This is a genomic window from Pseudomonas putida, from assembly GCF_001941965.1.
GTDB lineage: Bacteria > Pseudomonadota > Gammaproteobacteria > Pseudomonadales > Pseudomonadaceae > Aquipseudomonas > Aquipseudomonas putida_L.
The window spans coordinates 115,344-163,000 of the sequence record NZ_MKZO01000006.1; the positions used below are offsets into that span (position 1 = coordinate 115,344).

General features: G+C 65.9%; 39 protein-coding genes and 2 pseudogenes (1 of these 41 only partly in view). 23 read left to right on the forward strand and 18 right to left on the reverse strand.

The features are described 5' to 3' along the window. The 10 genes from PSEMO_RS03555 to PSEMO_RS03600 form a co-directional block, all read left to right on the forward strand. On the forward strand, positions 1-943 hold the 3' portion of the coding sequence (locus tag PSEMO_RS03555) for a sensor histidine kinase (RefSeq protein WP_075801786.1). Its footprint begins 785 nt before the window's first position; only the last 943 of its 1,728 coding nucleotides appear in the window; the start codon falls outside the window, past its left edge; it ends in the stop codon at positions 941-943. A 7-nt stretch (positions 944-950) separates the two neighbouring features. Beyond that, positions 951-2,294 carry a sigma-54-dependent transcriptional regulator gene (locus tag PSEMO_RS03560; protein ID WP_075801787.1) on the forward strand — a complete coding sequence of 448 codons (1,344 nt, stop codon included), beginning with the start codon at positions 951-953 and terminating at the stop codon, positions 2,292-2,294. 229 nt (positions 2,295-2,523) lie between these two features. After that, complete coding sequence (locus PSEMO_RS03565) at positions 2,524-3,846, forward strand: ABC transporter substrate-binding protein (protein ID WP_075801788.1); 1,323 nt, start codon at positions 2,524-2,526, stop codon at positions 3,844-3,846. 26 nt (positions 3,847-3,872) lie between these two features. Further along, positions 3,873-5,195 (forward strand): ABC transporter substrate-binding protein, encoded by a 1,323-nt coding sequence (locus PSEMO_RS03570; protein WP_075801789.1) that lies wholly within the window; start codon positions 3,873-3,875, stop codon positions 5,193-5,195. A gap of 68 nt (positions 5,196-5,263) precedes the next feature. After that, positions 5,264-6,163, forward strand: a complete 900-nt coding sequence (locus PSEMO_RS03575) for a branched-chain amino acid ABC transporter permease (RefSeq protein WP_075801790.1) — start codon at positions 5,264-5,266, stop codon at positions 6,161-6,163. Next, positions 6,163-7,122, forward strand: a complete 960-nt coding sequence (locus PSEMO_RS03580) for a branched-chain amino acid ABC transporter permease (RefSeq protein WP_075801791.1) — start codon at positions 6,163-6,165, stop codon at positions 7,120-7,122. Before PSEMO_RS03575 ends, PSEMO_RS03580 begins: the two co-directional genes overlap by 1 nt. Beyond that, complete coding sequence (locus PSEMO_RS03585) at positions 7,119-7,889, forward strand: ABC transporter ATP-binding protein (protein ID WP_075801792.1); 771 nt, start codon at positions 7,119-7,121, stop codon at positions 7,887-7,889. The genes PSEMO_RS03580 and PSEMO_RS03585 overlap by 4 nt, the downstream gene beginning before the upstream one ends. Continuing rightward, positions 7,886-8,533 carry an ATP-binding cassette domain-containing protein gene (locus PSEMO_RS03590; protein ID WP_075801793.1) on the forward strand — a complete coding sequence of 216 codons (648 nt, stop codon included), beginning with the start codon at positions 7,886-7,888 and terminating at the stop codon, positions 8,531-8,533. Before PSEMO_RS03585 ends, PSEMO_RS03590 begins: the two co-directional genes overlap by 4 nt. Before the next feature lie 5 nt (positions 8,534-8,538). After that, positions 8,539-9,693: an iron-containing alcohol dehydrogenase gene (locus tag PSEMO_RS03595; RefSeq protein ID WP_075801794.1), complete on the forward strand. Its 1,155-nt coding sequence runs from the start codon at positions 8,539-8,541 to the stop codon at positions 9,691-9,693. Between the two features lie 11 nt (positions 9,694-9,704). Next, positions 9,705-10,859 (forward strand): iron-containing alcohol dehydrogenase, encoded by a 1,155-nt coding sequence (locus tag PSEMO_RS03600; RefSeq protein WP_075801795.1) that lies wholly within the window; start codon positions 9,705-9,707, stop codon positions 10,857-10,859. 114 nt (positions 10,860-10,973) lie between these two features. On the opposite strand, the gene PSEMO_RS03605 is transcribed toward PSEMO_RS03600, so the two are convergent. Next, positions 10,974-11,417: an NADAR family protein gene (locus PSEMO_RS03605; protein ID WP_075801796.1), complete on the reverse strand. Its 444-nt coding sequence runs from the start codon at positions 11,415-11,417 to the stop codon at positions 10,974-10,976. Positions 11,418-11,582: 165 nt separating this feature from the next. After that, positions 11,583-13,694, reverse strand: coding sequence for a TonB-dependent siderophore receptor (locus PSEMO_RS03610; RefSeq protein ID WP_075801797.1), 2,112 nt, complete (start codon positions 13,692-13,694; stop codon positions 11,583-11,585). 441 nt (positions 13,695-14,135) lie between these two features. Between PSEMO_RS03610 and PSEMO_RS03615 the strand changes: the two genes are divergently transcribed. Both PSEMO_RS03615 and PSEMO_RS03620 read left to right on the forward strand, forming a co-directional pair. Next, on the forward strand, positions 14,136-15,455 hold the full coding sequence (locus PSEMO_RS03615) for an ammonium transporter (protein ID WP_075801798.1): 1,320 nt from the start codon (positions 14,136-14,138) through the stop codon (positions 15,453-15,455). Positions 15,456-15,522: 67 nt separating this feature from the next. Then, complete coding sequence (locus PSEMO_RS03620) at positions 15,523-15,864, forward strand: DMT family transporter (protein ID WP_075801799.1); 342 nt, start codon at positions 15,523-15,525, stop codon at positions 15,862-15,864. Between the two features lie 118 nt (positions 15,865-15,982). On the opposite strand, the gene PSEMO_RS03625 is transcribed toward PSEMO_RS03620, so the two are convergent. From PSEMO_RS03625 to PSEMO_RS03670, 11 genes and pseudogenes are all read right to left on the reverse strand, one after another. Then, positions 15,983-16,162: a hypothetical protein gene (locus tag PSEMO_RS03625; RefSeq protein ID WP_075801800.1), complete on the reverse strand. Its 180-nt coding sequence runs from the start codon at positions 16,160-16,162 to the stop codon at positions 15,983-15,985. A gap of 11 nt (positions 16,163-16,173) precedes the next feature. Continuing rightward, positions 16,174-17,532: an ammonium transporter gene (locus tag PSEMO_RS03630; RefSeq protein ID WP_075801801.1), complete on the reverse strand. Its 1,359-nt coding sequence runs from the start codon at positions 17,530-17,532 to the stop codon at positions 16,174-16,176. 191 nt (positions 17,533-17,723) lie between these two features. Beyond that, positions 17,724-17,999: pseudogene (locus PSEMO_RS33715) on the reverse strand (methyl-accepting chemotaxis protein); the annotation flags it as partial. After that, positions 18,000-18,842: pseudogene (locus PSEMO_RS34020) on the reverse strand (PAS domain-containing protein); the annotation flags it as partial. After that, on the reverse strand, positions 18,760-21,102 hold the full coding sequence (locus PSEMO_RS03640; RefSeq protein WP_075801803.1) for a DUF1989 domain-containing protein: 2,343 nt from the start codon (positions 21,100-21,102) through the stop codon (positions 18,760-18,762). The gene PSEMO_RS03640 and the pseudogene PSEMO_RS34020, both read right to left, overlap by 83 nt. 10 nt (positions 21,103-21,112) lie before the next feature. Next, the gene (locus PSEMO_RS03645) at positions 21,113-22,483 is read right to left on the reverse strand and encodes an NAD(P)-binding domain-containing protein (RefSeq protein WP_075801804.1); all 1,371 of its coding nucleotides are present in this window, start codon (positions 22,481-22,483) and stop codon (positions 21,113-21,115) included. A 146-nt stretch (positions 22,484-22,629) separates the two neighbouring features. Further along, the gene (gene purU, locus PSEMO_RS03650; RefSeq protein ID WP_075801805.1) at positions 22,630-23,484 is read right to left on the reverse strand and encodes a formyltetrahydrofolate deformylase; all 855 of its coding nucleotides are present in this window, start codon (positions 23,482-23,484) and stop codon (positions 22,630-22,632) included. A gap of 5 nt (positions 23,485-23,489) precedes the next feature. Then, positions 23,490-24,620 carry an aminomethyltransferase family protein gene (locus PSEMO_RS03655; RefSeq protein WP_075801806.1) on the reverse strand — a complete coding sequence of 377 codons (1,131 nt, stop codon included), beginning with the start codon at positions 24,618-24,620 and terminating at the stop codon, positions 23,490-23,492. Positions 24,621-24,651: 31 nt separating this feature from the next. After that, positions 24,652-25,668: a heme-dependent oxidative N-demethylase family protein gene (locus tag PSEMO_RS03660; RefSeq protein WP_075801807.1), complete on the reverse strand. Its 1,017-nt coding sequence runs from the start codon at positions 25,666-25,668 to the stop codon at positions 24,652-24,654. A 14-nt stretch (positions 25,669-25,682) separates the two neighbouring features. Beyond that, positions 25,683-26,603, reverse strand: a complete 921-nt coding sequence (locus tag PSEMO_RS03665; protein WP_075801808.1) for a PDR/VanB family oxidoreductase — start codon at positions 26,601-26,603, stop codon at positions 25,683-25,685. Next, positions 26,600-27,070 (reverse strand): dimethylamine monooxygenase subunit DmmA family protein, encoded by a 471-nt coding sequence (locus tag PSEMO_RS03670; RefSeq protein ID WP_075801809.1) that lies wholly within the window; start codon positions 27,068-27,070, stop codon positions 26,600-26,602. The genes PSEMO_RS03665 and PSEMO_RS03670 overlap by 4 nt, the downstream gene beginning before the upstream one ends. Positions 27,071-27,232: 162 nt before the next feature. On the opposite strand from PSEMO_RS03670, the gene PSEMO_RS03675 reads away from it, so the two are divergent. After that, positions 27,233-27,832, forward strand: coding sequence for a LuxR C-terminal-related transcriptional regulator (locus tag PSEMO_RS03675; RefSeq protein ID WP_075801810.1), 600 nt, complete (start codon positions 27,233-27,235; stop codon positions 27,830-27,832). A 123-nt stretch (positions 27,833-27,955) separates the two neighbouring features. On the opposite strand, the gene PSEMO_RS03680 is transcribed toward PSEMO_RS03675, so the two are convergent. The 3 genes from PSEMO_RS03680 to PSEMO_RS03690 form a co-directional block, all read right to left on the reverse strand. Further along, positions 27,956-29,134 carry an MFS transporter gene (locus PSEMO_RS03680; protein WP_075801811.1) on the reverse strand — a complete coding sequence of 393 codons (1,179 nt, stop codon included), beginning with the start codon at positions 29,132-29,134 and terminating at the stop codon, positions 27,956-27,958. Position 29,135: 1 nt separating this feature from the next. Beyond that, on the reverse strand, positions 29,136-31,142 hold the full coding sequence (locus PSEMO_RS03685; protein ID WP_075801812.1) for a TonB-dependent receptor: 2,007 nt from the start codon (positions 31,140-31,142) through the stop codon (positions 29,136-29,138). Positions 31,143-31,255: 113 nt separating this feature from the next. Then, positions 31,256-32,161: a helix-turn-helix transcriptional regulator gene (locus PSEMO_RS03690; protein WP_075801813.1), complete on the reverse strand. Its 906-nt coding sequence runs from the start codon at positions 32,159-32,161 to the stop codon at positions 31,256-31,258. A gap of 144 nt (positions 32,162-32,305) precedes the next feature. On the opposite strand from PSEMO_RS03690, the gene PSEMO_RS03695 reads away from it, so the two are divergent. Together PSEMO_RS03695 and PSEMO_RS03700 are read left to right on the forward strand one after the other, a co-directional pair. Then, positions 32,306-33,475 carry an FAD-dependent monooxygenase gene (locus PSEMO_RS03695; protein ID WP_178391960.1) on the forward strand — a complete coding sequence of 390 codons (1,170 nt, stop codon included), beginning with the start codon at positions 32,306-32,308 and terminating at the stop codon, positions 33,473-33,475. 106 nt (positions 33,476-33,581) lie between these two features. Further along, positions 33,582-34,496 (forward strand): site-specific integrase, encoded by a 915-nt coding sequence (locus tag PSEMO_RS03700; RefSeq protein WP_075801815.1) that lies wholly within the window; start codon positions 33,582-33,584, stop codon positions 34,494-34,496. Positions 34,497-34,542: 46 nt separating this feature from the next. Here PSEMO_RS03700 and mhpT read toward each other — a convergent pair whose 3' ends face one another. Next, positions 34,543-35,766 (reverse strand): 3-(3-hydroxy-phenyl)propionate transporter MhpT, encoded by a 1,224-nt coding sequence (gene mhpT / locus PSEMO_RS03705; protein WP_075801816.1) that lies wholly within the window; start codon positions 35,764-35,766, stop codon positions 34,543-34,545. A gap of 311 nt (positions 35,767-36,077) precedes the next feature. Here mhpT and PSEMO_RS03710 point away from each other — a divergent pair, with 311 nt between their 5' ends. Further along, positions 36,078-37,355: an OprD family porin gene (locus tag PSEMO_RS03710; protein ID WP_075801817.1), complete on the forward strand. Its 1,278-nt coding sequence runs from the start codon at positions 36,078-36,080 to the stop codon at positions 37,353-37,355. Positions 37,356-37,487: 132 nt separating this feature from the next. On the opposite strand, the gene PSEMO_RS03715 is transcribed toward PSEMO_RS03710, so the two are convergent. Next, positions 37,488-37,958: a MarR family winged helix-turn-helix transcriptional regulator gene (locus PSEMO_RS03715; protein WP_075801818.1), complete on the reverse strand. Its 471-nt coding sequence runs from the start codon at positions 37,956-37,958 to the stop codon at positions 37,488-37,490. 191 nt (positions 37,959-38,149) lie between these two features. Here PSEMO_RS03715 and PSEMO_RS03720 point away from each other — a divergent pair, with 191 nt between their 5' ends. From PSEMO_RS03720 to PSEMO_RS03750, 7 genes are all read left to right on the forward strand, one after another. Next, the gene (locus PSEMO_RS03720; RefSeq protein ID WP_075801819.1) at positions 38,150-38,980 is read left to right on the forward strand and encodes a p-hydroxycinnamoyl CoA hydratase/lyase; all 831 of its coding nucleotides are present in this window, start codon (positions 38,150-38,152) and stop codon (positions 38,978-38,980) included. Positions 38,981-39,051: 71 nt separating this feature from the next. Next, entirely contained in the window at positions 39,052-40,500 is a 1,449-nt protein-coding gene (locus PSEMO_RS03725) for an aldehyde dehydrogenase (RefSeq protein ID WP_075801820.1), read from the forward strand. Positions 40,501-40,574: 74 nt separating this feature from the next. Beyond that, positions 40,575-42,458 carry a feruloyl-CoA synthase gene (locus PSEMO_RS03730; protein WP_075801821.1) on the forward strand — a complete coding sequence of 628 codons (1,884 nt, stop codon included), beginning with the start codon at positions 40,575-40,577 and terminating at the stop codon, positions 42,456-42,458. Continuing rightward, positions 42,455-43,687 carry a thiolase family protein gene (locus PSEMO_RS03735; protein WP_075801822.1) on the forward strand — a complete coding sequence of 411 codons (1,233 nt, stop codon included), beginning with the start codon at positions 42,455-42,457 and terminating at the stop codon, positions 43,685-43,687. The genes PSEMO_RS03730 and PSEMO_RS03735 overlap by 4 nt, the downstream gene beginning before the upstream one ends. Before the next feature lie 12 nt (positions 43,688-43,699). Continuing rightward, entirely contained in the window at positions 43,700-45,433 is a 1,734-nt protein-coding gene (locus tag PSEMO_RS03740; RefSeq protein ID WP_075801823.1) for an acyl-CoA dehydrogenase, read from the forward strand. A gap of 209 nt (positions 45,434-45,642) precedes the next feature. After that, positions 45,643-46,356, forward strand: a complete 714-nt coding sequence (locus tag PSEMO_RS33415) for a B3/B4 domain-containing protein (protein WP_178391961.1) — start codon at positions 45,643-45,645, stop codon at positions 46,354-46,356. Continuing rightward, the gene (locus PSEMO_RS03750) at positions 46,356-47,285 is read left to right on the forward strand and encodes a LysR family transcriptional regulator (RefSeq protein ID WP_075801824.1); all 930 of its coding nucleotides are present in this window, start codon (positions 46,356-46,358) and stop codon (positions 47,283-47,285) included. The genes PSEMO_RS33415 and PSEMO_RS03750 overlap by 1 nt, the downstream gene beginning before the upstream one ends. Positions 47,286-47,657: the final 372 nt, after the last annotated feature.

Below are 47,657 nucleotides of genomic sequence, written 5' to 3' on the forward strand. Positions count from 1 at the left end.
CGCCATCCTCAAGCCGCTGGACGATGCGCGCTGGTGGCTGTATCTCGCCGCCGTCGGCTTCATCGCGTTCATCCTGGTGGTGTTCTTCACCCTGTCGCGGCAGTTGCGGGCGCGGGTCGGCACCCTGGTCGAGGGCGCCCACCAGCTGTCCATGGGCGACCTCGGCTACCGCCTGCCAGAGCAATCGAGCAACGACGAGATCGGCCGGGTGACCCGGGCCTTCAACGTCATGGCCGGGCGTCTGGCGGATGTCATGGAGCGCACCGTACGCTCGGAGAACCTCGCCGTGCTCGGCACCTTCGCCACTGGCGTAGCCCATGAAGTACGCAACCCCCTGGCGACCATGAAGACCACCGTCCAGGCCCTGCTGCGCCGCGAACCGGAAAGCGAGCGGCGCCTGCTGCTGAGTGACCTCGGCCAGGAGATCGACCGGCTGTCCCATGTCACCAGCGACCTGCTGGAGTACGGTCGCCCGCATCCGGCCAACCCGGACATCGTCGAGCTGCACGGCCTGTTCGAACGGGTGAAGCGGCAGATCGCCCCGGAAGCCGAAGCCCGTTCCATCCACTTCGACGCCAGCTGCGCCCCGGGCATCCGCCTGTTCGTCGACCCGGACCAGGCCCAGCAGATCCTGCTCAACCTGTGCCTGAACGCCGTGGAGGCCTGCACCCCCGGTAAGCGGGTCAGCCTCGCCGGACAGCGCACCGGCGAGCGCGTCCTGGTCAGCGTCAGCGACCAAGGCTGCGGTATCCCTGCCGACGCCCTGAAACGCGTGCGCCAACCCTTCTTCACCCTTAAACCCCGGGGCACCGGCCTCGGGCTGAGCATTTGCCAGCAACTGCTGGAAGCCAATGCATCGCGAATGGAGATCGCGAGTACCGCCGGCAAGGGCACCGTGGTGACCCTGGACTTTCCCGCGCCTTGCCCGACCGATTTGAAGTGAGCCTGTGATGTCCGACTTTCATGTACTGATCATCGACGACGAAGAAGCGCTGGTGCGTTCCCTCAGCTACGCCCTGCGCGCCGAGGGTTTCAAGGTCGGCGCGGCCTACAGCGGCGAGGAAGGGCTCAAGGTCCTGGCCGACAACGCCACGCGCTGCGATATCGTCCTGCTCGACCTCGGCCTGCCGGGCATGGACGGCATCGCCACCCTTGACGGCTTGCGCAAGCTGCGCCCGCACCTGCCGGTGATCATGATCTCCGCCCATGGCGACACCCGCGCCGCGGTGCAGGCGGTGAAGGGCGGCGCCACCGATTACCTGACCAAGCCGTTCGAGCTGGACGACCTGCTGGCGACCATCGAAACCACCCTGGCCGTACCCGACGCCGCCAGCGATGATCCAGCCCCCGGCAACCTGCTCGGCCACAGCCCGGCCATGCGCGGCCTGCACGCGGCGGTGCTGCGGGTGGCACGCAGTTCGGCGACGCGCATCCTGTTGCTCGGCGAGTCCGGCACCGGCAAGACCCTGGTCGCCCAGGCCCTGCACGACGCCAGCAACCGCGCCGGCCAGCCCTTCGTCGAGGTCAACTGCGCGGCGCTGCCGGAACAGTTGATCGAGGCCGAACTGTTCGGCTCGGAAAAGGGTTCCTACACCGGTGCGCACCAGAAGCGCGTCGGCCTGGTGACCCAGGCCAGCAACGGCACGCTGTTCCTCGACGAGATCGGCGAGCTGCCCCTGGCATTGCAGGCCAAGCTCCTGCACTTCCTGGAGAACGGCAGCTACCGTGCGGTGGGCGCCAGCCAGGCGAGCAGCGCCGATGTGCGGGTGGTGGCGGCGACCAACCGCGACCTGGCCGAGGACGTGCGCCAGGGCCGTTTCCGCGAGGACCTGTTCTACCGCCTCAACGTCATCACCATCGATATCCCGGCCCTGCGCGAGCGCGGTGAGGACATCCTCCTGTTGGCCCGGCATTTCGCCGAGCGCCAGGCCCGGGAAGAGCAGGGCGCGGCGATCAGCTTTCTGGCCGACGCCGAGGCGGCCTTGTTGCGCCATCGTTGGCCGGGCAATGTCCGCGAACTGAAGAACATGATCGAGCGCCTGACCATCCTCATGCCCGGCCAGGCCATCGCGGCGGCGCAGTTGCCGGGGCCGATGCAGGCCGCCGAGCCGGTGGGCGCCAACCGCTCGCCGATCGAAGACCAGCTGGAGCGCGCCGAGCGCGAGCTGGTCTTCGATGCCCTGGCCCGCAGTGCCGGACACAAGGGCATGGCCGCCGATCTCCTCGGCATTTCCCGCCACGCCCTGAAGCGCCGCCTGCAACGCCTGGGCATCGAGCGCGGCGATGAGCGCTAACCGCTCAAGCGCTCGCCCGCGCTGAGCGGCTACCGCTCAACGCTCCCCGCTCAACGCCGTGGCACACCGCGCCACGGCACCTCGATTTCGTCACAAGTAGCCGCGCAAAGCCTTGTTCCAGAGCGCTTGTGCGGTTTCTTATGCAGCGTCGCGCAGAGGCTGGCACAGCGTTTGCGATAACCCTTCCGCTAACCACAAGAGGCGTCCACGAACGCCCCAAGGTATTTTCATGCAAGCGTCGTTTTCCCGACTGCCATCCGTTATCGCCCTGAGCGGCCTGTTCCTGGGCTTCGCCTGCACGGCCCATGCCGGGCGGGTCGAGCTGGGCGCTGCCGCCTCGCAGGCCGACCTGACCCTCGGCTGCCTGTACCCGATGACCGAGCGCGCCGCGATCTACGGCCAGGACAGCATCGCCGGCATCCAGGTGGCCCTGAGCGAACTGCAAAGCCAGCGCGAAGCCGGCGAGCAGGTGCCGCGGATGCGCGTGATCATCGACGACGACCAGTCCAAGGCTTCCTATGGCACCGGCCTGGCCCGGGCCTTCATCCGCAAGGACGGGGTGCAGGTGCTGTGCGGCATGGTCTCTTCGGGTGTGGCGATCGCCGTGAGCCAACTGGCCCGGGAAGAGAAGGTGCTGATGATCGGCACCGACCACGCCTCGTCGCGCATGAGCCTGGAAAACGGCCATCGCTATTACTTCCGGGTGACCAACGACACCTGGACCTCCATGGCCGCTGGCGCCCGCTACCTCAAGGACCTGCAAGCCAGGACCGGCTGGAAACGCCTGGCCTTCATCGGCCCCGACTACGAGTACGGCCATGTTTCCCGCGATGACCTGCATGAAGCGCTGCGCCAGCAGGGCGTCAAGTTCGACGACGTCACCGAGCTGTGGCCGCGCCTGTACGAGCCGGACTACTCCGCCTATATCGCCGCGCTGGAACAGGCCCGGCCCGACATCATCGTCTCGGCCCTGTGGGGCGGCGATTTCCATGCCTTCGTCAAGCAGGCGGCCGGGACCCGGCTGTTCGAAAGCTCGCGCCTGGCCAACTTCGACACCGGCGGCAACTACGACTTCCTCGCCTCCCTGGGCGACAAGGCACCCCCGGGCCTGATCCTCTCCGCCCGGCACCACAACAACTTCCCGGATACGCCGCGCAACCGCGCCTTCGTCGAGCGCTTCCACACCCTGACCGGGCGCTTCCCGACCTACGCCGCGCAAGGCGCCTATACCGGGGTGATGGTCCTGGCCAAGGCCAGCCAGAAGGCCGGTGGCGCCACCGATACCGAATCCCTGATCCGCGCCCTCGAAGGGCTGGAGATCGCCTTGCCGGAAGACCCGCCGGGCTTCGTCTCGCGCATCGACCCGCTGACCCACCAGATCCAGCAGACCCAGGCCGTCGGCACCCCGGTGCCCAACCACGACTACCCGCCGGCCCAACTGATGCTCGGCAACTGGCAGCTGTATTCCGCCGAGGAGCTGCAACCCGATCCCGCCACACGCGCCCGCCGTTTGGCCCAACAGATCCGTAATCCCGAGGGGCATGCCCCTTAGCCCGTCAAACCCGCAATGGAAACGCCATGAATAACTACAAGAAACGCCTCCAGCAAAACTGCAAGACCCTGCCATTGGCCCTGGCCATTGCCGCCGCCGGTTTCAACGGTGCGGCCGTCGCCGCCGAGAACGGCAAGTTCCGTATCGGCGTGGTGACCTTCCTCTCCGGCCCGGCGGCCGGTCCGTTCGGCGAGCCGTCGGCCAATGCCGCCAAGGTGCTGGTGGAAGGCCTCAACCAGGGCAAGCTGCCCGCGCCCTACGACAAGCTCGGCATCAACGGCGCCGAAATCGAGATGGTGATCATCGACGAGGCCGGCGGTGCGGCGAAGCAGGTCGAGGAATTCCGCAACCTGGTGCAGCGCCAGAAGGTCGATGCCGTGGTCGGCTATATCTCGTCCGGCGACTGCCTGGCGATCGCCCCGGTGGCCGAAGAGCTGGGCGCCATGACCGTGTTCTACGACTGCGGTACCTCGCAGCTGTTCAGCGAAGACAAGACCCCGCAATACGTGTTCCGCACCAGCCTCGACGCCGCCGTGGACAATATCGGCGCCGCCCGCTACCTGGCCAAGACCCGTCCGGACGCCGTGCGCGTCGGCGGCATCCAGCAGAACTACGCCTGGGGCCAGGACAGCTGGAACGACTTCACCCTGTCCATGGCCCAGGTCATGCCCAAGAGCCAGGTGGTCGAGTCGCAGATGCCCAAGGTCTTCCAGGGCCAGTACGGCGCGGAAATCTCGGCGCTGTCGGTGAAGCGTCCGGACATCATCCATTCCAGCTTCTGGGGCGGCGACATGGAGGCCCTGGTATTGCAGGCCAACTCCCGCGGCCTGCTGGAAGACGCCACTGCGGTGCTGACCTGCGGCGAGTCGGCCCTGGAGCGCTACAAGGACCAGGCCCCCAACGGCATGATCATCGGCGGCCGCGGCCCGTTCGGTGCCTTCGCCCCGGATAACGCCCTGAACAACTGGTTCACCACGCAGTACAAGGTCGCCTACAAGTCGTCGCCGACCTACCCGGCAAGCAAGATGGCCCAGGCCATCCTCGGCCTGAAATTCGCCGCCGAGAACGCCGGCAGCGAAGCCGGCAAGATCCCGGCCCCGCTGGACATGGCCAAGGCCATGAAGGGCGCGACCTTCGAATCGGTGTCCGGCACCGTGCAGATGGCCCGCGCCGGCGGTCACCAGGCAATGCAGGGCATCGCCTATGGCGAGTACCACTACGACGCGGCCAGCAAAAAGGGCAGCGTGCAGAACGTCATCGCCTTCGCCGGCGAATGCGTGACCCCGCCGGACGGCACCAGCGCCCACGACTGGATCAAGGCCGGCTTCCCCGGCGCGCAGTGCAACTGATCGCAGTGCACACAGCTGACTGATGGTGGCGGCCGGTCCCGGCCGCCACACTAGCCTGGTACGAATTTATGCTGAGTCTTTATGCGGTGCTGATCGACGGCGCCATCTATGCCTCGTGGCTGTTCCTGGTCGCGGCGGGGCTCACCGTCATCTACGGTGTCATGCGCATTCTCAACATGGCCCATGGCAGCTTCTATGCCATCGGTGCCTATGCCGCCGCCTCGCTGGTGGGCTGGTATTTCAACAATGGCATCGGCCCGGTCTGGGTCGGCTACCTGATGATGCTCGGCTGCGCCCTGGCCGCCGGGCTGATCGTTGGTCTGCTGATCGAGCGCGGTCTGCTCCGGTTCATGTACGGCCGCGACGAAGTGCTGATGGTGATCATCACCTACGCGCTGCTGCTGATCCTCGAAGACGCCATGAAGATGATCTGGGGCGTCAACCCGTACTTCGCCTACCAGCCCTATGCGGAAATGGGCCGCAGCGTGCTGGCCGGGCTCAAGGTCTCCAACTACGACCTGATGCTGGTCGGCGTGTCGCTGGTGCTCGGCCTGTCGCTGTGGCTGTGGCTGGAACGCACCCACCAGGGCAAGGTCCTGCGCGCGGTGATCCATGACCGCGAAGTGGCCCAGGCCATGGGCGTCAACGTGCGCCGGGTGTTCACCCTGGTGTTCGTCCTCGGCACGGTGCTCGGCACCCTGGCCGGCGCGCTGACCGCCCCGGCGATCTCGGTGGCCCCGGGCATCGGCGTGGAGATCATCGTCCTGGCGTTCGCCGTGGTGGTGATCGGCGGCATGGGCAGCATCGAGGGCGCCGCCCTGGGCGCCTTGCTGGTCGGCCTGAGTCGTGCGGCGGCGGTGCACTACGCACCGCAATTCGAACTGTTCGTGATCTACGGCGTGATGGCGCTGGTCCTGGCGGTGCGTCCGCAGGGCCTGTTCGGTCGCGTGCTGGCGAGGAAAATCTGATGCGTCTCGATCGAACCGAAATGATTCTCCTGGCCGTGGCCGTGCTGCTCGCCCTCGGCGGCGTGATCGCCCCGCAATGGCTGGTGTTCCTGCTGACCATGGCGCTGGCCAAGTCCATGGTGGTGCAGGGCGTGGTGATGCAGATGCGCGCCGGCCTGGTGACCTTCGGCCAGGGCCTGTACTTCTGCATCGGTGGTTATGCCGTGGGCATGAGCGGGCATTTCCTGGATATCAGCGACCTGCCGACCCTGCTGCTGATCGGCGTTGCCGCCGCCGTCGCGTTGGCCATGCTGCTGGGCCTGCTGATGACCCGCTACCGCGAGATCTTCTTCGCCATGCTGTCGCTGGCGTTCTCCATGATCCTCTACGGCATGCTGGTGAAAAGCCCGGCCCTGGGCAGCACCGACGGCTTCAACGTCAAGGCCTGGACCCTGTTCGGCTGGAGCCCGGCGCAAGGCCAGGCGCCGCTGGCGCTGTTCGTGATCATCGTCGCCGTCAGCGCGGTGCTCGCCGTGCTCCTGCACCGCTACGGGCGCAGCAGCGCCGGGGCCATGTGCGAGGCGATTCGCGAGAACGAAGTGCGGGTCGAGTACCTCGGCCAGTCGCCGCGCTGGGTGCTGTACATGAACTATGTCGCCGCGGCCGGCGTCTCGGCCCTGGGTGGCGGCTTCATGGCCCTGTCCGCCGGGCATATCGACCCGGAAATGGCCTACTGGATCACCTCCGGCGAGTTCGTCTTCATCGCCTTGCTCGGCGGCACCGCCCATGTGGCGGCGCCGATCATCGCCGCGATCCTGTTCGCCGTGGTCCGCACCTATGCCATCGAACTGGTGCCCCATAGCTGGCAGATGATCCTCGGCATCACCCTGCTGGCAATCATCGTGTTCCTGCCCAAGGGGCTGTGGAGCCTGTTCAGTGGCCAGGCCCGCCGGGCCAAAGCCGTGGAGGCCAAGGCATGAGCTGTATTCTGGAAACCCGTGGGCTGTACAAGGAGTTCGGCGCGGTCACCGCCGCCAAGGACGTCAACGTGCGCATCGCCAAGGGCGAAGTGGTCGGGGTGATCGGCTCCAACGGCGCCGGCAAGACCACCTTCATCAACATGGTCACCGGCTACCTCAAGCCGAGCCGTGGCGAGATCCTGTTCAACCAGCAATCGATCATCGGCCGCACGCCGCGGGCGATTACCCGCGCCGGCATGGCCCGATCGTTCCAGGTGGCGCAGCTGTTCCCGGAACTGACCGTGCTGGACAACCTGCTGATCGCCCTGGCCGCCGCCGAGTCGCCGTTCCCGTCGCTGCTGCGGCCGCTGCGCAGCGACGCGCGGATCGCCCGTGCCGAGGCGATCCTCAGCGAGTTCAGCATCCTCAACTGGCGCGACAGCAAGGTCACCGCCGTGCCCCAGGGCGTGCGCAAGCTGATCGATATCGCCATGGCCCTGATCGGCGACCCGCAGATGCTCTTGCTGGACGAACCCACCAGTGGCGTCAGCGCCGAAGAGAAGACCCAACTGATGGACACCGTGATGCAGGTGGTGTCGCGGCATCAGGTCACGGTGCTGTTCGTCGAACACGATATGGACGTGGTGCGCCGCTATGTGTCGCGCATCCTCGCCTTCTACAGCGGTGAAGTGCTGGCCGACGGTCCGCCCGAGGAGGTCCTGGCCAATGCCCGGGTCCAGGAGCTGGTCACCGGCGGCCACAAGGCGCACAAGGGAGCACACGCATGAGCCTGGAAATCCGCAACCTCAATGTGTCCATCGAGTCGGTGCCGATCCTGCACAACGTCTCGCTGAATGTCGGCGCCGGGCAGATGGTCGGCCTGATCGGCCATAACGGCGCCGGCAAGACCACCCTGATCCGCACCCTGATGGGCCTGCTCGAGGCCGACTCCGGCTCGATCAGGTTCAACGACAGCGACCTGCGCGCCCAGCCCGGCCATCAGCGCGCGGCGGCGGGGATCAGCTACCTGCCCGAAGACCGCCGGCTGATCCCGGCGCTGACCGTGGAGGAGAACATCCTCCTGCCGGTCTGGGCCAACAAGCTGCCGGGCAGTGCCGAGCGCCTGGAATGGGTCTACAGCCTGATCCCGGAAATCGCCCAGTTCCGCGAGCGCCGCGCCATGCAGCTGTCCGGCGGGCAGCAGAAGCTGGTGGCCCTGGCCCGGGCGCTGATGCCCGGGCAGCGTCTGCTGATCCTCGATGAACCCTTCGAAGGCGTGGCCCCGGTGCTGTCCCGGCGCCTCACCGAAGTGATTGCCAAGCTCGGCGATGCAGGCCTGTGCGTGCTGATCTCCGAATCCGATGACACCCATTCCGCTGACCTGGTCGATGCCGTCTACCGCATCGAGCGCGGCAGCGTGCGAGCAGGATGAACGCCATGTCGACCTTTACCTTTGAAACCACCCCACGGGTGATCTGCGAAGTGGACGGCGCCCTGCGCCTGGGCACCCTGTGCCGTGAACTGGGGGCCGAGCGGGTGCTGCTGGTCAGCGACCCGGGCCTGCAGAAAGCCGGCTTGCTGGAGGCGCCGATGCAGGCGCTGCGCGAGGCTGGCGTCGAGGTCAGCCTGTACAGCGATGTGCAGGCCGATCCGCCCGAGGCGTCGGTGCTCGACGCGGTGAAGGCGGGGCGTGACTGTGGCGCCCAGGCGGTGATCGGCCTGGGCGGTGGCAGCTCGCTGGACACCGCCAAGCTGGTGGCATTGCTTTGCGGCCGCGAGCAGAAACTGGAGGACATCTACGGCATCAACCTGGCCCAGGGCCCGCGCCTGCCGCTGATCCAGGTGCCGACCACGGCCGGCACCGGTTCCGAAGTCACGGCGGTGGCCATCGTCACCACCCCGAGCCATGAGAAGAAGGGCGTGGTCAGCCCGCTGCTGTACCCGGATATCGCCCTGCTCGATGCGCGCCTGACCGTCGGCCTGCCGGCGGCGGTCAGTGCCATGACCGGTGTCGATGCCATGGTCCACGCCATCGAGGCCTACACCAGCCTGCACAAGAAGAACGTGCTGTCCGATGGCCTGGCCCAGCAGGCGCTGCGCCTGCTGGCGGGCAACCTGGACCGCGTGCTGGCCGAGCCGGGCGACCTCAAGGCCCGCTCCGACATGCTGCTGGGCTCGATGCTGGCCGGCATGGCCTTCGCCAACGCCCCGGTGGCGGCGGTGCATGCGCTGGCCTATCCGCTGGGCGGGCACTTCCATGTGCCCCATGGCTTGAGCAATGCGCTGGTGCTGGTGCCGGTGCTGAACTTCAACCGCAGCGCAGCCGAGGGGTTGTATGCCGAGCTGGCGCCGAGCGTGTTGCCGGGGCAGCGCTTCGATTCGCCGGCGGCGGCTTGCGAGGCCTTTATCGGGTTCATGACCGCCTTGGTCGAGCGCATGCCGTTCGCCCAGCGCCTGGCCGAAGTCGGCGTCACCGAAGCAGACCTCGACCGCCTCAGCAACGATGCGATGAAGGTCCAGCGCCTGCTCATCAACAACCCGCGCCCGGTCACCCGCGACGATGCGCGGGCCATCTACGCCTCGGTCTTGTGAGGGCCTGTGCGATGAATCATGAATTCAGAAGCGTGCCGCGCATCGTCTGTGCGGCGGGGAGCCTGGGCAGCATTGGCGAAGTGTTCGCCGGGCTAGGGGCAGGGCGGGTGTTGCTGGTCTGCGACCCGGGCATCGTCAAGCTGGGCTTTGCCGCTACGGCGGTGACTGCGCTGGAGGCAGCGGGTCTTGACGTGGCGGTGTTCGACCAGGTAGTGGCGGATCCGCCGGCCGCCGTGGTCCGCCAGGCCGTCGCCCAGGGGCGGGCGTTCGACGCCGATGGCGTGCTCGGTCTGGGCGGCGGCAGTTCGCTGGATGCGGCCAAGCTGGTGGCCTTGCTGATCAACAGCGAGCAGCCGCTGGAAGACCTGTACGGCACCGACAGAGCCCGAGGCGGGCGCCTGCCGCTGGTGTTGATGCCGACCACGGCGGGGACCGGTTCGGAGGTAACCTGGGTCTCGGTGATCACCGACGAGCAGCAGCGCAAGCAGGCGGTGTACTCGGCGCAACTGATGCCGGACGTGGCGGTGCTCGACCCCGAGCTGACCCTGGGGTTGCCGGCGCAGGTCACGGCGGCGACCGGGCTGGATGCCATGGTTCACGCCATCGAGGCCTATACCAGCCGCACCCGCAAGAACCCGATTTCCGATGGCCTGGCCACCACGGCCCTGGGGCTGCTGGGCGGCAACCTGCGCAAGGTGCTGGCGGACGGTCGCGACGTGGCGGCGCGGGAGGCCATGCTGCAAGGCTCGCTGATGGCCGGGATGGCCTTCGTCAACGCCTCGGTGGCGGCGATCCATGGGCTGGCGTATCCGTTGGGGGCGCGGTTCCATATCCCCCATGGGCATGCCAATGCGCTGGTCATGGCACCGATGATCCGCTTCAACCTGGAAGCGGCGCAGGGGTTGTATGCGGAGCTGGCGGGGTATCTGTTGCCGGGGGTGGTGTTTGCTGACGAGGCGGCTGCGGCCGAAGCCTTTGTCCAGGCTATCGAAGGGCTGGTCAGGGATAGCGGGCTGGAGACCCGTCTGTCGAAACTTGGGGTGGATGAAGCGGCGATCCCGGGCATGGCCGCGGATGTGGTCGGCGGGTTGAAGCGGCTGATCGACAGCAATCCGCGGGATATGGATGTGCGGGAGGTTGAGGCGATTTATCGCGGGATTTACTAACCCCTTTCCAGGATCACCGCAAACCCTGTGGGAGCTGGCTTGCCAGCGATGACGATGGTGAATTCACTACCGCTATCGCTGGCAAGCCAGCTCCCACAGGGTCCGTGTCGCTTGTTATTGCTCTGTTTTCTTCAGTTCAGCACGAACCTGCTCCAGCAACTTGCCCAGCATGTTCTTGCCAGTTCCATCCCCACCATCTGCCCAGTACCGGTCGTTTTTGGTGTGCTCCACCAGCTCCGCATCCCCGGTCCCCAGCAGCGTCTCGCGCAGCTCGGCATGCTGGCTGAACTTGGCCCGCAGGGCGTCGAGCATCACCTGGTCGCGCACCTGGTCCCAGTCGCTGCGGAACGAGCGATGCCGCTCGCGGCCCATCTGTGCGGCGAGGAAGGGCGTCTTCGCTTCACGCACGGCATCGATATCCACCTGCTCGGTGAACTTGCAGGCCTGGAAGTAGTGTTCCGAGGTCGGCCAGACGCTGCCGTCGAGGGTGATCGCATGGCGGGAGAAATTCGAGAAGCAGCCGTAGGGCTTGTCGGTCTCGTAGAAGAGGATCTGCATGTCGGTCCTTGAGCGGTAGTGCGGTAGCGGATGATACCGCAGCTCTCAAGAACACTGCATGACCCTGTGGGAGCTGGCTTGCCAGCGATTACTGAGGTGAATTCACCATAGCTATCGCTGGCAAGCCAGCTCCCACAGGGTTAGGTGTCAAGCTTCAGTTCAGCGTCAGAAGGTGTACGCCACCCCGGCCTGCACGGTGCGCGGTGCACCCGGATAGGCATAGGTGTTGAATGCGCCTTCGTCATACCCCTTGTTGAATACGTTCTTCACGTCCAGGTTCAGCCGCACATGCTCGTTGACCTTGTAGAAGCTCAGCAGGTCGACAACGCTGTATTGCTCCATGGTGTAGGTCACCGCTTCGGTCTGGCCGTTGCGGTCATCGACGTATTTCACCCCGACACCCAGCCCCAGGCCCTTGGCGAAGCCATCCTGGAATTCATAGGTGTTGAGCAGGCTGAAGCTGTTGCGCGGGATGTTGGCCAGGCGCGTGCCGGTCGGCAGGCGGTTGTCCTTGGTCACTTCGGCATCGACGTAGGCGTAGCCACCGATCACTCGCCACTCAGGGGTGATATTGCCGGCAACGTTGATATCCAGGCCACGGCTGCGCACCTCGCCAGCGGCGATGCTGTAGTTCGGGTCCACCGGGTCGCGGGTCAGGACGTTTTCCTTGACGATGTGGTAGATCGCCGCGTCCACCGCCAGCTGACGCTCCAGCGCTTCCCACTTCACGCCCAGCTCATAGGATTTGCCTTTTTCCGGCTCGAAACCGGCACCGTCACGGCTGGCGCCGCTGTTGGGCTTGAAGGAGCGGGCGGTGTTGGCGTAGACGGCCACGGTGTCGGTCAGGTCATAGAGCAGGCCGAAGCGCGGGGTTACCGCATTGTGCGACGCGTCCCAGTCGGTGCTGCCCGGCAGCCGGTTGTCGTACTCGTGCTCGAAGCGCTCCACGCGCACGCCGGCCAAGGCCTTGAGGCGCTCCGTCAAGGCCACCTGGTCCTGGATGAAGAAGGCCCAGGTCTTGAGGTTTTCCTGGTCGTGGGTGGTGGTGCGGGTCAGGGCGGGACGTGGCTGGCCGAGGACCGGGTTGTAGATGTCGATCGGGTAGGTGCCGTTGGCGGCCGAAGAACGCATGATGATCGAGTTGTAGTCGTAGTCTTCGTATTCCACGCCGGTCAGCAGCGTGTGGCTGAAGGCACCGGTATCGAAGTGGCCGGTGAGGTTCAACTGATAGTCACGGTCGGTCCATTCCAGCCGGCGCCAGTTGAAGTTGCGCTGCAGGGTACGACCGTCCGCCGGGGCGCCGTTGGCCTCCATCGCATTGCCGTCCAGCGAGCCGTCGAGGTACTGGAAACCACCGCCCAGGGTCCAGTTGTCATTGAGCATATGCTCGAAGCGCACCTGGGCCATGTCGTTGTCGTTGTGCAGCAGGTTGTCGCTGCCTTTTTCCCAGATATTGGTGTCCCGCGAGGCGCTGCCTTTCTGCGTGGTGTAGCGGGTCAGGCCGCGGTCCAGCGGGTGGTTGTTGCGCATGAAATCGCCTTCGAACACGATCTTCGTCGCATCGTTGACCTGCCAGCTGAGCACCGGCGCCACTTCGTAGCGCTCGCTTTCCACGTCGTCACGGAAGCTCTCGCCACCTTCGCCGAGCAGGTTCAAACGGTACGCCAGGCTGCCGTCCTGGTTCAGCGGGCCGCTGGCATCGAGGGTGCCGCGGTGCATGCCCTGGTCATCGAACTGGCTGCCGACGGTGACTTTCGATTCCGGCAGCGGCTGCTTGGTCACCACGTTGAAGGTACCGCCGGGATCGCCACGGCCATACAGGCTGGTGGCCGGACCGCGGATCACTTCCAGGCGCTCGACGCTGGCCGCGTCCGGGGCATTGGGGTAGCCGCGGTTCATCGGGAAACCGTTGCGGTAGTACTCGCCGGTGGTGAAGCCGCGCACAGTCACGGTGGTCAGGCCCTGGCCGCCGAAGTTGTTGGCCCGGCCAACGCCGCCGGCATAGTCCAGAGCATCCTGCAGGCGGGTCGAGCCGGTATCTTCCAGCACCGCCTTGGGCACTACGCTGACCGATTGCGGCGTCTCGTGCAGGGCGGTGTCGGTGCGCGTCGCGCTGGCGGAACGGGTGGCCTTGTAGCCCTGCACCGGGCCATCGGCACGCTCGTAGTCGGCACTGTCGTTGATGTTCACGGCTTCCAGCTGGAGGCTCGGTTCGGCCGCAAGGGCCAGGGCAGGGACGGCGTGGAGCAGGCAGAGCGAGACGATGGTACGGCGCATCGGCGTAGGAATCCTGACGGAATTTGTAGGACAAGGGAAAAATGCGCGCGGATAGTATCTGCGACTACTTCTTGTTTGCAATCACTTTATCAGTTGATGGTATGCCAGAAATCTTGATGAATCGGACAGGAAAACCCCCGGAACAGAGGGCTTCTACCCTAAGCACCAAACTGGTGAGTTCTGTATTGGTTTTGCACTAAAAGAAATTTAATTTCCTGAGGGGAATTGACTGGTCGGACGCTGCTACTGATTTTTTCCTACAACAAACACCCATGTTTTCAAGCGATTGCGACAAGTTCGCGGTGATTTTCCGAACTTGGCAAGGCGCTTGCGTTGCCTCCCTGGCTATCACACAGCTGCGGTGCGCCGCAGCGACAATGAATGCCGGCCCGCCCAGCAAATGCGGCTACCGGCATCCCCATCGATTGGAGGCAGTGGGCAATGATCCGGTATTCACCTGTGGTCCGCGGTACCTTGGGCCTTTCCCTGATGTTGGGCGCGACGGCGGCATTCGCCGAGGACGCGCCGGCGGCCATCGACAGCGGCGACACCGCCTTCGTGGCCCTGTGTTCGCTGGTGGTGCTGTTGATGATGTTGCCCGGGCTTGCCCTGTTCTACGGCGGCATGGCACGCAGCAAGAACGTGTTGTCGATCCTTATGCAGGTGTTCTGCACCGCGTCCCTGGCGGCGGTGCTGTTCGCCCTCTACGGCTACAGCCTGACCTTCACCGATGGTGGCTCGTTGCAGTCCTTTATCGGCGGCCTGGACAAGCTGTTCCTGCGTGGCGTGAGCAAGGACTCGATCACCGGGACCATCCCCGAGTACCTGTACTTCCTGTTCATGCTGCTGTTCGCCGCGATCACCCCGGCGATCATCGTCGGCGCCTTCGCCGAGCGCATGAAGTTCTCGGCGGTGATGGTCTTCATGGCCTTCTGGCTGACCCTCAACTACCTGCCCATGGCCCATATGGGCTGGGGCGGTGGCTGGGTGTTCAACCTTGGCGTGCAGGACTTCGCCGGCGGCAACGTGGTGCACCTCAACGTCGGCATCGCCGCCCTGGTCGGTGCCTGGATGCTTGGCCGCCGCCGCGGTTTCGGCACCCAGGCCCTGGCCCCGCACAACATGACCATGACCTACACCGGCGGCTGCATGCTCTGGGTCGGCTGGCTCGGTTTCTGCGGCGGTTGTGCCCTGGCGGCCAGCGGCTTCGCCATGCTAGTGATGGTCAACACCATGCTTGCCAGCTGTGCCGGCGCCTTGGGCTGGCTGATCGTCGAATGGCAATACCGTGGGCGTCCGAGCCTGTTCGGCGCGATTTCCGGGGCGATTGCCGGCCTGGTGGCGATCACCCCGGCCTGCGGTTTCGTCGGGCCCATGGGCGCCATCCTCCTTGGCTTTATCGCCGGTCCGGTGTGCGTCTGGTCGGTGGACAAGCTCAAGCCGATGATCGGCCTGGACGACGCCTTCGACGTCTTCGGCGTGCATGGCGTGGCCGGGATCCTCGGCGGCCTGCTGACCCCGGTGTTCGCGCTCACTGCCATCGGTGGCCAGGGCTTTGCCGAAGGGCGCGGGCTGATGGAGCAGTTGATGGTCAATGGCGGGGCGATCCTGTTCAGCATCGTCTTCTCGGCGTTCAGCAGCTGGATCGCCTTCAAGATCGCCGGCGCGCTGTGTGGCGGGCTGCGGGTGGATGAAGAGGCCGAGGTGGATGGCCTGGACCTCTCCGCGCACGGCGAGGTGGGATACAAGTATTCCAACTGATCCCTGAGGGAAAACAGCGCCGGCGCCTTGTGCCGGCGTTTGCATTTGTCGTGAAAGGAGAAGGGCAGTGGTCTGGTTGAATGGATGGACGTATCTGCTGGCGGCCGGGGCGTGCGAGGTGCTGTATGCCTCGATCATTCCCAGGACCGATGGCTTCACCCGGTTATGGCCGAGCCTGTACTGCGGGGTGTTCCTGGCCTTGAGCATCTACCTGCTGAGCCTGTCGGTCAGGGAGCTGCCGCTGGGGCTGGCCTATGCGGTGTGGGTGGGCATCGGGACGCTGGGGACGGTGATCTACGGGAGCATGTTTCTCGGGGAATCGCTGGGGGTGTTGAAGGGGGTGTGTTTGCTGATGATTGTCGGCGGGATTGTCGGGTTGAAGCTGGTGGGGGATGGGCAGGTGGCCTGACTCTGTCGGGATCGACGCGGACCCTGTGGGAGCGGGTTCACCCGCGATTACGATGGTGGGTTCGCTATCGCAATCGCGGGTGAACCCGCTCCCACAGGGTCCGCGTCGTTTTGTAGCTTTACTTCAGTTTCGGCAGTTCTTCATCCGGCATCGCATAGCTGTGCTTCTCATGCACGAACGTAGTGACCAGCGCATACAGCGTGGCCGCGATCACCACCACGGTGATCACCCCCAGCACCGCAGGCTTGTCGGCAAAGGTGAATACGGCGCTGGCGCCTTCATAGGTACTGATGCTCATCCCGGTTCTCCTCAGACAGTGGCTTTGCTTTCAGCGATCATCACCGGCTTGGCTTTCACCGGCTCACCATAGATCCCGCTCCATTCCGGATAGGCCTGGGCCGGTACCTCGGTCAGGTCCAGGCCACGCTCTTCGGCATGCGCCGGCACCCGCAGCACGCCGGCCTTTTTCAGCGCCCAGGACACCAGGTAGCCCGGAATGAAGCCGAGCGAAGCCATGACCAGCGCGCCGCCCAATTGCCCCATGAAGCTGATCTCGGCCATGCCGTTCATGTTCGGGTAGCCGGAGAGGAACACCCCGCTGATCACCAGCCCGGCAAAGCCGCCAAAACCGTGCACGGCAAAGGCGCCCACGGCATCGTCGAGACGGAATTTCAGCAGCAGGTTGTTGACCAGCGGCGCCACGGCGGCCACGCCCATGCCGATCAGGTAGGCCAGGCCGGGGTGGTAGAGGTCCAGGCCCGGGGCCACGGAGATGATCCCCACCAGCCCGCCGGACATCATCCAGTACGGCTCGCGGCTGGTGAGGTAGGCGCCGATCAGGCCGCCGGCAAAGCCCATCAAGGTGTTGAAGGCGAAGGCGGAGAGGGTGGTGGGCTGGCCGTAGATATTGATCCACTGCGCCCCCGAGCTGTAGATGATGCAGCCACCCAGGAAGCCGAAGAAGCCGACGATGATCAGCATCAGCCCGACCACGCTCATCGGCATGCTATGGCCGACAATGGCGTTGGCGCTGCCGTCCGGATTGAAGCGGCCGATCCGCGCGCCGAGGTTGATCACCACGGCCAGGGCGAAGAAACCGGCGATCATGTGCACCACGCCTGCGGCGCCGACGTCGTGGTAGCCCCACTTGACCGTCAGCCAGCCCTCCGGGTGCCAGCCCCAGGCCGCGCCGAACAGCCACAGCACCGAGCCGAGGAGGATGGTCATGATGATGAAGGCGCTCATCCGCGCCCGCTCGATGATCGCCCCGGACAGGATCGAACCGGTGGTGGCGGCGAACAGGGCGAAGGCGCCCCAGAAAATGCCGGTGGCGTTGTCCTTGATGTTCGGGCCCATGGCCTGGCTCCACGGCATCGCCGCGCTGAGGGCGTCCATGCGCGGCACCAGGCCGTCGGGGAAGGCGTTGTAGATGGCCCAGCCGAACAGGAAGAAGGTGGGGACGATGAAGCCGAAGGCGAGGATGTTCTTGACCCCGGCAGCGAGAGCGTTCTTCAGGCGCGAGGCGCCGATTTCATAGGAGAGGAACCCGGCATGGATCAGGATCATCAAGGCGATGCACCACCAGTAGAAGATCTCCATGTTCAGGGTATTGGTCATTTCGATCAGACCCTTCAGTTCCTCCAGGGTCGGGGCTTTCTGTTCTTCCATCACTCGATCCTCGATGCAGATGCTTTTGGAATGTTGTGGTGGGCAGAGGGAAGTGGACTGCTTGCCTTTGAAGGCTTTTGTTTTTATGTGTTCTTGAGGGCCTCATCGCTGGCAAGCCAGCTCCCACAGGGTTCGCGGCGCATGCAATACCTGTGGGAGCTGGCTTGCCAGCGATAGCGGTCTCAGGATTGCAACATGTTCTGGATCTGCTGCACGGACTCCTGCGTCCTGCGCGCCAGGTTCCGCACTTCATCCGCCACCACCGCAAAGCCCCGGCCGCCTTCCCCGGCCCGGGCTGCCTCGATGGCCGCATTCAACGCCAGCAAATTGGTCTGCTCGGCAATCCCGCGGATCACCCCGGCAACCTGGGCGATCTGTCCGTAGGTGGCCTGGATGCTTGCCTGTTCTCGATCATGCAGGCTCGCCGCAGTCTTCTCGTCGCTGATCTCGCGCACCGCCCCGGTCACCCAGGTCAGCCGCCCCTTGGCATCCCGCAGGCAACGCCCGCGCTCGCGGAACCACACCTCGCCACGGGTCTTGTGGCGCATGCGGTATTCCACGGCATAGAAACCATCGCCAGCGCTGTCGACCATCGAGGCATTGAAGGCCTTCATCACATTCTTCAGGTCATCGGCATTGACCACGCCGAAGTAGCTGTCCCAGCCATCGGGGAACTCGTCGCGGCCATAGCCGATCAGGGCGCGAAACTGTTCGGACCAGCGAATCACATTGTGCGGATGGTCCGGGTCGCCATTGACCACGTTCATCGCCCAGCAACCCTCGGTGAGGGTGCGCTGGGTCAGCTCCCAGACCTGTCGGTCTTCATCCCAGCGCTCGCGCTCGGCATTCAATACCTGCAACTGCTGGGCAACCGCATCGCGTTCCGCAGTCAGCTGCTGCACCCGCGCATCGGCCTCGGCCAGGCGCCGTTGCAGCGCATCCAGCTCATCCGCGGTGCACGGCGGTGTTACATAACCCTCGGCCTGCTGGCGAATCCGTTGCAGTTCGCCCCAGTCCCGTTGCAGATGTTCCAGGCTGCCGAGCAGCCGCGGCTGGCGCTGCAATACGGGTGAATGGCCCGTAACAGAGCCATTACGGGAAAGTTGTTCGAGCCACTGGCTGAGCTCGTTGGCCAGGTCACTGGACGCTTTGCTGAACCACATCGTCAGGTTCTCCATGCAAAAGGGACAATCCCTGTCCCGGTTACCTGCAATTTCCCATCCAGTTTCACGAACGTACCCGACGTTTTTCCGGATCGTAGGCCACGGTGCTCGCCGTGACGGTCGCACTGATGCGTTTCTGCTGGCCATCGAGCTTGCCCACCTCGACCAGCGTGCCCGGCGCGCAATGGGCCACATCGAGGCGGCACAGGGCGATATTGCGCCCCAGCACCGGCGAGCGGGTGGCGCTGGTGATCACCCCGACCTGGGCCCGACCCACGCGCACGCAATCGCCATGGACAGCCGGTTCATTGCCCTCCAGCTCCAGCCCGACAAGGCGCCGCTGCGGCTCGGCACTGCGCCGCAACAGGGCAGTACGCCCGATAAAGTCCGCCTGCTTGCTGTTCAGCGGCACGCAGAAGCCAATGCCGGCCTCGAACGGGTCGGTCTGGTCGCAGAAGTCGTAGCCGGAGAAGATCAGCCCGGCCTCGATGCGCAGCATGTCCAGGGCGTCCAGCCCGAGCGGCACCAGGCCCAGCGGATCGCCCAGTTCCCAGAGCCGCGTCCACACCGCCATGGCATCCCGTGGATGGCACCAGATCTCGTAGCCCAGCTCGCCGGTATAGCCGGTGCGCGAGACCATCAGCGGCGGGCCGTTGTAGCCGTCCAGGCGCCCGGTGAGGAAGCGGAACCAGCCGAGATCCTCCAGTGCCGGCTGGGTGCCAGGGGTCCAGATCATGCCCTTGAGCAAGGCACGGGCCAGTGGGCCCTGCACCGCGATATTGTGGATCTGCTCGGAAGCACTCTTGACCCACACCTTCATCCCCAGCCGCGCCGCCTGCTCGCGCAGCCAGTCGCCGGCATGGTCCTCGCCACCGATCCAGCGGAAGGCGTCCGCGCCGAGACGCAGCAGCGTGCCGTCATCGAGCATGCCGCCATGCGCGTAGCACATCGCGCTGTAGACCACCTGGCCCACCGCCAGCTTGCGCACGTCGCGGGTCAGGCAGTGGTCGAGCAGGGCCTCGGCATCCGGGCCGAGCACTTCGAATTTGCGCAGGGCCGAGAGGTCCATCACCGCCACCCGCTCGCGGCAGCCGTGGTATTCGGCGAGGGTGCCGTAGCCGTCGAACTGGCGCGGGGTCCAGAAACCGCGGTATTCGGTGAATTGTCGGGTCAGGGCGCTGGTGCCGGGGTGGAAGCCGCTTTCCCGGGTCAGTTGCGCTGGAGCATCGGGGGCTTTGCGAGTGGCCATGGCGAGACTGAAACGCTCCTTGGCGGAATAGACGCGGATATGGATGTCGGTGGGCTGCCAGCCGTTGGCCGGGTCGATATCGTCCGGGCACGAACTGCTGGCGCAGACCAGGTCGGTCATGGCCCGCAGCAGCACGTAGTCGCCGGGGCGCGACCAGGGTTCGTCGACGGTTAGTTGCTGATGGGCATCCACCGCGGTGTTGAAGAAGAAGTTGATCGCCGGCCAGCCGGCCCGGGCCGTTACACCGTGACGGGCGAGGACGCGGCTGAGGTTGTCGCTGCAGTTGGCGTGGCCGAAGTAGCCCTGGGCCTCGTAGTAGCGTGCGGTGCAGGCGAGGGCGAAGGTGTCGTGGCGGCCGACGGTGTCGCGCACCACTTCCAGCATGGGTTGCAGGTTGCGGTCGTAGAACCGGCTGAACAGGCCCGGGCCGGGATAGGCATTGCCGTTGAGGGTGCGGGTGACGGTCGGGTCGAGGTCGACCTGCGCGCCGCTATCCAGGCCGCGGCGGTCGAAGGCGACGAAGTCCGAGCATTGGCGCCCGGCCACGTCCAGCACCTGGATGTATTGTCCGGCGCCCACCACATAGTCGCGGGCGGTGCCGGGCGTGATGGTGAACTCGTCCACCACCTCGCCCAGCGGCACTGGCAGGGGCGGCGTGAACTGCGCCCGGGGATTGGCCCGACGCACCAGCACACGCAGCTCGCTGGCCCGCGCCTGGCTGTCCACCGGCGTGGCGCCGCCGGGGGCGGCCACCAGCACCAGCAGGTGTTCGCTGCTATGGAACACCCGGCGGTGGCCCGCCGGAGTGGCCTCGGACCAGAGCCGTGCGGCCTCCGGCAACGCCCGGCAGTCGATGCCACGACGGGCCAGACCCGCCGTCACATGCGCCGCTTCGCGACTGCCGTCGTGCAGCAGATGGCTGATGAAGGCCGCACCGGGGCTGGCCCGCAGACCCAGTGCGCCCAGGGCCTGGCGGTTGCCGGCGAAGGCCAGCAGCTCGGCGCCCTGGTCGCCCTCGACGTCGATCACCTCCAGGCGGTCGCCGGGTTCCAGCTCCACCACCGTCAGCCCGGCCGGCGCGACGCGATGGCGCTCCACCAGCGGGTTGCGGGCGAACAGCGCCGGCTCCAGCGGCCGTGAAATCACGGGTGCTTGCATGGGCTGCTCCTCAAGGCGCGGTCAGTTTGCCGGGGGCCGGCGCGTCGGCCAGGTAGGCGTGCAGCGAGTCGTCCAGCGCCTCCAGCCAGGGCGTGTGGTGCGGCGTGGCCAGGGTGCCGGTAATCAACGAGCGATGGCACTTGTCGCGGTAGCCCATGATGTTTTCGTACTTGTCGTGCTTCCATTCGAGGAAGGTGCGGTTGACCTCGGCGATATCGAAGCTGGGGTAGTCGGTGGCCTCGATCAGCTGGCGGATGTACTCGCCCTGGAACTCGAACATCTGCTGGGCGTTCTCCAGCCCCAGTTCGGTTTCGCGCCAGGCCAGGTCCTCGGCGTGCATGGCCGCCAGGTCGGGCAGGGCGATGCGCCCGAGGATCACGTCGCGGGCATACCAGGCCTGGGCGTCGAACATGTTGAAGCTGTACCACTGGTCCTGCATGCCCAGGTACACCAGGCGCGGGTTCTGCTCCCAGAACACGCCCTTGTACAGGTTCAGCGGCCACAGGCGGTTGTCGGTCTTCAGGCGCAGGTCTTCGGGGAGGAAGGGGAAGTGGTGCTTGTAGCCGGTGCAGAGGATCACCGCGTCGATGCTCTTGCTGCTGCCATCGATGAAGTGCGCGGTGCTGCCGGAGACATGGGTCAGCAGCGGCTTTTCTTCCCAGTTCTGCGGCCACTGGTAGCCCATGGGTGCGCTGCGGTAGCAACTGGTGATGCTGCGGGCGCCGTACTTAAAGCATTGCGAGCCGATGTCCTCGGCGGAGTAGCTGCCGCCGACGATCAGTACGTCCTTGCCCTTGAATTCCAGGGCATCGCGGAAATCGTGGGCGTGCAGGATGCGTCCGGCGAAGCTTTCGAAACCGGGGAAGCTGGGCACGTTGGGGGTGGAGAAGTGCCCGCTGGCGACCACCACGTAGTCGAAGGTTTCGCTGTAGGTCAGGTCTTCGGCGTAGTTGTGCGCGGTGAGGGTGAAGGTCTGGCTGTCGGCATCGAAGCGCACGTCTCGCACGGCGGTATTGAAGCGGATCAGCTCGCGCACCCCGGCTTTCTCCACCCGGCCCTTGATGTAGTCCCAGAGCACTTCTCTTGGCGGGTACGAGCCCATGGGCCGGCCGAAGTGCTCGTCGAAGCTGTAGTCGGCGAACTCCAGGCATTCCTTCGGGCCGTTGGACCAGAGGTAGCGGTACATGCTGCCGTGGACCGGCTCGCCGTGCTGGTCGAGGCCGGTGCGCCAGGTGTAGTTCCACATGCCGCCCCAGTCGGCCTGCTTCTCGAAGCACACCAGTTCGGGGATGTCGGCGCCCTTGGCCCGGGCCGACTGGAAGGCTCGCAACTGGGCCAGGCCGCAGGGGCCGGCGCCGATGATGGCAACGCGTTGGTTCATGGCATCTACTCCTAATGATGACCCAGAGCAGACCGCGGACCCTGTGGGAGCTGGCTTGCCAGCGATTGCGGTGGTGGGCCCACTGACGTCATCGCTGGCAAGCCAGCTCCCACAGGGGCGGCGGCGTGCCTCAGGATTGTGCTGGGCTAGCGGAAAATCACGGTGCGCTCGCCGTTGAGGAACACCCGGTGCTCCAGGTGGTATTTCACCGCCCGCGACAGCGCCACGGTCTCAGTGTCACGGCCGATGCGCACCAGGTCATCCGGCCGCCAGGCGTGGTCGACCCGCTGCACCTCCTGCTCGATGATCGGCCCCTCGTCCAGGTCCGAGGTGACGTAGTGCGCCGTGGCACCAATCAGCTTCACGCCCCGCGCATAAGCCTGGTGGTACGGCTTGGCACCCTTGAACCCGGGCAGGAACGAGTGGTGGATATTGATCGCCCGCCCCGACAGCTCGCGGCACAAATCGTCGGAGAGGATCTGCATGTAGCGGGCAAGCACCACCAGCTCGGTGCCGGTCTCTTCCACCAGCCTGAGCAGCGCCGCCTCCTGCTGGGCCTTGCTGTCCTTGCTCACCGGCAGGTAGACGAAGCGGATACCCTCGCGCTCGGCCATGGCCCGCAGGTCCAGGTGGTTGGAGACGATGGCGGTGATGCGCATGTCCAGCTCGCCTTTCTGGTGGCGGTAGAGCAGGTCGGTCAGGCAGTGGTCGTACTTGCTGACCATCAGCAGCACCGGCATCGGCCGGTTGCCTTCGAACAGCTCCCAGTCCATGGCGAAGGGCACGGCGATATCGGTAAACCCATCGCGCAGGGCATCCAGCTCGGGTGTTACCCCGTCGTTGAAACGGAACACCGCACGCATGAAGAAGCGCCCGGCCAGTTCGTCGTCGAACTGCGCCAGCTCGCTGATATAGCACTGGCGCCCGGCCAGGTAGGTGGTCACCGCGGCAACGATGCCGGAGGTGGCGGGGCAACCGATCTTGAGGATGTAGTGGGTCATGGTTCTCAGCCTTTGGCAGTGCGTTTCTTTTTCTCGGGGTCGTCGAACGGCAGGCTGTGGGCAATGGCCCTGGCGGTGAGGCTGCCGCGCACTTCCAGGGGCAAGCCCTGGGTGGCGATCTGCGGCTCGACCCGGGCGATGGCCATGGAGCGTTCGGTCAGGCGCGAGTACATGGCGCAGGTGATCACCCCGACCTGGCGGTCGTCGTGCCACAGGGTGTCGCCGTTCTGCGCGGCGCTGTGGCCGTCGAGCAGCACGCCGTAGATCCTGAAGCGCTCCTTGCCCTGCAGGCGCCCATGCTCGCCGGCGCCACGAAAGTCCTGCTTGCCGGGCGATACGGTGAAGTCCAGGCCCAGCTCCCACAGGGTGTCGCCGGCCTTCTGGTCGGCGAAGGGGTACATCTGCGAGTTGTCGTAGGGGTAGAACAGCAGGTAGCTCTCGACCCGCAGCCAGTCCAGGGCGGTGAAGGCGCAGGGGATGATGCCGTGGCCGGCACCTTTCTCGAGGATGCTGTCCCAGATCAGCGGCGCATCGGCGGCCTTGCAGAAGATCTCGTAGCCGCGCTCGCCGGTGTAGCCGGTACGGGAGATCATCACCGGGCGGTCGAAGAGTTTGGTCTGCAGGTGGTGGAAGTAGGGCAGGTCGCGGATGCCGGGCACGTGCTCGGCGAGGAAGTCCACCGCCTTCGGGCCTTGCAGCGACAGGTCGTGCAGGTCGTCGTCGAACAGCACCGCCACCTGCCGGCCCTGGGCCGAGCGCACCAGCATCTCGTGGCCGATGCCGGCCCCGTGCACCACCATGAAGGCGTTGGGTCCGGTGCGGTAGACGATGCAGTCGTCGGCGAAGGTGCCGTCTTCATTGAGCATGCAGGCGTACACCGACTTGCCCGGATACAGCTTCGAGATATCCCGGGTGGTGGCGTCCTGCAGCAGGCTTTCGGCATGGGGGCCGACGTAGTGGACCTTCTTCAGCCCGGAAACGTCCATCAGCCCGGCATGGGTGCGGATGGCTTCGTGGTGGTCGGCGAGGTCGCTGGCGTAGGTCCAGGCGGTGCCCATTCCGTTCCAGTCTTCCAGGTGCGAACCGAGTGCCAGGTGGCGTTCGCGGAGCGCGCTGATGCGCCATGAGGTGGCCATGGGAAATGTCCTTTCTTGGTGATTGTTGAAGTCAGGCTTCGGGGTCGAACGGGCGCAGCCAGTCCAGCAGCGGCTGGCGGTAGCGGCTGATGCCCTTGTAGTCGGCGATCGGCTCGGGCAGGTCGCGCATCACCCGATACATACGCCGGGCCCAGGCGGGATTGGTGACCAGCTCGTCCAGGCTGATGAGGTAGGTGCGGATGCTGAACATCAGCGCGTTGGAGCGCGGCAGGCGCACCATCAGTTGCAGCTCGACCCGCAGGTGCACCAGCGCGCCAGCGTTGTCGGCGGTGACCTTGCCGCGGTCGTTGCCCCATTCGTGGTAGGTCTCGGGGGAGGTGTCGAGGCGCGGGTTGATGGTCAGGGTCCAGTTCAGGCGGCGCACCGGCTGGCCGACCTGGAGGTTAAGCAGGTACTTCAGGGCCCGCTCGAACACCCCGGCGCGATGGGCCATGGGCACCGGCGTATGCCATTGCTGGAAGCTCATCCCGGCATCGAAGCGCAGCGACCAGTCGGCCGGGCAGGTAACCATGCCGGCATCCATGAACAGGTCGTTGTCGCGCTGGTCGAGCAGGGCGAAGTCACCCTGCATCTGCCGGGTGATGTATTCCAGCGGCTCGCAGGGCAGGGTCGCCGGGTCGCCGAAGGTGAAGTGCTGGTCGATGCCCAGGGCGAGGTTCTGCCAGTGCCAGGCATTGCCGTCGCGGCTCAGGCGAAAGTGCCGGGGGTAGTCGGTGGCCAGGCTTTCCATCAGCAGGGCGACGCTGTCCCAGGCGGCCTGGGCCATATGCGGCATCACCAGGCAGCGTTGCGGGTCCAGCTCCAGCACCCGGGCGCGCTCGGCCATCTCGGAGACGTAGTGCTCGTCGACATCGAACAGGTGCTCGAACACCGAGCCGGGATCGCGGGAGGTGGCCGGCTCCAGGTTCACCGAGTACATGTACTGGTCCTCCGGAAACGGGAAGGGAAAGCGGGCGATGGCTTCGGCGCTGTTGGCGAAGCTGAAGTCGTCCCGGTAGGTTTCCAGCGGCTTGAAGGTCAGGGTCATGGCAAGGCTCCGGGTCAGATATCCAGCAGGATCGGGCTGCCGCAGCCACGGGAGACGCAGGGCATCAGGCTGGCGGCGCGATCGGCGGCGGTGAGGAAGTGGTCGCGGTGCTCGACGTCGCCCTTGAGGTACGGCGTCTGGCACTGGCCGCAGACACCGCCGCGGCAGAGGTTGGGCAGCTCCACGCCGGCCGCTTCCAGGGCTTCGAGCAGGCTTTGCTCGGCGCCGACCTGGAGCTGGCGGCCGCTACGGTGCAGCTCGACGCTGAAGGGCTGGCCCGGTTCGGGCGCGGCGAAGGCTTCGCTGTGGATGCGCCGCGGGCTCCAGCCCTGGGCGGCGGCCTGTTCGGCGATCGCCAGGGGCAGGGACTGCGGGCCGCAGCTGTAGACATGGGCGCCGAGCGGACGGTCTTTCAGCAGCGCTTGCGCGTCCAGGCGGCGGGTGCCGGCGGGGTATTCATGCAGGCGCGGGCCGAGCAACTGGCGCAGTTCGGCGAGGTAGGCATCGCTGCTGCCACGGCGGTAGGCGTAGTGCAGCTCGAAATCCGCGCCCCGGCGCAGCAGTTCGCGGCTATGGGCGAGAAAGGGCGTGATGCCGATCCCGGCCGCCACCAGCAGGTGCTGCTGCGCCTTGCTGTACAGCGGGAACAGGTTGGCCGGGGCGCCGATGCGCAGCGAATCGCCGCTGCACAGCACCTGGTGCAGGTAGCGCGAGCCGCCCCGGGAATTGTCCTGGTGACGCACGGCGATGCGGTACTCGCCGCTGTCCGCCGGGTCGCCGAGCAGCGAGTAGGCGTTGCGCCGGCCATTGGGCAGGTGCACCTGGACATGGCTGCCGGCGGAGAAGCCGGGCAGGCTGCCGCTCACGGCGTGCAGGCGGTATTCGCGGATTACCGGGGTGAGTTCGCGGATGGCGGCGACGCGGACATCGATCATGGGCGGGCCTCTGCGTAGGGTTGGTCGGCATCGGCGCACACGCCGAGGTAGGCGCCGAGGCGTTGCGAGAAGTGGCGGCGTACTTCCAGGCGCACGCCGCAATGGGCGCAGGTCAGCACCTCGGCGGCGCTGGCCGGCTGGCAGCGGGCACAGTGCACGCAGAACACCTGGCGGCTGCCGGGCACGCGGCTGAGGAGGATTTCGTCGTCCTGCAGGCCGGCGCCCCGGGCCAGGGCCTGCAGCGGCCAGATGAAGGACTCGTCGCCGCGCAGCTCCAGACGCAGGCCGCAGCGGGCCAGCTCGAGGCGGGCGGTCAGGGCCCGTTGCAGGGCGGCGGCGTTGGCAAAGTCGGCCAGGGCCAGTTGCTGCCCGGCAGGCAGGTTGGCGTCGCGGTACTGGGTAACCAGCAGATCCGCGGGCCGGCCCTGGGGCTCGTAGCGGGGGACGCTGAAGGGGTGGTCGGTCATGGCGCGGTCTCGGCGGCTGTTTCTTCGTGAGGGAAATAATTTCCCCGGAAGAAATTTCGCTCAATCCGCTAGAGGGGGTATGCCAAAAGGCGTAGTGGGCGCTGGAGGGCACGGAAGTTGCTGCCCTGGAGGTAATTCCCCAAGGGTTGCAGGAGGAGAGGGATGGACAATGCCTTGCAGTCGGCCCCCGTGTGGGACGACCTCACCGAGCGCGAGGGCCAGACCCTGACGCTGATCAGCACGGGCCTGAGCAACAAGCAGATCGCCCGGGAGCTGGGGATCAGCGACGGCACGGTGAAGATCTACGTGCGCAATCTGCTGCGCAAGTTCCGCCTCGGCTCGCGCCTGGAGCTGGCAACCCGGGTACATCGCGGTGCATCGGTGGTGCCGGCTGCACCGATACCGTTCGCTTCGGGTCTGCTGGATGAGTTGCCGGGGCTGATCTATCGCGGGCGCAATGATCGTAGCTGGTACATGGAGTACGTGAGCGCGGGGTGCCTGCCGTTGACCGGGTATCCCGCGGAGTACCTGACGTCCAGCCCGGAGCGCAGTTTCGGTACGCTGATTCTCGATGAGTATGCGGAGTACATCTGGTACTGCGTGCAGTGCGCGCTGCTCAAGCATGAGCCGTATCAACTGAGCTACCGGATCCGCAGCGCCGAAGGGCGGATCAAGGATGTGTGGGAGACGGGGGTGGGGATCTACTCGGGCAGCGGAGAGGTGCTGGGGATCGAGGGGGCGATTTTCGAGCGGTTGGTCTGAGCCCGTTTGACCACCACCGAACCTGTGGGAGCTGGCTTGCCAGCGATGAGGCCGGCTTGGGCAACGATGTTGTCAGGTCTGGCCAAATCGCTGGCAAGCCAGCTCCCACAGGGTTTTGCAGGGTCAGTCAGTTCGCCGCTCCAGATGCAGGCACAAGCGCCGGGCCGGCCACAGGCTGATCACCGCAATCGCCGCAAGCCCGGCCAGCAACCCGCCATACCCGACAAAATGCGCCACCTGCATCGCCCCCAGCGAAGCCACCATCGCTACCGCCGCATCCACCGACTGGAACAACGCATAGTCCGACGCCGGCTGGTGCCCCCGGACCTGGCCCATCAGCAGGTTGTACAGGGTGACGAAGCCGATCGCCGCGACCACATTCACCACAGCGAACAACCCGAGCCACCACGGCAGGTCGAACACCTTCACCCCGAACGCCGCCGCCAGCGCGACCCCGGCATGCAGCAGCATGCACGGCAGCAGGCAACGCCACGCCCCCAACCGCCGCGCCATCCAGCTACCGAGCAGGATGCCCAGGCCACTGGCGACCGTGCCGTACAAGGTGATCACCAGCCCCAACCGCTCGAACGCCAGCCCCTTGTCCAGCAGCAGCACCGTCTGCACCGCCATCAACCCGCGCATCGCCAGGTAATAGATCGCCACCAGGCACAGCGCCGGCCACAAGGCGCGCAGGCTGCCGAGGTCCAGTCGCGGCGCCGGGGCATTCGCTGCTCGAACGCTACTCGCAGGCAGCCAGCGCAACGGCAACAACAGCGCCAGGGACAACCCCGCCATCCCCACGAACCCGCCCCGCCAGCCCCAACGCTGCGCCAGCCAGAGAAACGCCAGGCTGCCGAACACCACGCCAAGGTAACTGCCACCCACCTGCGCCGCGTTGGCGAACGGGCGCTGGCGGCTGTCGGTGGTGGTGATGGTGATCGCGTCGGCGTAGACATCGTGAGTCGCCGAGAGCAGTGCCAACAGCATCAACGCCATCAGGATCGGATACAGCGCGCTCTCCGGCGCCAGGCTGGCGATCACCAGCAGCACCGCGGCCATCCCCAGTTGCAGCATCACCAGGCTGCCCAGGTAGCGATTGCCCCGCAGCCCCAGGCAATGCCGCTCGCACCAGGGCGCCCAGAAGCATTTGCCGACCCAGGGCAGGAAAGTCAGCGACAGCAGGCTGAGGCTGGCCAGGTCCAGCCCCTGGTGGCGGAAGTAGCCGGTCACCCCTTGCAGCATCAGCGCGGTGAGCATCCCTTGATGCAGGTAGTAGCACCAGTAGGGCAGGTAGCGCCGCATCTCAGAAGCTCGCCTTCACGCTCAGGCCCAGCTCACGCCCCGGCCCCGGCTGGGCGAACTGCTGGCCCGGTGCGGATTCGTAGGCATAGGTGCGGTACAGCTTGTCGCCGAGGTTGTTGGCGTACAGCGCCAGTTCCAGGTCCGGTTGCGGCAGCCAGCTCAGCCGCGCGTCGATCAGGCTGTAGCCGCTTTGCGCGACCTGGTTGTCGACATCGAAGTAGTGCTTGCCGATATAGCTGACCCCGGCACTCGGACGGATCTCGCCAAGCAGGCCGTCGAAGAACAGGCTGTGCTCGATCGAGGCACGCAGGCTGCGCTGCGGGGTGAAGGTCAGGTGATTGCCCTGGCGTTCGGAGTCCAGCAGGCGGTTGCGGTTGACCGTGCCGGCCAGGCGCACCCGGGTGGCGTCCGTGGCCTGCCAGTCGAGGGACAGCTCGGCCCCCTCGCTGCGCGCCTTGCCGATATTGGCCAGGGACTGGGTGCCGGTCCCGGCATCGCCGACGAACTGCTGCACGTCCTCGATATCGATGCGGTACAGCGCGCCGTTCAGCCACACCTGCTTGTCCAGCAGGCTGGCCTTGAAACCGACTTCCAGGTTCAGGGATTTCTCCGGCGAGTAGGCCACCGCATCCGGGGTGATCGCGCCGATCCGGTTATAGCCGCCAGCCTTGAACCCCTTGCTGACCGAGGCATACAGGCGGGTGTCCGGGGTGGCCTGGAAGCCCAGGGCGACCTTTGGCGTGGTGCTGGTGAAGCGGTCGTTGCCGCTGTAGTCGAAGCCGGGGGTGTACAGGGCGTTCTGCTGCACATAGCGGGTCTCGGCCTTTTCCTCGCTGTGGCGGGCGCCGAGGGTCAGGTCCCAGCGCGGCGCCAGGTGCCAGGTGAGCTCGCCGAACACCGCCTTCTCGGTGTTCTCGATGCGGCTGTCGGCCTGGCCGTAGACGCCGAACAGCGGTGCGCTGCTGTCGGGTTCGCGGCGCGAGTGGCTCTTGCTGTTCTGCCAGTACAGGCCGGTGACCAGGTCCCAGGCGCGGTCTTCGCCCTGGGTGGCCAGGCGCAGTTCCTGGCTGAGGGTGCGCTGGGTTTCCGGCCAGAGGAAGCCGAGGTCGCCGAACAGGCGTTCATGCCGGTAGTTCTGCAGGGCGCTGATGGCCGTCAGGCGCCAGCTGTCGTTGAGGCTCCAGTCGAGGGTCGCGCTGCTGCTTTCCACGCGACGGACATAGATCGACTCCTGCAATGGCACGCTGGCCCGGCGCTTGCCGTAGGTGGCATCGGCCAGGTACTGCTCGTCGTAGGACCGCAGTTTGTCCCGGGCATAGGCCAGGCGCAGGCTGAGGTCTTCAGTGGCCTTGAACAGCAGGCCGACCCGGGCACCGCCGTTGTCGCTGTCGCCATGGTGCTCGCTGCGGGTCAGCTCACCGTCGGTGTCCTCGTGGTAGACCGTGCCTTGCAGGTACAACCGGTCGCTGAGCACGGGCGTCGAGCCGCTGGCGGACACCTGCTGGTGCAGGTTGCTGATCCGGCTTTGCAGCGTGGCGCGGGGCGTGTCGTCCGGCTGGCGGGTGAGGATGTTCAAGGCGCCGGCATGGGCGTTGCGGCCATACAGCGTGCCCTGCGGCCCCTTGAGCAATTCGATCTGCTCGATATCCAGCAGCTCCTGGTTGAAGGTCCCGAGGTACTGCGGCACGCCATCGATATAGATGCCCACCGGGGCGTTGTACGGATCGGACGAGGAAATGCCGCGCAGGCTCAGGCTGGGAAACAGGTCGGCGCCGGTATTGCGCACCAGCAGTTCGGGAAAGACCCGCTCCAGCTCGCCGCTGTGGTAGACGTTGGCCTGCTCCAGGTCGGCCGGGGTGGCGACGGACAGGGCCAGGTCGGTCTGGTTCTGGTTCTGCACGCGCTTGTTGGCGGTGACCTGCAGGTCGGGCAGGGTCAGCACGTTATCGGCGAAGGCAGTCGGGGACAGGGCGCAGAGCACCGCAAGGCTGAGCAGGGAGCGTTGCATCGGAAATAACCTGAGGCGGGAATGATGGCCAGATGGTCGCGATCCGCGCCTTGGCCTGCGCGCGCGATCAGGGTGACGGCGCGCGCGATCGGGTCTTTTGTTGATAGTCATTATCATTTGTCGTGTGTGTCGCAGCGGTTGCGGTAGTCGCTGGGGCTGATGCCGTGGTGGCGGCGGAACACCTTGGCGAAGTGGCTGGCATTGGAGTAACCCACTTCCAGCGCCGCATCCACCACCCGCTCGCCCCCTTGCAGGCGCTGGGCGGCCAGTTCCATGCGCATGTCCTGGAGCAGGGCATAGGCGCCCTTGCCGTAGAGCTGGCGGAAGCCTTGCTTGAGCTTGCGCACGTTGAGGCTCACGGCGTCGGCCAGGGCTTCCAGGGTCCAGGGCTCGGCGGGGCGGGCTTGCAGGAGGTTGCGCGCCTGTTCGATGCGGCCCCGATCGCGCGCACCGAGCACGGGTTGCGCCGCGCCGCTTTGCAGGTAGCCGACCATCTCGCCAAGCATCTCGAAGGCCTTGCCACGCAGGAAGATCTCCCGTGCCACGCCCTGCAGCGGGCAATCGAGCATGGCCATGCCGACCTTGCGCAGCACCGTCGGTGCCGGGAACTGCACCAGCCGCGCCTGGCCGTCGGCGGAGATGCGCCGCTCCCACAGCCCGGCCTGATCCAGCAGTTGCTGGTCGAGGCCGATCCGGCTGAGCACTTGGGGCGCGAAGCTGATATTCACCCCGCGCACCCGGGTGTTGGCGGCCAGCAGGCCCTCGCCCTGGATCGCCACGGTGCCGTGGTAGAGGCAGCAGGTGTCGGGGCTCAGGAGCATGAACGGGGTATCGGCGAACTGCCGCCAGCCGCCGCCTTCGGCGTAGTAGGCGATGGACAGCGACGGGCCGCTGTTGGCCTGGATACGGCAGTCCTCGCTCGGCAACAGGTCCAATACGCGGATATCCAGTTCCTCGTCTGCCAGGTTGGCGAAGGTCGGGGACAGCGGCTGGTCGGCGACGTAATGGTTGATGGACATGGCGGGGCCCTGGCTAAGCGATGGTGGATGATAACACTTATCATTACCGACCGATCGCGCGCTTCCGCTCCCTTATCGCGCGCGCAGCGGCGGGGTCACCTCGGCAAGCTGTCGACACCATTGATGAGGGGATACAGAGTGACTGTGAAGATTCTGATTCAGGGCGCCGGGATTGCCGGCCTGGCCGCCGCGTGGTGGTTGAAGAAGCGTGGTTTCGAGCCCGTGCTGGTGGAGCGGGCGGCGGACCTGCGCTGCGATGGTTTCGTTCTCAGCCTGGGCGGCAGCGGCCACGATATCGCCGGGCGCATGGGCATTCTCGAAGGCCTGATGGCCAAGGGCGTGGAGCTGGGGCGCACGCAGTTTCGCGACAGCCAGGGGCGCGACGTACTGCTGATCGACCATCGCAAGCACCTGCGCCAGACCAATCTGCTGCCGGTGTGCCGGGATGATCTGGTCAATGCGCTGCACCGGGCGTTGAACGATCAGGTAGCGATTCGCTTTGGCACCCAGGTCGAGACCCTGGCGCAGGATGGCGAGGGCGTCGATGTGTGCTTCGACGATGGCACTACCGAGCGTTTCGACTTCGTAGTGGCGGCGGATGGCTGTTTTTCGAGCCTGCGCCAGCGCTATTTCGCCAGTGACGACGCGTGCCTGAAGTCCCTCGGCTACAGCGCGGCAGCCTTCACCCTGGAAGGCGCCCAGGCGCGCGGCGGCGAGCGCCATGTTTCGTTCTCCGAGCCGGGCTACACCGTCGAGTTGTACGGCATGCGCGAGGACCTGCTGGCTGCGTTGTTCGTCTGGCAGGATCACGAGGGCCTGCGGGTGCCAAGGGCGCAGCGGGCAGGGCGCCTGCGCGAGATGTTCGTCCATGCCCATGGCGATATCCAGCGGGCGCTGGAGGCGTTGCCGGAGGGGTTCTACCTGGATCATCTGATGCAGGTGCATTTGCCCGCCTGGCATCAAGGCCGCCTGGTGTTGCTCGGGGACGCGGCGCATTGCCTGACCCTGGCCTCCGGGCGGGGAGCGAGCATGGCCATCACCGGTGCCTGGCTGCTGGCCGAGGAGCTGGCCCGCAGTGGTGATGTGGCGGCACTGCAGCGCTACGAAACGCGACTGCGCCCGGATATCACCGTGCTTCAGGCGCTGGCGCCGAAGATGGCCGGGTGGTACGTGCCGTTGACGCGGCGCGGCTGGCACCTGCGCAACCTGTTCATGCGCTGGACCCCGGACTGGCTGACCGGCTGGATGTTGCGCCGCACTTTTACCGAGGTGGATCAGGGGGCGTTGAGCCAGGCGGTGAGAACGCAACCTTGAGCGCGGCGCGGACCTTTTGCGTCCGCGCCCGCCGAAAATCCCTTGCCCCTGTCCAGGCCCTCGGTCATCCTGCCTCGCTTCGCCCCCCGCCGAGGAACCCCAAGGTTTGCCCGATCCACTGACCCGCCCGCTCTCGCAATACCTCGCTCGACTGGCGCCTTCCAGCCAGTTGACCATGAAGTATGTCCTGCAGGATGCCGCCGACCGCCTCGGTTTCGACGAGGTGGATATCGTCGAGGTGCCCTGGCACCAGCTCGAACCCGCGCATATCACCGAGCTGGTCGCCGCATTGCGCAGCGATGGCTACGCGCCCAACAGCACTTCGCTGTACGTCAACGCCATTCGCGGGGTGATGAACGAAGCCTGGCGCCTGGGCCTGATCGACCAGGAGCGGCTGTTGCGCATTCGTGAGGTGAAAGGTGTGCAGGGCACGCGCCTGCCAGTGGGGCGCAACCTCAAGCGCAGCCTGATTCGCGAGCTGATGGAGGTCTGCGCCGCCGATCCGCGGCCCCAGGGCCTGCGCGATGCGGCGTTGATTGCCTTGCTGTATGGCACCGGCATGCGCAAATCGGAGTCGGTGAACATCGACCTGGCCCAGGTGGACTTCGCCGAGCGCAGCTTGCAGGTACTGGGCAAGGGCAACAAGCAGTTGATCAAGTACGCCCCGGTCTGGGCCTTCGAAAAGCTCGACGCCTGGCTGAAATTCCGTCGTGAACAGCTACCTCCGGGGCAGGAGGACGACGCCTTCCTGTTCAACCGCATTCGCCGCGGCAGCCATATCACCCGCGAGCGCATCACCAAGCACGCGATCTACTACATCGCCCGCCAGCGCGGACAGCAGGTGGGAGTGAAGATCATGCCCCACGACTTTCGCCGGTCATTCATTACCCGGGTGATCGAGGAGCACGACCTGTCCATCGCGCAGAAACTGGCGCACCACAGCAATATCCAGACCACCGCCAATTACGATATGCGCGATGACAACGAGCGGCGGCGTGCGGTGGATCGGTATGACTATTGAGGTTTGAAAAGCCAGGTGCCCGCCCTGTCGCGGGCACCTGGCCCATTCAGGAGCCGGCGTTCTGCAAAGGCGCGGAGGACGCCTCGCTGGCCGGTCCCGAGCGCCGCATCACATACATGGCCGCCAGCGCCGCCACCACCAGCCCCGGTGACGCCGCCAGCAACACCCCGGCCGTCCCGGCACCCGCCGCGAGAATCTGCCCGGCCGCCAACGGCCCGCTCACCGAGCCCAGGCGCCCGATCGCCACTGCCGCGCCGACCCCGGTAGCGCGCACGGCGGTCGGATACAGCGGCGGGGCCAGCGTATACAGCACCAGTTGCGCCGCCAGCACGAACAGCCCCGCCGCGAACCCGGCGATCGCCATGGCCGTGACCCCCACGGAAAAGCCCAGCCCCGCCAGCGAAGCCAGCAAACCGGCATAGATGCACAGCGTCACCCGTTGCGGACTGCCGCGGTCCAGCAGCACACCACCGAGCAGCGAGCCGATCGCGCCGCCGATATTGAACAGCATCTGCACCAGCCCGGCGTCGGGCTTGCTGAAGCCCTGGCCGATCAGCAGCGACGGCAGCCAGTTGAGCAGCATGTACATCACGGTGAGGGTGAAGAAGTAGGCCAGCCATAGCATCAAGGTGGCGCTGGCGCGGCCTTCGCCGAACAGGGCGCTGGAGGTGGACGGTCGTTGCAGCAGCGCACCGGCCTGCTGGAAGGCGCGAGACTCGGGAAGCAGCGCCATCATCAGCGGTACCGCCAGCAGCGGCGCCAGGCCGCCGATGATGAAGGTCATCTGCCAATGGTCATGGGAGAACATCGCCACCACCGCCGCCAGCGCGCCGCCGAGCGGTACCCCGGAATACATGATGCTGATGGCGGTGCTGCGCCGTTGTTCGCCCACTGCTTCGGCGCACAGGGCGATCAGGTTAGGCAGGGCGGCGCCCAGGCCCAGGCCGGTCATCAGGCGTGCCAGCAGCAGGTGGCTGTAGGTCTCGACATAGGCGGTCCACAGGGAGAACACGCCAAACAGGATGACCGCCGCCACCAGGACTTTCTTGCGCCCGATGCGGTCGGCCAGCCAGCCGCCGAAGAAGGCGCCCGGCAACAGCCCGACGATGCTGGCGCTGAACACCCAGCCGAGCATCTTCGGGTCCAGCTCGAAACTCTGGCGCAGCCCGGCGGCAGCGGTGCCGGCCGATTGCAGGTCGAAACCCTCGATCAGCGCGACGATGAAACACAAAGCGATTGTCAGCGTCGGACGACGCGATGAAGTGTCCATGGCATGGCCTCGTTCTTGTTGTTGTTCTGCATGTGCCGGTCGCGAATGGCCGGCTGGAAAACAAGATAACAAGAATAACTATTTTTGCAGCTGCTTTTTTCCGGTGGTTGATAGTGGTTGAGAGGTCCGTGCTAGACGCGGGCGAGACAGAAAAGCGCCTGTCTCGCGGCAAATAGTTAATAAAATTAACGTTCGATTATCGGTCATTCGCCGTTGACGGACCTCGGGCGGCTTTCCATTCTCCGCTGCGTGGCGATGCCTGACACCTCGCCCGACTGCCAGAAAAACAACAACAAGAGTGGACTCCCCCTATGCATCACTGCGTTCGTGATACCCGCGCCACCCTGGCGCTGGCGGTGGCATTCGCCAGCACCCCGAGCCTGGCCGGCGGCTTCTTCGAAGACAGCCACGGCAATCTTGCGCTGAAAAACTACTACCTGGATCGCGACTACAAGGACGGCGGCGCCAAGAGCGCCGCGCGGGAATGGGCACAGGGTTTCAATCTGTTCGTCGAGTCCGGTTTTACCGAAGGGCCGGTGGGCTTTGGCCTGGATGCCCGGGGATTGCTGGGGCTCAAGCTGGATTCGGCGCCGCACCGCAGCGGTACCGAGCTGCTACCGGTGTCGAAGAGTGACGGGGTAGCGGCCGACGATTACTCGCGGCTGGCGATGACCGCCAAGATGAAGATCAGCCAGACCACCGTGAAGAGCGGCGACAACCTGATCTTTCTGCCGTTCGCCTTCGCCAGCCCGTCGCGCCTGCTGCCGCAGACCTTCCGCGGCACCACCCTCAGCTCGAAGGAAATCGCCGGCTTGACGATCAATGCCGGCTACCTGGACCGGATCAACAAGCGTGATTCCACCAGTTACGAGCGCATGGCGATCGCCTCGCCCAATGGCCGCTTTCGTGGCTCGGAAACCTCGTCGCACATGCTCTATGCCGGGGGCGACTACCAGTTGAACAAGTCCCTCGGCTTGCGTGCCTATCACGCCGAGCTCAAGGACCTGTACCAGCAGGACACCCTGGCCGCGCTGTACGAGCAGGGCATCGGCGACGGCACCTTCACTGCCGACCTGCGCAGCTTCTTCAGTCGCGAGGACGGCCAGGCAAGGGCGGGCAGGGTGGACAATATCAACGCCTCGGCGCTGTTCAGCTACCGTCTTGGCGGGCACCGGCTGGGGATCGGCTACATGAATTCCAGTGGCGACTCGGCCACGCCCTACGTATCGGGCACCGAGCTGATGGGCATGAGTGAGCTGACCATGAGTTCGGACTTTCTCAATGCCAAGGAGCACACCTGGCAGGCCATCTACGACTATGACTTCGTCGCCATGGGCATCCCGGGGCTGAAAGGGCGGCTGCGCTATGTGCGCGGGGACAATATCGAACTGGCGTCGCTGAATGCCGATGATCGCAAGGAGCGGGAGTTCCAGATGGAGCTGGGTTACGTGATCCAGAGCGGGCCGCTGAAGAATGTCGGGTTCCAGGCGAGGAAGTCGATCTACCGCAATGACTTCCCGACGGGGGCGGCGTTCAGGGACGAGAACCAGACGCGGTTCCTGGTGACCTACACCTTGCCGATCTGGTAACCCGCATCTCACGGACAACACATAACCCTGTGGGAGCTGGCTTGCCAGCGATTTGGCCAGATCAGGCAACATCATTGCCCTTGCCGGCCTCATCGCTGGCAAGCCAGCTCCCACAGGGTCATGTGTTGCCCGTCAGTCCTGATACACCTTCTTCAACAACCGCAACAACTCCGCCCGCTCGCCGTCATCCAGCGCCGCCGTGGCATCGCGGTCGCTGTCGCTGGCGATCTGCTTGAGTTCCTTGAGCAGGGTTTCCCCGGTCTTGCTCAGGAAGATCCCGTACGAGCGTTTGTCCGGCTTGCAGCGAATGCGCACCGCCAGGGCCCGCTCTTCCAGCTTGTTCAGCAACGGCACCACCTGCGGCGGTTCGATGGCCAGCGCCCGGGCCAGGTCCGCCTGCATCAGCCCCGGGGTCTGCTCGATGATCGCCAGCGCCGAGAACTGCGCCGGGCGCAAATCATGGGCGGAGAGCCGGGCGATCAGATTCTGGAACAGCTTCAATTGGGCACGACGCAAGGCGTAACCGATCAGGTCTTCGAGGGAGGCATCCAGCGCCGGGGCCGGCTCGGGGGCGGTGTCGGAGGTGCGGGCGGACCTTGCCATCAGGATTGGGGTTCCTTGAGTAAGAAAGTTACCCAGTTTGCCCGCCCGGACAGGATCTGGCTAGCACGACCTCGGAAGAAAGCCCTGCAACTGACTCAGGACAAAAGATAATTTTCATAATAGTTAATTGACATAACTAATTTGCTCGATTAGCGTGCTAACCATCACCTCGAACAACAAGAGTGCATCACATGAGCAACTACGAAGGCCGCTGGACCACCGTCAAGGTCGAAATCGAATCGGGTATCGCCTGGGTCACCCTGAACCGTCCGGACAAGCGCAACGCCATGAGCCCGACCCTCAACCGCGAGATGGTCGACGTGCTGGAAACCCTGGAGCAGGACGCCGAGGCCGGCGTGCTGGTCCTGACCGGTGCCGGCGAGTCCTGGACTGCGGGCATGGACCTCAAGGAATACTTCCGCGAAGTGGACGCCGGTCCGGAAATCCTTCAGGAAAAGATCCGCCGCGAAGCCTCGCAATGGCAATGGAAGCTGCTGCGCATGTACGCCAAGCCGACCATCGCCATGGTCAACGGCTGGTGCTTCGGCGGCGGTTTCAGCCCGCTGGTGGCCTGCGACCTGGCGATCTGCGCCGACGAAGCGACCTTCGGCCTCTCGGAAATCAACTGGGGCATCCCGCCGGGCAACCTGGTGAGCAAGGCCATGGCCGATACCGTCGGCCACCGCCAGTCGCTGTACTACATCATGACCGGCAAGACCTTCGGCGGGCCGAAAGCCGCCGAGATGGGCCTGGTCAACGAAAGCGTGCCGCTGGCGCAACTGCGCCAGACCACCCGCGAGCTGGCGCTGAACCTGCTGGAGAAGAACCCGGTGGTGCTGCGCGCCGCGAAGAACGGCTTCAAGCGCTGCCGCGAGCTGACCTGGGAGCAGAACGAAGACTACCTGTATGCCAAGCTCGACCAGTCGCGCCTGCTTGACACCGAAGGCGGTCGCGAACAGGGCATGAAGCAGTTCCTCGACGACAAGAGCATCAAGCCGGGCCTGCAGGCGTATAAACGCTGAGTGGTCCACGGCGGCGTCCGCCGACGCCGCCACCGCGTGCTTCCTGACAAGACAAAAAAAGAGGAACGAGCATGTTGCAGATGCCTTTGCTGATTGGCGGGGAGTCGCGCCCCGCCAGTGATGGACGAACCTTCGAACGGCGCAATCCGGTGACCGGCGAAGTGGTCTCGCAGGTGGCCGCCGCTACCCTGGACGACGCCGATGCCGCAGTCGCCGCCGCCAGCGCCGCTTTCCCGGCCTGGTCGCGCCTGGCCCCCAACGAACGCCGCAGCCGCCTGCTGGCCGCCGCCGATGCCTTGCAGGCGCGCACTGCCGAGTTCATCGCCGCCGCCGGCGAGACCGGGGCCATGGCCAACTGGTATGGCTTCAACGTCAAGCTGGCGGCCGGGATGCTTCGTGAAGCGGCGTCCATGACCACCCAGATCACCGGCGAAATCATTCCTTCCGACGTGCCCGGCAGCCTGGCCATGGCGGTGCGTGCGCCGTGCGGCGTGGTCCTGGGTATCGCGCCGTGGAACGCCCCGGTGATCCTCGCCACCCGGGCCATCGCCATGCCTTTGGCCTGCGGCAATACCGTGGTGCTCAAGGCCTCCGAGCTGAGCCCGGCGGTGCATCGCCTGATCGGCCAGGTGCTGCAGGATGCAGGCCTGGGCGACGGCGTGGTCAATGTGATCAGCAACGATCCGGTCGACGCGCCGAGGATCGTCGAACGCCTGATCGCCAACCCCGCCGTGCGCCGGGTCAACTTCACCGGCTCGACCCATGTCGGGCGCATCGTCGGCGAACTGGCGGCGCGGCACTTGAAGCCGGCGCTGCTGGAACTGGGCGGCAAGGCGCCGTTCCTGGTGCTGGACGATGCCGATCTGGATGCTGCCGTGGAAGCGGCAGCCTTTGGCGCCTACTTCAACCAGGGCCAGATCTGCATGTCCACCGAGCGCCTGGTAGTGGACGAGAAGATCGCCGATGTCTTCGTCGACAAGCTCGCCGCGAAGATCGCCACCCTGCGGGCCGGCGATCCGCAGGACCCGGCCTCGGTCCTCGGCTCCCTGGTGGACGCCGGCGCTGGCGAGCGCATCAAGGCGCTGATCGACGACGCCGTGGAGAAGGGCGCGCGCCTGGTCTGCGGCGGCCAGCTGGACGGCAGCATTCTCCAGCCGACCCTGCTCGACCGCGTGGACGCGAGCATGCGCCTGTACCGCGAGGAATCCTTCGGCCCGGTGGCCGTGGTCCTGCGTGGCCAGGACGACGAGGCGCTGCTGGCCCTGGCCAACGACTCCGAGTTCGGCCTGTCCTCGGCCATCTTCAGCCGCGACACCACCCGCGCCCTGGCCCTGGCCCAGCGGGTGGAATCGGGCATCTGCCATATCAACGGCCCCACCGTGCACGACGAAGCGCAGATGCCGTTCGGCGGCGTGAAGTCCAGCGGCTACGGCAGCTTCGGCAGCCGCACCGCCATCGACCAGTTCACTCAGTTGCGCTGGATCACCCTGCAGCACGGTGCCCGTCACTACCCGATCTGATAAGCCGGCAGCACCCGCCGCCTGGCGCATCCGGGCGGCGGCACGACAGACAACAAGAACAAGGAGCAACCTGCGTGAATTCCGAAGCCAGCACACGGCCGGCCGACCGTGCCCAATCTCCACGCTATCGGCAGGTGTCCATCGGTCATCCCGAGGTCGAGGTCAGCGAAATCGACGGCATCCTGCGCATGCAGGCACGCGAGCCCCTGGCGCCGCTGCCCGCACGTTTGCTCGAACGCCTGGAATACTGGGCCGAAGCGCGTCCACGACAAACCTTTATCGCTGCAAGGCAGAACGACGGTGCCTGGCGCGAGATCAGCTACGCCGACATGTTCCGGCAGGTGCGCACCATCGCCGCCCATCTGCTCGACCTGGGCCTGAGCGCCGAGCGCCCGCTGGCGCTGTTCTCCGGCAACGATATCGAGCACCTGCAGATTGCCCTCGGCGCCATGTATGCCGGCATTCCCTATTGCCCGGTGTCGCCGGCCTACGCCTTGCTCTCCCAGGACTTCGCCAAGCTGCGGCATGTCTGCGACGTGCTCACCCCGGGCGTGGTCTTCGTCAGCGACAGCCAGCCATTCCAGCGCGCCATCGATGCGGTGCTGGAGCCCTCGGTAGCGGTGATCAGCGTGCGTGGCACCGTCGAGGGCCGCCGCACCCTCGATTTCGCCTCGCTGCTGGCGCCGGCCGACCTGCAAAAGGCCGATGCCGCCTTCGCCGCCACCGGTCCCGACACCATCGCCAAATTTCTCTTCACCTCCGGCTCGACCAAGCTGCCCAAGGCGGTGATCACCACCCAGCGCATGCTCTGCGCCAACCAGCAGATGCTTCTGCAGACCTTCCCGGTATTCGCCGAGGAGCCGCCGGTGCTGGTGGACTGGCTGCCGTGGAACCACACCTTCGGTGGCAGCCACAACCTCGGCATCGTCCTGTATAACGGCGGCAGCTTCTACCTCGATGCCGGCAAGCCGACGCCCCAGGGCTTTGGCGAAACCCTGCGCAACCTGCGGGAAATCTCGCCCACCGCCTACCTGACGGTGCCCAAGGGCTGGGAGGAACTGGTCAAGGCGCTGGAGCAGGATGCCGAGCTGCGCGAGGTGTTCTTCGCCCGCATCAAGCTGTTCTTCTTCGCGGCGGCGGGGCTGTCGCAGAGTGTCTGGGACCGTCTTGACCGTATTGCCGAACAACACTGCGGCGAACGTATCCGCATGATGGCCGGTCTCGGCATGACCGAAGCCGCGCCGTCCTGCACCTTCACCACCGGGCCGCTGTCCATGGCCGGCTATATCGGCCTGCCGGCGCCGGGTTGCGAGGTCAAGCTGGTGCCTCTGGGCGACAAGCTCGAAGGGCGTTTCCGCGGGCCGCATATCATGCCCGGCTACTGGCGCGCGGCACAGCAGACCGCCGAGGTGTTCGACGAGGAAGGTTTCTATTGCTCGGGGGATGCGCTGAAGCTGGCCGACCCGCAGCAGAGCCAGTTGGGGCTGATGTTCGACGGGCGTATCGCCGAGGACTTCAAGCTGTCGTCCGGGGTGTTCGTCAGTGTCGGTCCGCTGCGCAACCGCGCGGTGCTGGAGGGCTCGCCCTATGTGCAGGACATCGTGGTCGCGGCGCCGGATCGCCAGTGCCTGGGCATCCTGGTCTTCCCGCGCTTGCCGGAATGCCGGCAACTGGCGGGGCTGGGAGCCAGCGCGACGGATGCCGAGGTGCTCGCCAGCGCCCCGGTGCGCGCGTGGTTCGCCAACTGGCTGGAACGCCTGAACCGCGACGCCCAGGGCAACGCCAGTCGACTTGAATGGCTGGCCTTGCAGGATGAAGCGCCCTCTATCGACCAGGGCGAGATCACCGACAAAGGCTCGATCAACCAGCGCGCCGTGTTGCAACGCCGCGCCGCCCAGATCGAGGCGCTGTATCGCGGCGAGGCGCCCGGCATGCTGCATGCGCGGGTGAAGGCATGAGCCTGTGCAGCCGCTTCGATGATCTGGCGATCGTCGAGATGGCGCGCACGCCCTGGGTCGATCTGGGCGGTGCGCTGGCCGGGGTGTCACCCATCGACCTGGGGATCCATGCGGGGAGGGCGGTGCTGGAACGGGCCGCCATCGATCCGGCCAGCATCGACAGCGTGCTCGCCGGGAGCATGGCCCACGCCAGTTTCGACGCCTACATGCTGCCCCGTCATATCGGGCTCTACAGCGGTGTAGTGCAAAGCGTGCCGGCGCTGGCGGTGCAGCGGATCTGCGGGACCGGGCTGGAGCTGCTGCGCCAGGCCGGTGAGCAGGTGCGCGACGGCGTGGAGCGGGTGCTGTGCGTCGGGGCCGAGTCCATGTCGCGCAATCCGATCGCGGCGTACGAGCATCGTGGCGGCTTTCGCCTCGGTGCACCGGTCGGCTTCAAGGACTTTCTCTGGGAAGCCCTGTACGACCCGGCAGCGGGCGTGGACATGATCGGCACCGCCGAGAACCTGGCCCGGGAATACGGATTGAGCCGGGAAGAGGTGGATGCCTGGGCCTTGCGCAGTCATCAGCGGGCGTTGGCGGCCCGGGAGGCGGGCTGGTTCGATGCGGAGATCGCTGCTGTCCGCTCCGTGCGTTTCGACGCCGAAGACTGCCTGCCCCGGGGCATCGAACTGCCCCGGGGCGTTAGCGAGGTGCTTCGCGACAGCCATCCGCGTCACACCGATACGCCTGCGTTGGCCCGCCTGCGAGCGATCCACGAAGGCGGCGTGCAGACCGCCGGCAACAGCTGCGCGGTGGTCGATGGTGCAGCGGCAGCGCTGGTCTGCCGCTACTCCGCCTGTGAACGGCCACCGCTGGCCCGGGTGCTGATGGCGACTGTCGTAGGCGTACCGCCACGGACCATGGGCATCGGCCCGGCCCCGGCGATTCGTCTGCTGCTGGAGCGCAGCGGCCTGCGCCTGGAGCAGATCGACCGCTTCGAGATCAACGAGGCCCAGTCGGCGCAGGTACTGGCGGTAGCCCGCTCGCTGGAGCTGGACCCGGAGCGCCTGAATGTCCACGGCGGCTCCATCGCCCTCGGCCATCCGCTCGCCGCTACCGGCCTGCGCCTGGTGCAGACCCTGGCCCGCCAGTTGCGCGACGGCAATCTGCGCTACGGCATCGCCGCTGCCTGCATCGGCGGCGGGCAAGGCATGGCGCTGCTGATCGAAAACCCCCAATTCGCTGCTTGAACGAGGAAACCCATGGCCTATCGGGCGCCCCTGGGCGATATGCAATTCGTGCTGCAACACTGGTTGCGTGCCGACCGTGGCTGGCGGCAGATGCCGGCCTTCGCCGAGGTCGATCTGGACCTTGCCGTGCAGGTGCTGGAAGAGGCGGCACGCTTCAGCAGCGAGATCCTCGCGCCGCTGAACACGCCGGGTGACCGTCAGGGTTGCCGGCTGGTCGAGGGCGAAGTCATCACGCCGGAGGGTTTCCCGGCGGCTTACCGCGCCTATGTCGAAGGTGGCTGGCCGGCGCTGGCCTGTGCGGTGGAGCAGGGCGGCCAGGGCCTGCCCCAGGTGCTGGATGCGGCGCTGCTGGAAATGCTCTACGCCAGCAACCATGCCTGGGCCATGTACACCGGGATCGCCCATGGTGCCTACCTGTGTCTGAAGACCCACGCTTCGGCCGAGCTGCAACAGCGTTATCTGCCCGGCATCGTCAGCGGCGAGACCTTGCCGACCATGTGCCTGACCGAGCCCCAGGCGGGTAGCGATGTCGGTCTGTTGCGCTGTCGCGCCGAGCCGCTGGACGACGGCACTTATGCGCTCAGTGGCAGCAAGCTGTTCATCTCCGGCGGCGAGCATGACCTGAGCCACGACATCCTTCATCTGGTGCTCGCCCGGTTGCCCGATGCACCGGCCGGCAGTCGTGGCGTCTCGCTGCTGCTGGTCCCGAAGTGGCTGGAAAACGGTGAACGCAATGACGTGCATTGCGATGGCCTGGAACACAAGCTGGGCATTCGCGGCAGCGCCACCTGCGCGCTGCGTTTCGAGGGTGCCCGGGGCTGGCTGGTGGGCCAGCCGCACGGCGGGCTGGCGGCGATGTTCGTGATGATGAACTCGGCGCGCCTGCATGTGGGCCTGCAGGGGCTGGGGCATGCCGAGGCGGCCTGGCAGATGGCCCGCGACTATGCCCTGGAGCGCCGGCAGATGCGTGCGCCGAAGCACCCCGAGGGTATCGCTGCGGCGCTGGCCGATCCGATCCACCTGCACCCGGCGATGCGCCGGATTCTCCTGGAGCTGCGGGTGCGTACCGAAGGCATGCGCGCCATTGGCTACTGGGCTGCGCACTGGCTGGATATCGCTGCCGAAGCGGCTGACCCGGCCCTGCGCTGCAAGGCCGAAACCCTGGCCGCGCTGCTCACGCCCATCGTCAAGGCCAGCTTCACCAGCCAGGGCTTCGAGCTGGCGAGCAAGGCCTTGCAGGTGTTTGGCGGCTATGGCTACACGGCAGAATTCCCCATCGAGCAGACCTTGCGCGATAGCCGGATTGCCATGATCTACGAGGGCAGCAACGAGATTCAGGCCAATGACCTGCTGCTGCGCAAGGTGCTTGGGGATGGCGGCGAGGGCTTTGGGTTGTTGCTCGCGGAGCTGCGCGCGGAGGCGCAGGCCACCGGGTCGGTGTACGCCGAGGCGCTGGGCGAGGTGTGCGACGGGCTGGAAGGGCTGATGCCGGAATTGCAGGCGTTCAGTGCCGGGGATGGCGAGTATCCGTATCGGGCGGCGGGGGACTTCCTGCAACTGTGCTCTATCAGTCTGCTGGCCTTTGCCTGGGCCCGGAGTGCCCGCTGTGCCGCGGGGCTGGCGGAGCCGTTACGGCGGGAGAAGCTGGAGAGTGCGGGGTTCTGTTTCGATTATCTGTTGCCGGAGTTCGATCGGCAGGTGGCGGCTGTAAGGGCGGCGCGGGCGCCATTGCCCTTCATTGGCTGATCCGGCCTCATCGCTGGCAAGCCAGCTCCCACAGGGATCGGCAGCGCTGCGGACACTGTGGGAGCTGGCTTGCCAGCGATGAGGCCCGGGAGAGCACTACAGAATCCAGCTATTCGATACCTGCATACCTGACTTGCACAAACCGCCGCCCTCAGCCTCTCTGGCCCGGTGCTATAGTCCGCCGACCCCCGATCCCCAGAGGAGCCCCCGTGAGTACCTTCACCTATACGGTCAGCCCCGATATCTTCCGCGATCACCCCGACTACCGCCGTGGCGTGGTGGTGTTCCGCAACCTCGACAACGCCCGCCCCGATCCCGATCTCACCGCGCAACTGCGCGCCAGCGAGGCTTCGGTACGCCAGCGCATCAGCGGCAACCCCGCCGATTTCCCGCAGATCGCCGCCTGGCGCGACGCTTATCGCCGCTTCGGCGCCAAGCCCTCGGAGCACCGGGCCTCCATCGAGGCCTTGAGCCGCCGCGTGCTCAAGCCCGACAACCTGCCGGACATCAACCCGCTGGTGGATATCGGCAACCTGCTGTCCCTGCGCTACCTGCTGCCTGCCGGGGTCCACCCCGTCGGTCCGCAGTCGAGCCACATCGAGCTGCGCAAGGCCCGCGATGAAGACCGTTTCCTCGCCGACGCCGGCAGCGCAGCCGAAACCATCGCCCCCGGCGAAATCGTCCTCGCCGCCGGCCCGCGCATCCTCACCCGGCGCTGGACCTGGCGCCAGGCCGCCGATACCCGCACCCTGGCCGACACCGGCCATGTGTTCTTCGATATCGACGGGCTGCCACCCACCAGCCCGGAAGACGTGCAGGCCGCCATCGCCGACCTGATCGAACTGGTCGCGCGATTCTGCGGCGGGGAGTGCCTGGGGCACGCGGTGCTCGACGCCGCGCATCCCAGCCTGAACATCGCCTGATGGGCCAGGCCTTCAACAACCTCAGCATCGGTCAGCTGCGCGTGCTGCTGACCCTGCTGGAGGTGCGCAACCTCAGCCATGCCGCGACCCGCCTGGGCACCAGCCAGTCGGCCCTGAGCCGGCACCTGGCGCAGTTTCGCGAGGCCTTCGGTGATCCGCTGCTGGTGCGCCAGGGCCGCCAGTACATCCTCAGCGAGCGTGGCCTGGCGCTGGTCGAGCCGATCAAGGTGGTACTGGGGCAGTTGCAGGACCTGGGCACGCCTTCGCAATTCTCCCCGGCCACCTGCGAGCGGCGTTTTGCCCTGGCCGGGTCCGATCACGTCGCCCAGTACATCCTTCCGCAATTGCTGCGCGACCTGGCCGAGGTGGCGCCCGGGGTCAGCCTGGATTTCCGCCCCTGGGAAGCCAACCGTTTCGACTGGCTGGCCAACGGCAAGGTCGACCTGGCCACCAGCATGATCGAAGACACCCCGGCCGAGTTTCACGGTCGGGTGATCGGTGAGGACATGGCAGTGTGCGTCATGCGCAACAGCCATCCGCTGGCGGGGGAGTCGCGCTTGAGCGTGCAGCAGTTCCTTGCCTGGCCGCACCTGAAGATCAGCACCGGCGGCGACAAGGACAGCTTCGTCGACGCCTGGCTGCGCAAGCATGGCCAGCAGCGCGACCTGAAACTCACGGTGCCGTACTACTCGGCGGCGCTGGAGGTGATCCGCGACAGCGACATGCTCTTGATGCTGCCGGAACATATCGCCCGCAAATGGAGCGAACAGGCCGAGGTGTGCTGCAAGCCGCTGGCCTTTGTCGAGCATCCATTCCGTTATTGGGTGGTCTGGCATAGCCGCACCCATGCGTCGGCGGAGCAACAGTGGTTTCGCAAGTTCATTTATGAGCATTGCCGGGGTTCGCAATTCCTCAGTCCCGGTTCTTGAAGCTTCAAGCCTCAAGCGGTAAGCGGCAAGAAAGAGCAGTCCGCGTCGCCGCGGCTTTTTCTTGCCGCTTGAAACTTAAAGCTTGCAGCTATCCATCCCCCGCATAGTTGCCATTCAATATTGCCGGCTGTTGCGCCGGAAACTTGCTGGTAACTTGAAGTTCGACGAAGTGCACAAACAACTTCGCACTAAATAAGAGTTTAAAACTTCACCTGCCGCACTATCGCCAGGCGCCGGGTCATGCCCAATGTCATCAACTTTGGAAATTATCCATAAATATCATATAATTAGCGCTCAAATCAGTGCATGGGAGAAGCCCTTTTGACTACCTATACCGCATCGCTTGACACCGCCAGCCAAACCCTGGCTTGA

Bases quoted from the DNA above. Each gene is read 5' to 3' on its own strand.
- PSEMO_RS03640 (WP_075801803.1), bottom strand. From the start codon at position 21,102: ATGCAAGCACCCGTGATTTCACGGCCGCTGGAGCCGGCGCTGTTCGCC.
- PSEMO_RS03610 (WP_075801797.1), bottom strand. From the start codon at position 13,694: ATGCGCCGTACCATCGTCTCGCTCTGCCTGCTCCACGCCGTCCCTGCC.
- PSEMO_RS03725 (WP_075801820.1), top strand. From the start codon at position 39,052: ATGTTGCAGATGCCTTTGCTGATTGGCGGGGAGTCGCGCCCCGCCAGT.
- PSEMO_RS03655 (WP_075801806.1), bottom strand. From the start codon at position 24,620: ATGGCCACCTCATGGCGCATCAGCGCGCTCCGCGAACGCCACCTGGCA.
- PSEMO_RS03710 (WP_075801817.1), top strand. From the start codon at position 36,078: ATGCATCACTGCGTTCGTGATACCCGCGCCACCCTGGCGCTGGCGGTG.
- PSEMO_RS03720 (WP_075801819.1), top strand. From the start codon at position 38,150: ATGAGCAACTACGAAGGCCGCTGGACCACCGTCAAGGTCGAAATCGAA.
- PSEMO_RS03735 (WP_075801822.1), top strand. From the start codon at position 42,455: ATGAGCCTGTGCAGCCGCTTCGATGATCTGGCGATCGTCGAGATGGCG.
- PSEMO_RS03645 (WP_075801804.1), bottom strand. From the start codon at position 22,483: ATGAACCAACGCGTTGCCATCATCGGCGCCGGCCCCTGCGGCCTGGCC.
- PSEMO_RS03585 (WP_075801792.1), top strand. From the start codon at position 7,119: ATGAGCTGTATTCTGGAAACCCGTGGGCTGTACAAGGAGTTCGGCGCG.
- PSEMO_RS03630 (WP_075801801.1), bottom strand. From the start codon at position 17,532: ATGGAAGAACAGAAAGCCCCGACCCTGGAGGAACTGAAGGGTCTGATC.
- PSEMO_RS03665 (WP_075801808.1), bottom strand. From the start codon at position 26,603: ATGATCGATGTCCGCGTCGCCGCCATCCGCGAACTCACCCCGGTAATC.
- PSEMO_RS03565 (WP_075801788.1), top strand. From the start codon at position 2,524: ATGCAAGCGTCGTTTTCCCGACTGCCATCCGTTATCGCCCTGAGCGGC.
- PSEMO_RS03740 (WP_075801823.1), top strand. From the start codon at position 43,700: ATGGCCTATCGGGCGCCCCTGGGCGATATGCAATTCGTGCTGCAACAC.
- PSEMO_RS03575 (WP_075801790.1), top strand. From the start codon at position 5,264: ATGCTGAGTCTTTATGCGGTGCTGATCGACGGCGCCATCTATGCCTCG.
- PSEMO_RS03690 (WP_075801813.1), bottom strand. From the start codon at position 32,161: ATGTCCATCAACCATTACGTCGCCGACCAGCCGCTGTCCCCGACCTTC.
- PSEMO_RS03675 (WP_075801810.1), top strand. From the start codon at position 27,233: ATGGACAATGCCTTGCAGTCGGCCCCCGTGTGGGACGACCTCACCGAG.
- PSEMO_RS03560 (WP_075801787.1), top strand. From the start codon at position 951: ATGTCCGACTTTCATGTACTGATCATCGACGACGAAGAAGCGCTGGTG.
- PSEMO_RS03680 (WP_075801811.1), bottom strand. From the start codon at position 29,134: ATGCGGCGCTACCTGCCCTACTGGTGCTACTACCTGCATCAAGGGATG.
- PSEMO_RS03715 (WP_075801818.1), bottom strand. From the start codon at position 37,958: ATGGCAAGGTCCGCCCGCACCTCCGACACCGCCCCCGAGCCGGCCCCG.
- PSEMO_RS03580 (WP_075801791.1), top strand. From the start codon at position 6,163: ATGCGTCTCGATCGAACCGAAATGATTCTCCTGGCCGTGGCCGTGCTG.
- PSEMO_RS03750 (WP_075801824.1), top strand. From the start codon at position 46,356: ATGGGCCAGGCCTTCAACAACCTCAGCATCGGTCAGCTGCGCGTGCTG.
- PSEMO_RS03615 (WP_075801798.1), top strand. From the start codon at position 14,136: ATGATCCGGTATTCACCTGTGGTCCGCGGTACCTTGGGCCTTTCCCTG.
- PSEMO_RS03600 (WP_075801795.1), top strand. From the start codon at position 9,705: ATGAATCATGAATTCAGAAGCGTGCCGCGCATCGTCTGTGCGGCGGGG.
- PSEMO_RS03570 (WP_075801789.1), top strand. From the start codon at position 3,873: ATGAATAACTACAAGAAACGCCTCCAGCAAAACTGCAAGACCCTGCCA.
- PSEMO_RS03590 (WP_075801793.1), top strand. From the start codon at position 7,886: ATGAGCCTGGAAATCCGCAACCTCAATGTGTCCATCGAGTCGGTGCCG.
- PSEMO_RS03685 (WP_075801812.1), bottom strand. From the start codon at position 31,142: ATGCAACGCTCCCTGCTCAGCCTTGCGGTGCTCTGCGCCCTGTCCCCG.
- mhpT (WP_075801816.1), bottom strand. From the start codon at position 35,766: ATGGACACTTCATCGCGTCGTCCGACGCTGACAATCGCTTTGTGTTTC.
- PSEMO_RS03605 (WP_075801796.1), bottom strand. From the start codon at position 11,417: ATGCAGATCCTCTTCTACGAGACCGACAAGCCCTACGGCTGCTTCTCG.
- PSEMO_RS03595 (WP_075801794.1), top strand. From the start codon at position 8,539: ATGTCGACCTTTACCTTTGAAACCACCCCACGGGTGATCTGCGAAGTG.
- PSEMO_RS03660 (WP_075801807.1), bottom strand. From the start codon at position 25,668: ATGACCCTGACCTTCAAGCCGCTGGAAACCTACCGGGACGACTTCAGC.
- PSEMO_RS03625 (WP_075801800.1), bottom strand. From the start codon at position 16,162: ATGAGCATCAGTACCTATGAAGGCGCCAGCGCCGTATTCACCTTTGCC.
- purU (WP_075801805.1), bottom strand. From the start codon at position 23,484: ATGACCCACTACATCCTCAAGATCGGTTGCCCCGCCACCTCCGGCATC.
- PSEMO_RS03670 (WP_075801809.1), bottom strand. From the start codon at position 27,070: ATGACCGACCACCCCTTCAGCGTCCCCCGCTACGAGCCCCAGGGCCGG.